Source organism: Microbacterium wangyouchuni (assembly GCF_051546305.1).
Lineage (GTDB): Bacteria > Actinomycetota > Actinomycetes > Actinomycetales > Microbacteriaceae > Microbacterium.
Map to the genome: position 1 here is coordinate 427,058 of NZ_JBPTMA010000003.1, position 56,875 is coordinate 483,932.

52 protein-coding genes and 1 tRNA gene (1 of these 53 only partly in view) are annotated in these 56,875 nt (G+C 65.4%); 36 read left to right on the plus strand and 17 right to left on the minus strand.

Annotated features, from left to right (window positions below; translation table 11 throughout):
- Positions 1-366: LAVTG motif-containing sortase-dependent surface protein (locus ACSS7Z_RS08625; RefSeq protein ID WP_438254131.1), on the plus strand; the 366-nt coding region annotated here is incomplete at its 5' end.
- A gap of 147 nt (positions 367-513) precedes the next feature.
- Positions 514-2,217, plus strand: coding sequence for a cation:proton antiporter (locus tag ACSS7Z_RS08630; protein WP_438254132.1), 1,704 nt, complete (start codon positions 514-516; stop codon positions 2,215-2,217).
- A 42-nt stretch (positions 2,218-2,259) separates the two neighbouring features.
- Here the strand turns inward: ACSS7Z_RS08630 and ACSS7Z_RS08635 are convergent, their stop codons facing one another.
- Entirely contained in the window at positions 2,260-2,595 is a 336-nt protein-coding gene (locus ACSS7Z_RS08635; protein WP_438254133.1) for a hypothetical protein, read from the minus strand.
- 184 nt (positions 2,596-2,779) lie between these two features.
- On the opposite strand from ACSS7Z_RS08635, the gene ACSS7Z_RS08640 reads away from it, so the two are divergent.
- Entirely contained in the window at positions 2,780-4,300 is a 1,521-nt protein-coding gene (locus tag ACSS7Z_RS08640) for an HNH endonuclease signature motif containing protein (RefSeq protein WP_438254135.1), read from the plus strand.
- Between the two features lie 143 nt (positions 4,301-4,443).
- Here ACSS7Z_RS08640 and ACSS7Z_RS08645 read toward each other — a convergent pair whose 3' ends face one another.
- From ACSS7Z_RS08645 to ACSS7Z_RS08660, 4 genes are all read right to left on the minus strand, one after another.
- Entirely contained in the window at positions 4,444-4,677 is a 234-nt protein-coding gene (locus tag ACSS7Z_RS08645) for a helix-turn-helix domain-containing protein (protein ID WP_438254136.1), read from the minus strand.
- A 127-nt stretch (positions 4,678-4,804) separates the two neighbouring features.
- Positions 4,805-5,419 carry a hypothetical protein gene (locus tag ACSS7Z_RS08650; protein WP_438254138.1) on the minus strand — a complete coding sequence of 205 codons (615 nt, stop codon included), beginning with the start codon at positions 5,417-5,419 and terminating at the stop codon, positions 4,805-4,807.
- Positions 5,419-6,144: a hypothetical protein gene (locus ACSS7Z_RS08655; protein WP_438254139.1), complete on the minus strand. Its 726-nt coding sequence runs from the start codon at positions 6,142-6,144 to the stop codon at positions 5,419-5,421. Before ACSS7Z_RS08655 ends, ACSS7Z_RS08650 begins: the two co-directional genes overlap by 1 nt.
- Entirely contained in the window at positions 6,144-6,872 is a 729-nt protein-coding gene (locus ACSS7Z_RS08660; protein ID WP_438254140.1) for a hypothetical protein, read from the minus strand. Before ACSS7Z_RS08660 ends, ACSS7Z_RS08655 begins: the two co-directional genes overlap by 1 nt.
- Before the next feature lie 509 nt (positions 6,873-7,381).
- On the opposite strand from ACSS7Z_RS08660, the gene ACSS7Z_RS08665 reads away from it, so the two are divergent.
- Positions 7,382-9,910 carry an ATP-dependent Clp protease ATP-binding subunit gene (locus tag ACSS7Z_RS08665; RefSeq protein WP_438254141.1) on the plus strand — a complete coding sequence of 843 codons (2,529 nt, stop codon included), beginning with the start codon at positions 7,382-7,384 and terminating at the stop codon, positions 9,908-9,910.
- A 63-nt stretch (positions 9,911-9,973) separates the two neighbouring features.
- Here ACSS7Z_RS08665 and ACSS7Z_RS08670 read toward each other — a convergent pair whose 3' ends face one another.
- Positions 9,974-10,216 carry a hypothetical protein gene (locus ACSS7Z_RS08670; RefSeq protein WP_438254143.1) on the minus strand — a complete coding sequence of 81 codons (243 nt, stop codon included), beginning with the start codon at positions 10,214-10,216 and terminating at the stop codon, positions 9,974-9,976.
- A 141-nt stretch (positions 10,217-10,357) separates the two neighbouring features.
- Between ACSS7Z_RS08670 and ACSS7Z_RS08675 the strand changes: the two genes are divergently transcribed.
- From ACSS7Z_RS08675 to ACSS7Z_RS08685, 3 genes are all read left to right on the plus strand, one after another.
- Positions 10,358-10,858: an amino-acid N-acetyltransferase gene (locus ACSS7Z_RS08675; RefSeq protein WP_438254145.1), complete on the plus strand. Its 501-nt coding sequence runs from the start codon at positions 10,358-10,360 to the stop codon at positions 10,856-10,858.
- Positions 10,858-11,571 (plus strand): hypothetical protein, encoded by a 714-nt coding sequence (locus ACSS7Z_RS08680; protein WP_438254146.1) that lies wholly within the window; start codon positions 10,858-10,860, stop codon positions 11,569-11,571. Before ACSS7Z_RS08675 ends, ACSS7Z_RS08680 begins: the two co-directional genes overlap by 1 nt.
- A 211-nt stretch (positions 11,572-11,782) precedes the next feature.
- A complete protein-coding gene (locus ACSS7Z_RS08685; RefSeq protein ID WP_438254147.1) occupies positions 11,783-12,196 on the plus strand; it encodes a dehydrogenase in 414 nt (137 codons plus the stop codon).
- Here ACSS7Z_RS08685 and radA read toward each other — a convergent pair whose 3' ends face one another.
- Entirely contained in the window at positions 12,197-13,615 is a 1,419-nt protein-coding gene (radA, locus tag ACSS7Z_RS08690) for a DNA repair protein RadA (protein ID WP_438254148.1), read from the minus strand.
- A gap of 100 nt (positions 13,616-13,715) precedes the next feature.
- On the opposite strand from radA, the gene ACSS7Z_RS08695 reads away from it, so the two are divergent.
- The 6 genes from ACSS7Z_RS08695 (at position 13,716) to ACSS7Z_RS08720 (ending at position 20,835) form a co-directional block, all read left to right on the plus strand.
- Positions 13,716-14,333 carry a helix-turn-helix transcriptional regulator gene (locus ACSS7Z_RS08695; RefSeq protein ID WP_438254149.1) on the plus strand — a complete coding sequence of 206 codons (618 nt, stop codon included), beginning with the start codon at positions 13,716-13,718 and terminating at the stop codon, positions 14,331-14,333.
- Positions 14,334-14,479: 146 nt separating this feature from the next.
- Positions 14,480-15,895, plus strand: a complete 1,416-nt coding sequence (locus ACSS7Z_RS08700; protein WP_438254150.1) for a cytochrome ubiquinol oxidase subunit I — start codon at positions 14,480-14,482, stop codon at positions 15,893-15,895.
- Positions 15,896-15,905: 10 nt separating this feature from the next.
- Positions 15,906-16,928, plus strand: a complete 1,023-nt coding sequence (gene cydB, locus ACSS7Z_RS08705; RefSeq protein WP_438254151.1) for a cytochrome d ubiquinol oxidase subunit II — start codon at positions 15,906-15,908, stop codon at positions 16,926-16,928.
- Positions 16,925-18,589, plus strand: coding sequence for a thiol reductant ABC exporter subunit CydD (gene cydD, locus ACSS7Z_RS08710; protein WP_438254153.1), 1,665 nt, complete (start codon positions 16,925-16,927; stop codon positions 18,587-18,589). The genes cydB and cydD overlap by 4 nt, the downstream gene beginning before the upstream one ends.
- Complete coding sequence (locus tag ACSS7Z_RS08715) at positions 18,586-20,322, plus strand: amino acid ABC transporter ATP-binding/permease protein (protein ID WP_438254154.1); 1,737 nt, start codon at positions 18,586-18,588, stop codon at positions 20,320-20,322. Before cydD ends, ACSS7Z_RS08715 begins: the two co-directional genes overlap by 4 nt.
- 45 nt (positions 20,323-20,367) lie before the next feature.
- Positions 20,368-20,835, plus strand: a complete 468-nt coding sequence (locus tag ACSS7Z_RS08720) for an SRPBCC domain-containing protein (protein WP_438254155.1) — start codon at positions 20,368-20,370, stop codon at positions 20,833-20,835.
- Here the strand turns inward: ACSS7Z_RS08720 and ACSS7Z_RS08725 are convergent.
- Positions 20,826-21,602, minus strand: coding sequence for a hypothetical protein (locus ACSS7Z_RS08725; RefSeq protein WP_438254157.1), 777 nt, complete (start codon positions 21,600-21,602; stop codon positions 20,826-20,828). The two genes, ACSS7Z_RS08720 and ACSS7Z_RS08725, sit on opposite strands and share 10 nt — an antisense overlap.
- Positions 21,603-21,878: 276 nt before the next feature.
- Between ACSS7Z_RS08725 and ACSS7Z_RS08730 the strand changes: the two genes are divergently transcribed.
- A tRNA-Ser gene (locus tag ACSS7Z_RS08730) sits at positions 21,879-21,968 on the plus strand.
- Positions 21,969-22,326: 358 nt separating this feature from the next.
- Here ACSS7Z_RS08730 and ACSS7Z_RS08735 read toward each other — a convergent pair.
- Complete coding sequence (locus ACSS7Z_RS08735) at positions 22,327-23,031, minus strand: DUF3800 domain-containing protein (protein ID WP_438254158.1); 705 nt, start codon at positions 23,029-23,031, stop codon at positions 22,327-22,329.
- 217 nt (positions 23,032-23,248) lie between these two features.
- Here ACSS7Z_RS08735 and ACSS7Z_RS08740 point away from each other — a divergent pair, with 217 nt between their 5' ends.
- Positions 23,249-26,830, plus strand: coding sequence for an SIR2 family protein (locus ACSS7Z_RS08740; protein ID WP_438254159.1), 3,582 nt, complete (start codon positions 23,249-23,251; stop codon positions 26,828-26,830).
- Positions 26,831-27,121: 291 nt separating this feature from the next.
- On the opposite strand, the gene ACSS7Z_RS08745 is transcribed toward ACSS7Z_RS08740, so the two are convergent.
- Positions 27,122-28,354: a sensor histidine kinase gene (locus ACSS7Z_RS08745; RefSeq protein WP_438254160.1), complete on the minus strand. Its 1,233-nt coding sequence runs from the start codon at positions 28,352-28,354 to the stop codon at positions 27,122-27,124.
- 243 nt (positions 28,355-28,597) lie between these two features.
- Between ACSS7Z_RS08745 and ACSS7Z_RS08750 the strand changes: the two genes are divergently transcribed.
- From ACSS7Z_RS08750 to phnN, 14 genes are all read left to right on the plus strand, one after another.
- Complete coding sequence (locus ACSS7Z_RS08750) at positions 28,598-29,248, plus strand: response regulator (protein ID WP_438254161.1); 651 nt, start codon at positions 28,598-28,600, stop codon at positions 29,246-29,248.
- Between the two features lie 157 nt (positions 29,249-29,405).
- On the plus strand, positions 29,406-29,609 hold the full coding sequence (locus ACSS7Z_RS08755) for a hypothetical protein (protein ID WP_438254162.1): 204 nt from the start codon (positions 29,406-29,408) through the stop codon (positions 29,607-29,609).
- Between the two features lie 151 nt (positions 29,610-29,760).
- The gene (locus ACSS7Z_RS08760; RefSeq protein ID WP_438254163.1) at positions 29,761-30,984 is read left to right on the plus strand and encodes an integrase core domain-containing protein; all 1,224 of its coding nucleotides are present in this window, start codon (positions 29,761-29,763) and stop codon (positions 30,982-30,984) included.
- Between the two features lie 127 nt (positions 30,985-31,111).
- Entirely contained in the window at positions 31,112-32,068 is a 957-nt protein-coding gene (locus ACSS7Z_RS08765) for a variant leucine-rich repeat-containing protein (RefSeq protein WP_438254164.1), read from the plus strand.
- Positions 32,069-32,128: 60 nt separating this feature from the next.
- On the plus strand, positions 32,129-32,824 hold the full coding sequence (locus ACSS7Z_RS08770; protein WP_438254165.1) for a GntR family transcriptional regulator: 696 nt from the start codon (positions 32,129-32,131) through the stop codon (positions 32,822-32,824).
- A 90-nt stretch (positions 32,825-32,914) separates the two neighbouring features.
- Positions 32,915-33,412, plus strand: coding sequence for a phosphonate C-P lyase system protein PhnG (gene phnG / locus ACSS7Z_RS08775; protein ID WP_438254166.1), 498 nt, complete (start codon positions 32,915-32,917; stop codon positions 33,410-33,412).
- Positions 33,409-34,032, plus strand: coding sequence for a phosphonate C-P lyase system protein PhnH (gene phnH / locus ACSS7Z_RS08780; protein ID WP_438254167.1), 624 nt, complete (start codon positions 33,409-33,411; stop codon positions 34,030-34,032). Before phnG ends, phnH begins: the two co-directional genes overlap by 4 nt.
- Positions 34,032-35,120 (plus strand): carbon-phosphorus lyase complex subunit, encoded by a 1,089-nt coding sequence (locus ACSS7Z_RS08785; protein ID WP_438254168.1) that lies wholly within the window; start codon positions 34,032-34,034, stop codon positions 35,118-35,120. Before phnH ends, ACSS7Z_RS08785 begins: the two co-directional genes overlap by 1 nt.
- The gene (locus tag ACSS7Z_RS08790; protein ID WP_438254170.1) at positions 35,117-36,007 is read left to right on the plus strand and encodes an alpha-D-ribose 1-methylphosphonate 5-phosphate C-P-lyase PhnJ; all 891 of its coding nucleotides are present in this window, start codon (positions 35,117-35,119) and stop codon (positions 36,005-36,007) included. The genes ACSS7Z_RS08785 and ACSS7Z_RS08790 overlap by 4 nt, the downstream gene beginning before the upstream one ends.
- Positions 36,004-36,804 (plus strand): phosphonate C-P lyase system protein PhnK, encoded by an 801-nt coding sequence (phnK, locus tag ACSS7Z_RS08795; RefSeq protein ID WP_438254171.1) that lies wholly within the window; start codon positions 36,004-36,006, stop codon positions 36,802-36,804. The genes ACSS7Z_RS08790 and phnK overlap by 4 nt, the downstream gene beginning before the upstream one ends.
- A 2-nt stretch (positions 36,805-36,806) precedes the next feature.
- Positions 36,807-37,535 carry a phosphonate C-P lyase system protein PhnL gene (phnL, locus tag ACSS7Z_RS08800; protein WP_438254172.1) on the plus strand — a complete coding sequence of 243 codons (729 nt, stop codon included), beginning with the start codon at positions 36,807-36,809 and terminating at the stop codon, positions 37,533-37,535.
- Entirely contained in the window at positions 37,532-38,197 is a 666-nt protein-coding gene (locus tag ACSS7Z_RS08805) for a DUF1045 domain-containing protein (protein WP_438254173.1), read from the plus strand. The genes phnL and ACSS7Z_RS08805 overlap by 4 nt, the downstream gene beginning before the upstream one ends.
- On the plus strand, positions 38,194-39,393 hold the full coding sequence (locus ACSS7Z_RS08810; protein WP_438254174.1) for an alpha-D-ribose 1-methylphosphonate 5-triphosphate diphosphatase: 1,200 nt from the start codon (positions 38,194-38,196) through the stop codon (positions 39,391-39,393). The genes ACSS7Z_RS08805 and ACSS7Z_RS08810 overlap by 4 nt, the downstream gene beginning before the upstream one ends.
- On the plus strand, positions 39,390-39,977 hold the full coding sequence (phnN, locus tag ACSS7Z_RS08815) for a phosphonate metabolism protein/1,5-bisphosphokinase (PRPP-forming) PhnN (RefSeq protein WP_438254176.1): 588 nt from the start codon (positions 39,390-39,392) through the stop codon (positions 39,975-39,977). The genes ACSS7Z_RS08810 and phnN overlap by 4 nt, the downstream gene beginning before the upstream one ends.
- Here phnN and ACSS7Z_RS08820 read toward each other — a convergent pair.
- Both ACSS7Z_RS08820 and ACSS7Z_RS08825 read right to left on the minus strand, forming a co-directional pair.
- Positions 39,928-41,301 carry an MFS transporter gene (locus ACSS7Z_RS08820; protein WP_438254177.1) on the minus strand — a complete coding sequence of 458 codons (1,374 nt, stop codon included), beginning with the start codon at positions 41,299-41,301 and terminating at the stop codon, positions 39,928-39,930. The two genes, phnN and ACSS7Z_RS08820, sit on opposite strands and share 50 nt — an antisense overlap.
- A gap of 26 nt (positions 41,302-41,327) precedes the next feature.
- On the minus strand, positions 41,328-42,218 hold the full coding sequence (locus ACSS7Z_RS08825; RefSeq protein WP_438254178.1) for a LysR family transcriptional regulator: 891 nt from the start codon (positions 42,216-42,218) through the stop codon (positions 41,328-41,330).
- A gap of 132 nt (positions 42,219-42,350) precedes the next feature.
- Here ACSS7Z_RS08825 and ACSS7Z_RS08830 point away from each other — a divergent pair, with 132 nt between their 5' ends.
- Both ACSS7Z_RS08830 and ACSS7Z_RS08835 read left to right on the plus strand, forming a co-directional pair.
- Positions 42,351-45,818, plus strand: a complete 3,468-nt coding sequence (locus tag ACSS7Z_RS08830; RefSeq protein WP_438254179.1) for a bifunctional proline dehydrogenase/L-glutamate gamma-semialdehyde dehydrogenase — start codon at positions 42,351-42,353, stop codon at positions 45,816-45,818.
- 164 nt (positions 45,819-45,982) lie between these two features.
- Complete coding sequence (locus ACSS7Z_RS08835) at positions 45,983-46,468, plus strand: FBP domain-containing protein (protein WP_438254181.1); 486 nt, start codon at positions 45,983-45,985, stop codon at positions 46,466-46,468.
- A 10-nt stretch (positions 46,469-46,478) separates the two neighbouring features.
- Here the strand turns inward: ACSS7Z_RS08835 and ACSS7Z_RS08840 are convergent, their stop codons facing one another.
- Entirely contained in the window at positions 46,479-47,642 is a 1,164-nt protein-coding gene (locus ACSS7Z_RS08840) for an ROK family transcriptional regulator (protein WP_438254182.1), read from the minus strand.
- Between the two features lie 125 nt (positions 47,643-47,767).
- Between ACSS7Z_RS08840 and ACSS7Z_RS08845 the strand changes: the two genes are divergently transcribed.
- Genes ACSS7Z_RS08845 through ACSS7Z_RS08865 form a run of 5 tightly spaced genes read left to right on the plus strand, consistent with a single transcriptional unit; the run spans position 47,768 to position 53,653 of the window.
- A complete protein-coding gene (locus ACSS7Z_RS08845) occupies positions 47,768-48,586 on the plus strand; it encodes an ABC transporter permease (protein WP_438254184.1) in 819 nt (272 codons plus the stop codon).
- A gap of 9 nt (positions 48,587-48,595) precedes the next feature.
- Complete coding sequence (locus tag ACSS7Z_RS08850; RefSeq protein WP_438254186.1) at positions 48,596-49,429, plus strand: ABC transporter permease; 834 nt, start codon at positions 48,596-48,598, stop codon at positions 49,427-49,429.
- A 28-nt stretch (positions 49,430-49,457) separates the two neighbouring features.
- The gene (locus tag ACSS7Z_RS08855; protein ID WP_438254188.1) at positions 49,458-50,246 is read left to right on the plus strand and encodes an ABC transporter ATP-binding protein; all 789 of its coding nucleotides are present in this window, start codon (positions 49,458-49,460) and stop codon (positions 50,244-50,246) included.
- A 50-nt stretch (positions 50,247-50,296) separates the two neighbouring features.
- On the plus strand, positions 50,297-51,358 hold the full coding sequence (locus ACSS7Z_RS08860; RefSeq protein WP_438254189.1) for an ABC transporter substrate-binding protein: 1,062 nt from the start codon (positions 50,297-50,299) through the stop codon (positions 51,356-51,358).
- Between the two features lie 42 nt (positions 51,359-51,400).
- On the plus strand, positions 51,401-53,653 hold the full coding sequence (locus ACSS7Z_RS08865; protein WP_438254190.1) for an arylsulfatase: 2,253 nt from the start codon (positions 51,401-51,403) through the stop codon (positions 53,651-53,653).
- 16 nt (positions 53,654-53,669) lie between these two features.
- Here the strand turns inward: ACSS7Z_RS08865 and ACSS7Z_RS08870 are convergent, their stop codons facing one another.
- The 4 genes in view from ACSS7Z_RS08870 to ACSS7Z_RS08885 are tightly spaced (at most 35 nt apart) and all read right to left on the minus strand, a layout consistent with a single transcriptional unit that may run on beyond the window.
- Positions 53,670-54,650, minus strand: a complete 981-nt coding sequence (locus ACSS7Z_RS08870; RefSeq protein ID WP_438254192.1) for a formylglycine-generating enzyme family protein — start codon at positions 54,648-54,650, stop codon at positions 53,670-53,672.
- 35 nt (positions 54,651-54,685) lie between these two features.
- Positions 54,686-55,897 (minus strand): kynureninase, encoded by a 1,212-nt coding sequence (locus tag ACSS7Z_RS08875; RefSeq protein WP_438254193.1) that lies wholly within the window; start codon positions 55,895-55,897, stop codon positions 54,686-54,688.
- Between the two features lies 1 nt (position 55,898).
- Entirely contained in the window at positions 55,899-56,852 is a 954-nt protein-coding gene (locus tag ACSS7Z_RS08880; protein ID WP_438254194.1) for an amidohydrolase family protein, read from the minus strand.
- Positions 56,849-56,875, minus strand: the final stretch of a protein-coding gene (locus tag ACSS7Z_RS08885) for a tryptophan 2,3-dioxygenase (protein WP_438254196.1). It continues 825 nt past the right edge of the window; the window shows 27 of its 852 coding nt (coding positions 826-852); the start codon falls outside the window, past its right edge — the gene reads right to left on this strand; the stop codon is at positions 56,849-56,851. The genes ACSS7Z_RS08880 and ACSS7Z_RS08885 overlap by 4 nt, the downstream gene beginning before the upstream one ends.

Below are 56,875 nucleotides of genomic sequence, written 5' to 3' on the forward strand. Positions count from 1 at the left end.
GGCGCTGCTGACGCTGCTGACGCTGCTGACGCTGCTGACGCTGCTGACGCTGCTGACGCTGCTGACGCTGCTGACGCTGCTGACGCTGCTGACGCTGCTGACGCTGCTGACGCTGCTGACGCAACGGACGCTACGGACGCAACGGATGCTGCTGACGGCGAAACCGATGCATCCGATGCATCCGATTCGGCAGCCGGCACCGGCGAAACCGGATCGGGAAGCGTCACGGACGCTGGGGTGTCCGAGAGCGACAACCTCGCAACGACCGGATCCAACGTGCCGGTGAACCTGTTGGGTGGTGGCCTCGTGCTGCTGCTCGGCGGAGCCGCAGCGGCGCTGTTCGCTCGCTCGCGTCGTCAGGCCTGACCTGATCTGATCGGCCGTTCGGCCGTCAACCGCGAAAACGCCACGGATATCAACTGATGTCCGTGGCGTTTTCGCATTTCCGGCATCCGCTCCCGGGCCGGAAGCGATGAAAGGTGACGGATGCCCGCGGCGGCGTACCCTTTCTCCATGGATGCCATGCTCTTCTACGTGCTGGTCGGAGCCGTCGCCGTGGCGGCCATCGCGAGATGGCGCGGGTGGCCGGCGCCGTTGTTGGTCACAGCTGTTGCGCTCGCGGCATCCTTTCTGCCTTTCATTCCTGAGTTGGAGATCGACGGCCATCTGCTGTTGAACGTGGTGCTGCCGCCGCTGCTGTATTCGGCCGCGCTCGATGTGTCGTTCGTCGGGTTCAAGCGCAGCCTGCCGCAGATTCGTCGACTGGGGATCTGGCTGGTGCTGCTGACTGCGGTTATGGTCGGGCTGGTCGCGTGGCTGATTCTGCCGTCGCTGACTCTTCCGGGTGCGCTTCTGCTCGGCGCGATCGTTGCTCCGCCGGATGCCGTGTCGGCAGCTGCGATCGGCCGAAAGCTTGGGCTTCCCCGTCGCATCATGACGGTGCTGTCGGGTGAGAGCCTGATCAATGACGCGACGTCGCTCACCCTGTACCGGGTGTTCGCGGCGATCATCGCTGGTGCTGCTCTGACCGTGTGGGACGGAGTCTGGCAGTTTGTGCTGGCGGTTGTGGTCGGAGTCATCGTCGGGCTCGTGTTTGGGATCGTGCTGCATCAGTTGCGCATGCGCATGGCCGATCCGGTCGTGACCGGAACGTTCGGGCTGCTCGTGCCGTTCGGTGCATATGCGATCGCTGAGCATCTGGGTGGGTCGGGTGTGCTGGCGGTCGTGGCGATGGGGTTGTATGTCGGATTCAACGCTCCGCGTACCGAGTACACGACCAGGCAGCAGGAGGCTCCGCTGTGGTTGTCGGCCGATCTGCTGCTGGAGAGTTTCGTCTTCGCCTACATCGGGCTGATGTTCCGGCGGGTGCTGAGTGACCTGGGCTCTGAATCGGTCGGGCACATCCTGCTGCTTTCCGGTGCGGTGCTGCTCGTGGTGCTTGTGGTGCGTCCGCTCTATATCTATCCCGCGCATGCGATCGCGAGATGGCAGCAGCGTGCTCGGCTGAGGCGCTGGGAACTCGTTGTTGCGAAGGGGCGGTTCTCACGGAAGCAGAGTGTGCGGCCGGGACGCCAGCCGATCACGACCGAGCAGATGAAGAGGCGACTGACCGAGCCAGAGCTGAGCTGGAAGGACAACGCGATCATCTCCTGGGCCGGGATGCGCGGCGTGGTGACGCTGGCCACGGCGCTGGCCGCGGCGGATCTCGCGGCCCTGGATGACGAATCGTCGCACGCGATCGTGATCGTCGCCTTCGTCGTCACCGTGGCCACGCTGATGCTGCAGGGGCTCACGTTGCCGGTTCTCATCAGAATGCTGGGCGTTGCGAGCGACACTGATCGTGAGGCGGATGCCCGGGCAATTGCCGCCGTTCGTCAGCGCAGCCGTGAGGCAGGGGTCGTCTTCCTGGAGGCGAAGCGTGCCGAGTGGGCGCAGAAGTACGGGCCGGCCGAGATGAAGGCGTTCGACGGACTCACCGAGCGGATGGTGCGGGTGGAGTCGGACGCCGAGGACGTGCAGGAACTCGAAGAATCTGTTCCGCGCCCGTCATACGACGATCTCGCTGTGCTGATGAAGGGCTGGTTGCAGGTCAGGCGCGAGGTGTTGCTCGAAGAGCGCGACGCCGACAACCTCGACGAAGAAGTGATGCGTGAGCTGATGGCAGCGCTCGATGCCGAGGAGTTGGCGCTGGATACACGCGGAGGAATCGGCGCTTAGCCAGGTCTCGCGCTGGGCTTGCTGGGCCGCGCCTCTCGCGCGCTACGGCGTGGAGCACTCGCCGGCGGCCTGCGACATCGTAACGGTGACGAGATCCTTGGCCTCCTGCGAGGTCTGCAGGTCCTTGCCGTCGGCGATGTACGCGAGGTCCTGGTCGGAGAGGGGTGAGGCTAGGAACTTTTCTGAGATGCAGGTGATCTGCTCGAGCGTCAGCAGATCGCCCTGACCGCTGTCTTGCAGAACTTTGTGGAGCCCATCGCTGAGCTTGTCCACGGAGGGTCGTTCCCCCGCGCCGGAGCAGGCGGCGAGCGAGAGCGCAATCGCGGCGATGGGCAGCGCGAGAAGGAAACGTGTGCGGGCACGCGTGTTGCGGGTCATGAGTTCGATTCTATTAGTTCAGGATCATGACAAATTTCGGGGGTTGGGTGAGGCGGCCTGGCAATGGCCCGACGCCTGGCGGCCCGAGCGGAAGAACTCGCGCTACGTCATCGACCTGTGTCTGTGTTGTCCACAGATCCTCAAATCTTTGCACGAATGTCCGTGGCCTCTGAGAGTATGAAATATGGCAACTTTCACCGACGTAGCGACGCTGATCCCCACCCTGGGTGGACAGCTCGTCGACGGCGCCGACGCGGATCTCGCGCAGGCGTCGATGATGTTGATGACGGATGCCGACATCGTGAAAGTACTCGAAGAGACAGCAGTGCTCGCCAAAGAAGTCGAGCAGATCCAGGTCGCCGCCGCGGGTGTGATCGCGGTGCGTTCGAAGCGCGAGCGCGGACACTCGGGGTTGTCGGCATCGCGCGGGCACCGGTCGGCGGCGGCGTTCGTTCAAGACGTCACCGGATCCACCAAGGCCGATGCGAATCGCAAGGTCCGGGTTGGTGAGGCGCTATTCGATGACTCTGAGCCAGATACTGGTGGCCCCGCCCCTGACGATGAACCGACTCGTGAGGAGCGCCCGGCACCCGGTCCTTGGTATCAGCCGCTGCGCGACGCCCTGGGCGATGGCCGACTGACCGCCACGCAGTTCGATGCGATCCGCCGCGGGCTGGGAGAGCTGCCCGAGATCGACGTCGATGAAGTGGATGCTGACACCCGAGCGCAAGCAAAAGACGAGGCGCGGGCCGCGTGGGCGCAAGCCGCGGAGCAGCTTATCGACGAAGCGGCGGAGCGCACGGTTGAGGAATTGTGGCAGCAGGCGCGGACGATCCGCGACCTGCTCGACCCGGAGGGGGCGGAGAAGCGGTTCCTCGAACGATTCGAGAAGCGTTCGTTCCGCACTTATCGCGGGCAGGACGGCCAGAAGCGGGCGAGCTTGGTGCTTGATGACGATGGCGACCTGTTCCTCGAGACCGTGATGGCCGCCGCGCTGCGTCCTCGCCGCGGCGGACCGCGGTTCGTCGATTCTGACGAGAAAGAACAGGCCGCGTCACTGATCGATGACCCGAGAACGAACGACCAGCTCGCCTATGACCTGATCATGGATGTGTTGCGCGCCGGCGCGCTCGCCGATGCGGAGAGCGTTTTCGGCACTCGTCAGGCGGGCGTGCGACTCGTGCAGGTCGTGGATGCCCACGGCAACACCGCTCCTGTCACCCACAGCGAAGACCACCTGGTCTCGATGCCCGGTGCGGCCGCCGCCCAGCGTATGTGCGAGAGCGGGTTCGTGCCCGTCACGCTCGATTCTTGCGGAAATCCGCTCGACGTCGGACGCGAGCAGCGTCTGTTCATACCGAAACAGCGCATCGCCCTTGCGATCCGTGATGGCGGATGCCGCTGGCACGGGTGTGACCGACCTGCCTCCTATTGTGAAGCCCATCATATCGATGAATGGGATAGAGATCGCGGGCGAACCGACATCGATCGCGGGATACTGCTGTGCCGGTATCACCACATGACCCTGCACCACGGCGGATGGCGGATCACCCGCGACGGAACCGGCGACTTCGTGTTGCACCATCCAAGCGGCGACGAGTTCGTACTCAAGCCGAGGGTCGTCCTCGCCTACACCCATGCCCAAGTCTGGCCCGGGGTCGGCGACGATCCGCCCCCGAGACGATTCCGTCCGGCGGTCGCCTGAGTCCTCTCGGTCAGGCGGCTGGCTGAATCAGGCGACTGGTTGAATTCGGCGATCAGCTGAATCAGGCGACCGAATCCGCAACGGACCGGAGCGCCCGAGAAACCGAGCCGAGCCAGGTCAAACCCAGCCAAACCCGCTCCGCATCACCGCTCAGTCAGCACCAGCAGCTCGCCGACCTCGCACTCCAGCGCATCACAGATCGCGCGAAGCGTCGAATAGCGGATGGCGCGCGCACGATCGTTCTTCAGTACGGACAGATTCACGATGCTTACCCCGACTCGCGCACTCAGCTCGGTGAGAGTCATCCCGCGAGCTGCGAGCAGCTCGTCGAGGCGGCAGTGGATGCCGGTCTCTTCATCATCCGGGGCGGGAGTCATAACAACCCCTCCGTTTCACGCGGCAGACGGATGTCGCGTGCTCCGGAGTCAAGCGTTGCGTCAACCGGTGGCTGGTCGAGGTCTGCGGTCTCTGAGCGTTGCGATCGAGTGGGGGCAGCGGCGTGCATCAGACAAGTCCTTCGGTGTCGCGTTGCAACGCCGAACCTCGACGGACGATGATGGCCATCACGCCCACCGCGATTGCAGCAACGAACAGCGGAACTCCATCCGTGAAGAGAAGCCAGCGCTGTTCGTCGAACTCGCCGCCCAGAGCCGCGAACACACCGTTCAAGCCCATGTTCTCGAACCACGTACCCAGCAGCCCAGCAGCCAAAAGTCCCATTGACATCGCAAAGGTCAGGCCGGTGTTGACCCGATCGAACAGAATGCCCCGTATCAGTCGCCGACACACGATCACTCCCAGCGCCGCGACCGTGATTAGGCACAGCGCACGCAGCACGATCGCCACGACCAGCGAGACGACGCTGACTGCGTTGACATCGGCCACCACAAGCGTGGCGAGCTCGGTTGTCGCCAGCGCTCCTTCGCCGATCGCCGCGGTGACCTCCTGCGCCGGGATGCGCGTGGTCACAGTCACAGACCCCGCGGTCGCGAACAGTTCGACAATGCTGCGGATGCTGTTGAAAATGAGCCAGCCAATAATCAGTGCACCGACGACGATCGCCGAGTTCAAGTCGTTGCGATCGGCCCGCGCCTGCTTCGCCATGTTCTTGTTATTCATCAGACAAGTCCTTCCGTGTCGCGCTGCAGGCGGATGCCGTGGCGAATGAGAACGGCCAGAACGCCCAGCGCCAGCGCACCCCACAGTGGCCAGAGATCGGGCCATGCCGGCCATGCTGGCGTGGGCAAGTTCGCCGCGGGGCTATCGGCACGAATTAACTCGAACGCGATCTCGGCGAGGCGGAACGACGCAAGGCCTGACAGCAGCTGCCCAGCGAACCCTGTGACCAGGAACACGCCCGCGCCGATCCACGACAGCTTCACCAGGTGCGCGGCGAACGGCGCTCGCCGGATGATCCGCTCGCAGAGGATGACGACGAAGATGCCGATCGCGATCGGTGGCAGCGCAGAAATGACGCTCCCGAGAGCCTGCAATATCTGTGTGCCGACATCGGCCTGCGCGACGCCGACGCGGATGCTGTCGACGTGAGCCACCATCACATACGGCTCGGGGCTCATCGTGTCAGCGGTGGGTATCGGCCAGGGCGTGAACGGGCTGACGGCGGCCTCCGCGTGCACGGCGGTCATGCGCCGGAAAACCATGGGCACTGTCGCCACCGCAACGAGCGTGGCCCAGCCTGCAGCCGTGGCTCCCACTAACTGTGTCAGGTACACGATCCCCGGAACCCGCGCCTCCGGCTCGACGCGATTGCGCCGGCGCAGAATGACGAATGCCGCGATGATCGGGAGGAGAGGGAGGGCAATGAAGTAGGCGGTCGTGATCATCAGACCAGTCCTTTCGTGTCCTGCTGCATCCGGGTGCCGATCTGGAAAGCGCCGGCGACGAGGCCGATGACCAGCCCCCATCCGATGGGTGAGAGGTCGATGGTGACAAAAAATGCTGCGAACGGCTCGTCACCGAGCGGTGCGCCGCTGTTGAGAAACAGTGCAGCTTCGGCGAGAGAGATGCCCCGGCAAAGGTTCGCGAACAACCCGCACACCATCACGGCACTCGCCACGACCACAAGCGCGATCGGAAAACGTCGGCCGAAAGGCGTGCCCTTCAGCGTCCCGGCGGCGAGCCACACCGCGGCCGCGCAAACGATCAGCACGAGGAGGATCGGCAGCAGATCAGCGCCGAGCTGCCAGGCGGCGATGCTCGCGGGAGCATCTGTGATCGTCACATCGACACCAGTGGAACTGGCATGTTCGACATGCGGCAGCGCCATCAGATCTTCGTCGACCTCGGCGATGATGCGGCCGAGATCGTAGACCGTGACGGACCCCGGCGCGATCGTCGCGACGACGGTGGCGATCGCGTTTCCCAGGGCCGTGATGCCGACGAAGATCGCACCGGCCGCGGTGAACGCAGTTCCGAATCGATCGCTCTTCGCCAAGCCGGGCACGGTCTTCGGTGCGCGCTTCAGTAGCAGCACGAGTGCGACGGTTCCGGCGACGAACCCGAGGAGCAGGGCGAGAGCCAGGATGGCGTCGGCTGGGACGAGATCGAACATCAGATTCCTTCGTTACTTCCGGAGTTATCGATAATCGTTGTTATCGATGTTCGTTAACATAACGACTTTCGATATCCCCGTCAACTGCTTCTCCAGCATCCGCCCGGTCAATAACCGTTCCGGTCGCACTTCGTGCTGCTAAAACGCGGTAACAGCGACGTCAAGTGCGACCGGAGCGGGTGGTGGCGCAGCAGGTGGGCACAGGCGCAGCGGGTGGTGGCGGGCAGGTGGGCGGGGGCGCAGCAGGTGGTGGCGAAGCAGGTGGGCGCGGGCGCAGCAGGTGGGCAGGTGACATGGGGACGGGCACGCGGCGGGCGGGTGAGCGGGCAGATGAGTGAGCAGCTATGCGTGGCAGTGAGCGCGCGCGGGACACCTCAGAAGGGGCCCGCGCGCTATGCCGACGGCGAACACGGGCATACCAGCCCCGCGCGGTCGTTACTCTCGATGTACAGGCGCAGAGAACCGTATTCGGCGTCAGCGCTTCGCCCCGTGCGAACCAAGGAGTGACAATGTTTGAGAGATTTACCGACCGAGCCCGTCGGGTCGTCGTCCTCGCCCAAGAAGAGGCGAAGATGCTCAACCACAACTACATCGGCACCGAGCACATTCTGCTCGGCCTCATCCACGAGGGTGAAGGCGTCGCTGCCAAGGCGCTCGAGAGCCTCGGCATCTCGCTTGACGCCGTGCGCGAGCAGGTGCAGGACATCATCGGTCAGGGACAGCAGCAGCCCACCGGGCACATCCCCTTCACGCCCCGCGCGAAGAAGGTGCTTGAGCTGAGCCTGCGCGAGGCGCTACAGCTCGGCCACAACTACATCGGGACCGAGCACATTCTGCTCGGTCTCATCCGCGAGGGCGAGGGTGTCGCAGCCCAGGTTCTCGTCAAGCTCGGCGCCGACCTGAACAAGGTGCGCCAGCAGGTCATCCAGCTGCTCTCCGGCGCTCCGGGCCGCGAGCCTGCAGCCGTCGGTGCTCAGACCAACGACTCCCCGGCTGGCACGCAGGGTGGCTCCGCCGTTCTCGACCAGTTCGGCCGCAACCTCACCCAGGCCGCGCGCGACAACAAGCTCGACCCGGTCATCGGCCGTGAGAAGGAAGCCGAGCGGGTCATGCAGATCCTCTCGCGCCGCTCCAAGAACAACCCGGTCCTGATCGGTGAGCCCGGCGTCGGCAAGACCGCCGTCGTCGAGGGGCTCGCCCAGGCAATCGTCAAGGGCGATGTGCCCGAGACGCTCAAGGATAAGCAGCTCTACTCCCTCGACCTCGGATCGCTCATCGCCGGTTCCCGCTACCGCGGAGACTTCGAGGAGCGCCTGAAGAAGGTCACCAAGGAGATCCGCACGCGCGGCGACATCATCGTCTTCATCGATGAGATCCACACCCTCGTCGGTGCGGGCGCAGCCGAGGGCGCGATCGATGCCGCCAGCATCCTCAAGCCTCTCCTCGCCCGTGGCGAACTGCAGACGATCGGTGCGACGACCCTCGACGAGTACCGCAAGCACTTCGAGAAGGATGCTGCGCTCGAGCGCCGCTTCCAGTCGGTGCAGGTGAGCGAACCGACGCTGCCGCACACGATCAACATTCTCAAGGGCCTGCGCGACCGTTACGAGGCTCACCACAAGGTGCAGATCACCGATGGTGCGATCGTCGCCGCGGCGAACCTCGCTGACCGCTACGTGGCGGATCGCTTCTTGCCGGACAAGGCCATCGACCTGATCGATGAGGCTGGCGCACGTCTGCGTCTGAGCATTCTGTCGAGCCCGCCCGAACTGCGCGAATTCGACGAGAAGATCGCCAAGGTCCGCGAACAGAAGGAAGAAGCCTCCGAGGAGCAGGACTTCGAGAAGGCAGCATCCCTGCGCGACGAGGAGAAGAGCCTGCTCGCTGAGCGCCTTCGCCTCGAGAAGCAGTGGCGTTCGGGTGACGTCGCGACCAACGCGGTCGTCGACGAGGGCCTGATCGCCGAAGTGCTCGCTCAGGCCACCGGCATCCCGGTGTTCAAGCTGACCGAGGAAGAGACCGCCCGACTCGTCTTCATGGAGAAGGCTCTGCACCAGCGTGTCGTCGGGCAGGAAGAGGCCATCGCGGCCCTCTCGCGCACGATCCGTCGTCAGCGCGCAGGCCTCAAGGACCCGAAGCGTCCCTCGGGCTCGTTCATCTTCGCCGGCCCGACCGGTGTTGGGAAGACCGAGCTCGCTAAGGCTCTCGCCGAGTTCCTGTTTGACGATGAGGATGCGCTCATCTCGCTCGACATGAGCGAGTTCGGCGAGAAGCACACCGTTTCGCGGCTCTTCGGTGCCCCTCCCGGGTTCGTCGGCTTCGAAGAGGGTGGCCAGCTGACGGAGAAGGTGCGCCGCAAGCCGTTCTCTGTCGTGCTGTTCGACGAGATCGAGAAGGCTCACCCCGACATCTTCAACTCGCTGTTGCAGATCCTCGAAGAGGGTCGCCTCACCGACGGCCAGGGTCGAGTCGTGGACTTCAAGAACACGGTCATCATCATGACGACCAACCTCGGATCGTCCGCGATCGCCGGAGGCCCGGTGGGCTTCCAGGTCGAGGGCAACGCGCAGACCAGCTATGAGCGGATGAAGGGCAAGGTTGACGAAGAGCTCAAGCGGCACTTCAAGCCCGAGTTCCTCAACCGTGTCGACGATGTCATCGTCTTCCCGCAGCTGTCGAAGCTTGAGCTCGTGCGGATCGTGGATCTGTTCGTGAAGCGTCTGGGCGACCGCCTGCTTGACCGCGACATGACGATCGAGCTCACGCAGGCAGCGAAGGAGCGTCTCATCGAGATCGGCTTCGACCCGGCGCTCGGCGCCCGGCCGCTGCGCCGCGCGATGCAGCGCGAGATCGAGGATCACCTGTCCGAGCGCATCCTGCACGGCGAGCTGAACTCCGGCGATCACGTGAAGGTGGATGCTGAGGACGGGAAGTTCCTGTTCGAAACGGCTCCGCGCGGCGAGAAGGTCGCGGTGGGTGTCAACACCACTCCCGCCATCTCGGCGACGCCTGATCTGACGGCCGCCTCCGGCGAGTAGTAGCTGTACAGCTCGCAGTATGACGAGGGGACGGATGCTGGTGCATCCGTCCCCTTCGTCATTTCACAAGCGCTCGGGCTGCCGGGCCTCGGCGGCGGAGACGAGGTCGTTCAAGAGTTTCTGCCACTTCTCGGTCAGCTCACCATCGCTGTCGAGCCACTGATCGACTGTGGGTGTTTCCTCGCCGCAGACCCTCTTCTTGATCTCCATGAGCTCGTTGCTCACTTCAGTATTCAGGTCTACGGGTGTCGTCGGCTTCCTGTCGGCGTTGAACGCGTCGAAGTCATCGTTCGTGCTGCCTGGCATCCGTGTCTCCGTCATCCCTGCTGTCATGTCAGCGTGCTCGCGACGCCAACCATATCGGGGTGATGAACAGTGCCCGGTCCTATCGTCGTCTCCCGGGCGCTTCACCCGGGGATCTCAGCCTCGCGGTCTTAGGGTTGACATGTGAGCGAGTACACCGTCCGCCCGGCGCGCAGCGCCGATGTCCTCGGCATCCACCTTCTGCTGGAGCCGCTGGTCGACCGACGGATCCTGCTCGGCAAGGACCTCGCCATCCTGTACGGTGCCGTTCAGGAGTTCGTCGTCGCCGAAAAAGATGGCGAGCTCATCGGATGCGGCGCGCTGCACGTCATGTGGGAAGACCTCGGTGAAGTGCGCACGCTGATCGTCCGCGACGACTGGCTGCAGCGCGGAGTCGGGCGCGCCATCGTCGATGAGCTCGAAACGCGAGCGCGCATCCTTGGCCTGCAGCGGCTGTTCTGCCTCACCTTCGAAACGGCTTTCTTCACCCGGCGTGGTTTCGCTCCGATCGGTGAACAGGTCGTCGACCCCGACGTTTACTCGCAGCTGCTGCGCAGCCCAGATGAGGGCGTCGCCGAGTTCCTCAACCTCGCGCACGTGAAGCCGAATACGCTCGGGAACACCCGGATGCTGAAGAACCTGTGATGTCGCGACGTCGAACCCGCGCCATCTACCGTCGGCGCCGTCTTGCAGTTCTCAGCGGGCTGATCCTGCTGATCGCGGCGTTGGCCGTCGGGACATGGCTCGTCATTGCACAGCCATGGGCGGATGCCGCAACAATCGAGCCGACCGCGACTTCGACGCCGACCCCCTCGGTCTCGAAGAACCCGGTGCTGGACGCGGCCGAGTCGCCGTCGACGGAGCCGAGCACGGACCCCGGCACCGAACCCAGCACGGAGCCCAGCACCGAACCCAGCACCGAACCGACAGCGGAGGAGACCCCCGGTGTCGCCCCGTGCCAGGCCAGGGATGTCACCGTCGAAGCAATCACCAATGCCGACACCTATGCGTCCGGGGTTTCGCCGGAACTCAGCATCCTGCTGACGAACACCAGCGCCGCGGACTGCACGCTCGACGTTGGCTCGTCCACGCAGATTTTCACGGTCACCAGCGGCGCAGATGTCTGGTGGGACTCGCGGCACTGCCAGGCCAACCCCAGCAGCATGGTCGTGACTCTGGCGGCCGGGCAGTCGGTGCCCAGTGCATCTGCGGTGGTCTGGGACCGAACGCGATCGGATGTCGGAACCTGTGAGCAGGAGAACCGCCCGCGTGCTCCCGCCGGAGGATCGTCGTACCACCTGGCCGTGTCGATCGGTGGGTTTTCCAGCACCGTGACGCGGCAGTTCTTGCTCTACTGAGTCCAGTCGCAACCTGCTACAGACAGCGAACCATCTTTGGGATACCATTAGAGGATTCTCGAGATTTCTCGGTGCTAGCCATCCCCAGTGGCGTCGTATTCAGCGTCCCCAGCGCTTCGACACTTCACCGATCGAGAACCGGAGGGCCCTCTCGAGTACCCCAGTCCCCACTGGACGACTCGAGAGGGCCCCACTCTCTTAAGCTGGATGCATGGCAGCGAAGAAGAAATCCGCACGCAAGAAGCCGGCACCCGAGGAGTTTCGCTCTGAGGCGCTCGCCCAGGCGCTTGAGAAGCAGGACGTGGCGGCGGTCGCACTCGCGCTGCGCAATGGCAACACCGTTGTGCCGCTTCTGAACTCCGGCGCCCGTGACAACCCGCTCGACAGCGGCGAGGTCTGGACGTTCCGCGATCCCGCATCGGGCGATGTCGCGCTGCTGTTGTTCAGCGATGCGAAGAACAAGCCGGAGAACCTGCCGCCGGGCGTGGGGATCTATTCGCCGGACTGGTTGCGGAAGTTCCTGACGACGCACGGCGACACGATCACAACGGTGTTCCTCGATATCGCCGGGCCGCACCCGATGCAGGCGGCACCGGACGAGCTGCTGAAGGCGCTCGAAGCCTGATCAGAACGGCGGGATATCGTCTTCCCGACGTGACTGCCTGGCCTGTCCTGACTGTGCGGGATGCCCTGACTGTGTCGGGTGCCCCGACCGCGTGCGCGACTTGACGTCATCGAGCGCAGCCTGCAGCGATCCCGACCGGTCGTCGATGACCTGCTGATATCCGAGCCGTCCGGCTTCCGTTCGGCGCTGCGCGGCCTGTGTGACTGCGCGCACCTCTCCGGCCAGGCTGAGTTCGCCGACCGCGGCGATCGTGCGCGGCGCTGAGAAATGGCGGATCGAGCCCGCGACGGCGATCGCGATCGCCAGGTCGGCGGCCGGTTCGGTGAATCGCACGCCGCCCACCGTCGATACGTAGACGTCGAGCTTTCCGGTTTCGATCCCGGCCCGCTTCTCCAGGATCGCCAGCACCATCGCCACGCGCGCAGAGTCGAGCCCCGAGACCACTCGCCGCGGGTTCGGAGCGGTCGTGTTCACCGTCAGCGCCTGCACTTCTACCGGCATGGCGCGTCGCCCCTCCATCGCGATCGAGACGCAGGTTCCCGGTTCGGTGGAACCGTGGCCGAGGAAGAGCCCGGAGGGGTCGGGCACCTCGGCGATGCCGTCGCCGGTCATCTCGAAGCATCCGACCTCGTCTGTCGGACCGAAACGGTTCTTCAGCGCCCGGATGAATCGAAGCGAAGTCTGGCGATCACCCTCGAAGTGACAGACGACGTCGACGAGATGCTCGAGGATCCGGGGCCCGGCGACCTGGCCGTCCTTGGTGACGTGCCCGACGATGATGATCGGCAGGCTCCGCTCCTTCGCGATGCGAATCAGGGTTGCTGCAACCTCTCGCACCTGGCTGGGCTGGCCGGCTGCGCCATCGGACAGCGAGGATGCCACGGTCTGCACCGAGTCGACGATCACCAGCTGCGGCTGCACCTGATCGATGTGGCCGAGGATCGTGGCGAGGTCGGTCTCGCTCGCCAGATACAGCTCATCGTGCAGCGCTCCGGTGCGCTCGGCGCGCAGCCGCACCTGAGCCTGGGATTCTTCGGCGCTCGCATACAGCACCCGTCGTCCGCCGCGCGCGGCCTGCGCTGCGACCTCGAGCAGCAGCGTCGACTTGCCGACGCCGGGCTCACCGCTGAGCAGAATCGCTGCCCCCGGGACGATGCCTCCGCCCAGCACCCGGTCGAACTCGCCGACGCCGCTGGAGCGTCGTGGCGTATCGGCGGTGGTGATCTGCGTGATGGGTCGCGCAGTGTGCGCGGCATCCGGAGAAATCGCCGCCACCTGTCGGACGATGCCGGTCTTCGCCGCCTGCTCTTGCACCGTGCCCCACTGCTGGCATTCGCCGCAGCGGCCCACCCACTTCAATGTCGTCCACCCGCATTCGGTGCACACGAAGGCCGGGGGAGCGGGTTTACGGGTTGCCATGCTCCCAGGCTATCGACCGCATCCGACATCCCTATCGCCGAACGCTATTATTCACGGCCGGAAAATAGCGGGCTGATCAGGACCTCGAGATAATGGATGCATGGCTACAGCCAGCCCGTGCGGGCCCATCTCGACATACTCGCGGGTGCAGATCCTGCACCTGATGCAGATGCGTTCGCCGCGTACCATCGGTGAGATCTGCGACGCCACCGGGCTGCACGCGAACACGGTTCGTGAGCACCTGCAGCGCCTCATCGAGGGCGGCTATGTGATCTCCGCAACCGAGCACCGCACCACCCGGGGTCGCCCGCGTGCGCTCTACAGCGCCGTCACCGGAGCGCCAGGCGCCTCCAGCCCGGTCGCCAGGGACAAGGTTTCTGCCGCTGCTCGCCGCGGCGACATTCTGCGCCGGATGCTGCCGGCGACGGCATCCGATCTCGACAGCGACGCAACCCATCAGATGGATGCCCTCATCGAACATCTCGAAGAGAGCGGATTTGAGCCCGTCATCGACGACGCCCAGCTCACCGTAGACCTCACCCCGTGCCCGCACGCCGCGGCCCGGCCAGAGGATCGTCCGGTGCTGTGCCGGGTGCACCTGGGTCTGATGCAGGGGGTGCTCACGGAGGCAGGCGGCCCGCTGGCTGCCGAGTTCGTGCGCGAACCTGCAGCGCCCGAGGAATGCACGGTACAGCTTCGGGTGACGGCTGTGGCCTGACAGCCAACAGGGCAGGGGTGCCCGCGTAAACCGACCGGCAGTGGCCGGTCGGTGAATCGACGACCGATGATCGGCGACCGGTGAATCGGCGACCGATCAACGGATGCGCTCCCTGCCTGCACAAGTTCGAATGAAGGAGTCGTGTGATGGAGTGGTTGGACCCACTTGCGTTGGCCAGGTGGCAGTTCGGTCTCACGACCGTCTACCACTACCTGTTCGTGCCGCTGACGATCGGCATGGCGCTTTCTGCGGCGATATTCCAGACGGCGTGGGTGCGCACGGCGAAGGTGCAGTATCTGCACCTGACCCGATTCTTCGGCAAGATCTTCCTCATCAACTTCGCGATGGGGGTCGTCACCGGAATCGTGCAAGAGTTCCAGTTCGGCATGAACTGGTCGGACTACTCCCGCTTCGTCGGCGACGTCTTCGGAGCTCCGCTCGCGTTCGAGGGGCTGTTCGCGTTCTTCTTCGAGGCGACCTTCATCGGCCTCTGGATCTTCGGATGGGACAAACTCTCCCAGAAGCTGCACCTGGCCACGATCTGGTGCGTTGCCATCGGCAGCATCCTGTCGGCTTACTTCATCATCGCCGCCAACGCGTTCATGCAGAATCCAGTCGGCTACATCTACAACGCCGAGACGAACCGCGCCGAACTTGTGGACTTCTGGGCGCTGCTGACCAACCCGGTTGCGCTTGCTGCGTTCCCGCACACGATCTTCGGTGCGTTCATGTTCGCAGCCGGTGTCATCATCTCGGTCTCGGCATGGCACCTCTCACGTGGACAGCACATCGACACGATGCGGGTCTCGTTGAAGTTCGGTCTGTGGGGGATGCTGGTCTCCACTGCCGGCGTCGTTCTCTCCGGTGACCAGCTGGGACTGGCGATGTATATCGCGCAGCCGATGAAGATGGCTGCCGCCGAGGCGACCTTCAATACCGTCTGCGGGGCGGATGCCTCGTTCAGCCTGTTCACGCTCGGGACGCCGGATGGCACCAGTGAGCTGTTCTCGATCCGGGTGCCGTATCTGCTCTCGCTGCTGTCGACGCACACCTTCGACGCGTGCGTGCACGGTGTCAACGACCTCAACGCGGAGTACGCCGTGCAGTTCGCTGACATGGGCATCGACAACTTCGCCCCGGTGCTGTGGATCACCTACTGGTCGTTCCGCTGGATGATCGGTCTCGGCATGGCGCACGCCCTCGTCGCCCTCGCCGGACTCTGGGTCACGCGCAAGAAAGCGAAGAAGCCGGTCGCGAAGTGGATGTGGAAGATCGCGATCTGGTCGTATCCGCTGGCTCTTCTGGCCAACATCGTCGGGTGGGTGTTCACCGAGATGGGACGCCAGCCGTGGCTCGTGTTCGGGCTGATGAGTACGCGCGATGGCGTATCTCCCGGCACGAGTGGGCTGGAAGTGCTGATCTCGCTGATCGCGTTCACCGCGATCTACGCTGCGCTCGCCGTGGTGGAGATCCGTCTGATCATCCGCGCGGCACAGCAGGGCCCGGACACCACTGAACAACCCGACGACGAGACGGCCCAGCTGCCGTCGGTCGTGTACTGAGGTAGGGAAAATGGATCTCGCAACACTCTGGTTCGGTCTGATCGCCTTCTTCTTCGTGGGCTACTTCGTCCTCGACGGGTTCGACTTCGGCGTTGGCATGTCGCTGCCCTTCCTCGGCGGCGTCGGTAAGAACAGAGATGATGTGGCTCGCCGGCAGATCATCAACACCATCGGCCCGGTCTGGGACCTCAACGAGACCTGGCTGATCGTGGCCGGTGCCTGTCTGTTCGCCTCGTTCCCAGAGTGGTACGCCTCGCTGTTTAGCGGGTTCTATCTGCCGCTGCTGGTGATCCTGCTCACCCTCATCATGCGCGGGGTGTCGTTCGAGTACCGCCATCAGCGTGAGGGGCTGCGGTGGAAGCGCGGCTTCGACCGGATGATCGTGATCGGCTCGGCCGTGCCGGCGTTCCTCTGGGGCGTCGCGTTCGCGAACATCGTGCAGGGCGTCGCGCTGGACGAGCGGCACGTGTACATCGGCAGCGTGTTCGATCTGCTGAACCCGTACGCGCTGCTGGGTGGCCTCACCACGCTGCTGCTGTTCTTCACCCACGGCGCGACCTTCGTGGCATTGAAGACCGATGGGAAACTGCGTGCGGACGCCCGGCGGCTTGCCTTCCGGGCGGGCGTTGTGACCGTCGCGGTCGCGGCCGTGTTCTTGGCCTGGACGGTCGCGGCGCACTTCTCGGTCGTGGTGCTGGTGCTGGCCGCGCTCGCCGCGGTGTCGCTGATCGCCTCGGTGCTCGCGAACGTGCGCGGACGGGAAGGGTGGGCATTCGGTCTGGGGGCTGCGACCACACTGTTCGCCGTCGTCACGCTGTTCGCGGCGCTCTTCCCGAACGTGCTGCCCTCGACGATCGACCCGGCGTTCAGCCTGACGATCCAGAACGCATCCAGCACCGAGTACACGCTGCAGATCATGAGCTGGACGGCGCTGGTCGCTATGCCGCTGGTGCTGCTGTACCAGGGGTGGACGTACTGGGTGTTCCGAAAGCGCATCACCCGGGCGTCGATCGAGGAAACAGTGCACGCGTGAAACCTGTCGATCCGAGGCTGCTGAAGTACGCCGCTGCCGTGCGGGGATTCTTTCTCCTCGCGGCGGTGATCGGCGTGCTGCAGACCGGCGTCGTCATCGCCTTCGCCTGGTTTCTGACGGATGCCATCACCGGTGCGATTGCGGGACGTTCGGTGGTGTCTTCGCTGCTGTGGCTGCTGGGGCTGGCCGCGGCGCGCGGCGTGCTGATCGCCGCATCCGACGCTGCCGGCGCGCGTGCTGCCGCCCGCACCGGGGCGCAGCTGCGCGCAGCACTGATCCGCGCCGTGGGGCGGCTGGGGCCGGAGTGGCTCGCTACGCGCAACCAGGCCTCGCTCGCGGTCACCGCAGGTCACGGCCTTGAGGCACTGGATGCGTACTTCGCGCGGTACCTGCCGCAGCTCGTCCTGACCGTCATCGCGACGCCCGTGCTGGTGCTGTGCATGTGGTGGCTGGACTGGCCGAGTGGTCTGATCGCGACGATCACGCTGCCGCTGATCCCGCTGTTTCTGATCCTCATCGGCATGGCCACGCGCACCGTGCAGCGCAAGCAGTGGCAGACGCTGCAGCACCTCGCTGCGCGGTTCGCGGACACGGTGCAGGGGCTGTCGACCCTGCGGCTGTTCGGGCGTGAGCGCCGGGCGGCGGCACAGATCGAGGTCACCGCCGAGCAGTACCGTCGCGAGACGATGAAGGTGCTGCGGTTCTCGTTCCTCTCCGGCTTCGCAATGGAACTGCTCGCATCGCTTGCGGTGGCTCTGGTGGCGGTCGCCGTGGGGTTCCGGCTGCTGTCCGGGGATCTCTCACTCGAGGTCGGACTCTTCGTGCTGCTGCTCGCGCCGGAGGCATTTCTGCCGATTCGTCAGGTCGGCGTGCAGTTTCATGCGGCTTCTGAGGGCGTGGCGGCGACCGAGGACGTGTTTGAAGTGCTGGATGCGGCCGATGTCGTGGCGCATAACTCCGGAAGAATGGGGCAGAAGTCGCCTCTACCAGGCGAAAACGGCCAGTTCGGCGCCGTTTCTCAGGAGTTGTGCGCGAACGAGCTGCGTGTCAGTCGCGGCGAAGCGCTGCTGGCGCCGGTGACATTTGTAGCGCGACCCGGAACGGTGACTCTCATCGAGGGGCCAAGCGGGTCGGGCAAATCCAGCGTTGTCGCAGCGCTCAGGGCAGCGGCGACCTTCACCGGCACGGCGACGTTCGCCGGTCACGATGTGCGCCGGCTCGCTCCGGCCGACTGGCTTGCCTGGGCTGGGCAGTCGCCCGGTCTGATGCAGGGCACGATCGGAGCGAATATCGCGCTCGGGGACGCGAGGCCCTCAGTCGAGGGCATCCGTCATGCGCTGGAAGCCGCCTGCGCCGCAGAGCTCGATCCGGACCAGGAACTCGGCGTGCAGGGGAGCGGGCTGTCGGGCGGGCAGGCGCAGCGCGTCGCGGTGGCGCGGGCGCTGTACCGGCATGACTCCGACCCGCGCCGCGTGCTGATTCTCGATGAGCCGTCGAGCGCATTGGATGCTGAGACCGAGGCGCGACTGTGGGCGGCACTGCGTGCGCGAGCGGATGCCGGCGCCACGATCGTGCTCGTCTCACACCGACGCTCCGCACGGGAGATCGCCGATCAGATCGTCGACCTTTCGACGAGCTCAAGGAACGGGGTGACCGTATGAGTGTCAGTGATCTCCTGCGCCTCGCTCAGCCGCCGCTCCGGCGATTCCTGCCCGGGCTCATCTGGGGTGTGCTGTCGGCCGCGGCTGCGGTGTCGCTGCTCGCCGTCAGCGGCTGGTTGATCGTCAGCGCATCGATCGTCGACTCGCTGGTGCCGCTGTCGGTGGCTGTTGTCGGGGTGCGGTTCTTCGCGGTGTCGCGGGCAGTGTTCCGGTATCTCGAGCGGCTGTCCGGGCATCATGCGGCGCTGGGCCAACTCGCCCGCACGCGCGCCGATATGGTGCGAACGCTCATTCCGCTGTCGCCGGCAGGGCTCGGCCGGACCGACCGCGGTCAGGTGCTTTCGGCGCTCGTCGACGATGTTGAGAATCTGCAGAACCTGCCGCTGCGGGTGGTGCAGCCGCTCGCGGTCGCGGCGGTGGTCGCGGTCGGCTCGGTGGGCTTCATTGCTTTCGTGTCGCCTCCGGCCGCGCTCACGCTTGCGGCCTGCCTGGTGGTGGCAGCTCTTGTGGCCATCGGCCTCGGCTGGATCGTCGGGTCTCGTGCCGAGGAGCGGGTATCAGTGCGGCGGGCGGAGCTGTCAGCATCCCTCGTCGATTACTTCGGCAGTCTCGACGTGCTGCTCGCCTACGGGGCCGAGCCGCAGGCGCGGCAGCGGATCGAGCGGGCGGATGAGGCGGTGCGCCGCCTGGTCACGCGATCGTCGCTCGCTGAGGCTGTCGCGGCCGGCGTTGTCTCGGTACTCGCGGGAGTCGCGTCGGTGTGGGCGGTTGCCGTGGCATCCCCGGGGCTGAGCACCGGTGCGATCGACGGGCCGTGGCTCGCGGTCGTCGTGCTCGTGCCGATGGTGGTCTTCGAGGTGTTCGGAGCGGTGCCGGTCGCGGCAGCGTCGTGGCGCGGAGTGCGCGCGAGCGCGCAACGGGTGGTCGACGTGCTTCCGGCGCAGCTTCCGCCGCAACTGCGATCGGATGCCGGAAACGCCGAGCCACCGGCATCCACAGTTCTGCGCTTGCGCGACGTTCGCGCCTCGTGGCCGCATAACGGGACGGCACGGGCGGATCTGGCACGGGCGGATCTGGCACGGGGCGATCTGGCACGGGGCGATCTGGCACGGGGCGATCTGGCACTGCGCGATGCCCCGGCGCTCCGCGGCGTCGACCTCGATCTCGGCGTCGGGGAGCGCGTACTCGTCAGTGGGCCGAGCGGTGCGGGCAAGAGTTCGCTCGCCTCGGTGCTGGTCGGATTCCTGAAGGCTGAGGGCGAGTACACGATCGGCGGGACGGATGCCGCGTCGCTATCGGGGCCGGCACTGCGGGAGATTGTCGGGCTGTGCGAGCAGCATCCGCAGCTCTTCGATGAGGACATCCGCCAGAACCTGCTGTTCGCGCGGGACACGGCAACGGATGCCGAGCTGCTCGTGGTGCTTGACCGCGTCGGGCTGGGGGACTGGGTGCGAGAGCGCGGCGGGCTGGATGCGCGCGTCGGCGACCGAGGCGCGCTGGTATCCGGTGGGCAGGCGCAGCGGATCTCATTGGCGCGGGCGCTGCTGCACCGCTTCGACGTGCTCGTGCTGGATGAGCCGACGGCCGGGGTCGATCCCGAGGCATCCGAGGCGCTGCTGCGCGATCTGCTCGAGGCGGCGGGGGAGCAGTCGGTGCTGCTGATCTCGCACGTCGAGCCGCCCGCCGGTACCGTCGATCGCGTGGTGCGGATCGAGGCCGGGCGGACGGTCTGAGCTATGCCGTAGCATCCGCTCCCGTCGGCGGCGTAGCCTCAAGGGATGAGCCGAACCGATGAAGTGACGCGCCTCATCAACGCCTCGCCCATGCGAGTTTTCGAGGCGCTCAGCACTGCGGATGCCGTCGCAGAATGGCTTCCGCCGGACGGGATGACCGCACGGATCGACCACTTCGATGCCCAGGCCGGAGGCGGATACCGGATGGTCCTCGTCTATCGGGATGCGACGGGTGCGCCCGGGAAGAGCAGTGCGACTGAGGATGTCGTGGAAGGACGATTCGTCGAGGTGGTTCCGGGCGTGCGTCTTGTGCAGGAAGTCGAGTTTGAATCGGATGATCCGCGATATGCCGGCGTGATGCGCATGACGTGGGAGGTGCGGGCGAGCGGATCGGATTCCGAAGTGACTTTCCGGGCCGAAGATGTCCCGGAGGGGATATCCGCGGCCGACCACGAGATGGGGCTCAGCTCATCGCTGCGCAACCTCGCGGAGCTGCTCTCGGCTCAGTTGTAGAGCTCGGCCGGCGGTTCCATAACGATGCCCTGGGCCTCGAAGGCACGGCGGCGCTCTTCGATACGACGGTGCAGTTCGAGTTGCGCGTCGTCGACGAGCTGCTGGTCGAGTTCGACGGTGGGCGGATGCTGGTTGCCGTTGTTCGCGGCGATGTAGGCGTCGAGTTCCGGGCCGGAGGTCCATGACGTGATGAGCGAGTAGCGGGGCGCGGGTCCCTGCTGCCAGACGGCATGCCAGAACCGCTGGGTGTCGACGAGGATGCGTGAGCCGGCAGGCAGCGGGAGGCGGATCTCGGATGCTGGATCGAAGCGGTCTTCGCGCAGGATCAGCAGCGAGTCGGCGTCGTCGGTCAGGTTGAACCAGCCGCGTACCACCCAGCCCGTGCCGGGCTCGTTGAGCCGGTTGTTGTCGTCCTGGTGCAGGTTGTAGATCGCATCGGCGTAGGTGTTCGGCTGCAGTTCGATGACGCGGCAGCGTCCGATGTTGGCGCCGGGCTCCTGCGCGCGCCGTGCGAGGGCCGGGGCCTTGGCCACCTGGCTGGGGATCCAGGCACCGTCTTTGTCTGGACGGGGCGGGGTCTGGTTCCAGAAGGCGTTGCACTCGATCTCGCCGGCATAGCTTGTCAGCGGCGCGAAGCGGGTGATGCCGGAGGAGCGCCAGCCGACGTACTCCAGCTCAAGCCACTCGGCCGGGTCCGTGGACTGGTCGTAGTCGTCCAGGACGACATAGCCGGTCTCTTCCAATGCATCCGACATCACGAAGCTCATTGCGCAACCTTTCCGGACCGGCGTCTCCGTCCATCCGTAAGGCCATCCTAACCAGCGCCCAGGGGCGTGGCGGCCGCCCGTGCCCGGGCAAAATGCGGGCCTCGTGGCGAGAAACGTGCTTCAGCATGAGACAGGGCTTGTGACAGGGCTTGTGACAGGGCTTGTGACAGGGCTTGTGACAGGGCTTCCCCGGACGTTTCTCGTGCGGGAAGACGTTTCTCGCGCCGGCGAAACGCCGATTCGCGTGACGGCCCCGCGTCACGTAAACTCTTTCGCGGTGACGTGTCCGAGCGGCCGAAGGTGCAACACTCGAAATGTTGTGTAGGTTCACCCCTACCGTGGGTTCAAATCCCACCGTCACCGCCAGAAAAACCCCTGTTCATCAGGGGTTTTTCCATGTCCAGAGCTGTGTGCGGCAACGACAGTGGCAACAATTGAGCGTGAAGCGGCCCGATAGCGGTGGCGTTGCCGCCTCGCCGCAACGCGCATGATCGAACAGGTTTACCACCTCGGCCCGCGGAATTCTGCGGATCGAGGGCTATGTCGCTCATGGCATGCGGATCCGGAACAGCTTGCCATGCTACTTACCGTGGGCATCAGGCCCACGGTCAGAGACGATCGGTTCGATCATTCGATCAGTCCTGCTCTGGCCGGTTGTGGCGTATGCTTAGAGGGCAGACCCCCTCCATATACGTGGGCACAGGGGGTCTAGCTGTGCCCCGACTCAGATCTGTTGCGGGGTGCGCTGAGGGTCTCGCTCGGAGAGGTGGTCCGAATACCACTGCCAGGCGAACTCTCCGTCGGGGTAACGGTCGATGCTCGCATAGGCGCTCCAGGCGACGAGGTCTGCCATTTGCATGAGCTGCGACGTTCGCGAGTCTAGATGGATCGCGTCTTCGAGAACGCGGCGTTCGTTGAGCTTCAGCGCGCGGTGTGCTTGCCGATAGGACGGATCCCGTCCGTCGCCGTCCATGAACACGAGTGCGAGGGAATCTGACTCGTGGAGTTGCTCCTCGAATCGTTCGATGAGCGTTTGATAGGCGGCATATTTGGTGGCGCCAAAGTTCGCTGGTGCGCCTGTGCGGTAGACGGCGCCTACGCGGAGCCCTTCCGTGCCGCGCAACGCTTCAAGGCAGCGCACGGCAACTTCTCGACCGAAGTCCTTCCAGTACTCGACGCCTTCGTGGACGTGCCGATCGGGAACTCTCGTCGAGATACGTCCACGCCCGTTGACGTAGTCGGTAGTGTGAAGTTCCTCGGTCACGGGAATCCTGAACTCGACCCACAGCATCTTTCTGAGATCGAGCCAGGTGCGAAGCACGTGCGACCAGTGATCCGGTGCGAACTCGATCCATCCGTAGACGATGAGCCCGTCCTGGGAACGGCCGGAGTCGTCGACATAGATCATCCGCTCGATACTCGTGGGCACTCATCAATTCTAATCACCGCCCATCGCGATGCTCTGGGAGCCGTAGTCCAACGCATAGATGCCCCAACGCGTCGCTGGGATGTGAGCAGTGGTTTGGCCCACCACGCCCGCTAGGCTCGGGCCATGATCGACTGGGCTGTCGCCAAAGTCCTGGGCGTTCTGGCCGTCCCCCAAGGTGGGATCGATCCGCGCTTACGACGAGTTGAAGGTGGATGAGATGCAGTTTATCGAAGGGGTGGACATCCCCGATGAGGTGCTGCAGGCTCACACGGATGGCAGACTCGTCCTCTTTGTGGGCGCGGGTGCGTCGAAGTCTGCGCCCTCTTCGCTACCGCTTTTCGACGAGTTGGCTTTTCAACTTGGAGAGCTTGCCCGGGTTCAATTTACTGAGGCGCACGGCGACAAGATCGATACCTACATCGGATCTCTCCCGAGTGGGTTTGATGCCCATCGTCATGCTGCGGCACTGCTGAGGCCGGAAGGGTCTGCGCCGAATGACTTGCATCGAGCGCTCGTGCGTCTCGCTTGCAGTGGGGGTGCTCCGAGAATAGTCACTACGAACTTCGACGGTCATCTATCGACCGCCGCGGAGGACCTCGGAATGGAGCTCGGGGACCGATGGATCGGGCCGGCGCTGCCATTGGGCCGCGATTTCCGAGGTGTAGTTCACTTGCATGGCTCACTGACACGCCATCATGACGAATTGATCATCGATGATCGCGATTTCGGTCGCGCGTACTTCGGAGATGGATGGGCGCCGAGGTTCCTCCAGCCGATGTTCGAAAGCCACGTCGTGTTGTTCGTCGGTTACAGCCTCACCGACACGGTCATGCGTTATCTGACGCTCGGGCTTCCCTCCAACACGCCGAGGTATGCGCTTATCCCCGAGGACGGACTCGAGCGTGCCGAACTACTTCGACTCCAGGTCAAACCGATTCGCTACCCCAACCGGGACGGGAAGCACCTAATGCTTCCGGCGGCGCTCGAAGCGTGGAACCACTGGAGCCGGATGGGGCAAGGAGAACACCAGGAGCGGATCCAACGCGTAGTTGTCGAATGGGACGGCGGCGATGTTGAAGACGTGGCGGCTAATGCTCCTACGTTGTCAGCGATCGATGAGGGCTATCTGCGCGCCCAGATTTCGACCGTTGAGGGTGCGAGAGAGTTTGCTGCTAGGGCAGGATCGGTCAGATGGCTTGAGTGGGCCGACGGGTTGCCTGATTTCAACGCTCTGTTCGCGTCTACCGGTGAGCTCTCCGAAGTCGCATTGGTGCTCGCAGATTGGTTCGCGTATCGCTTCGTCGCGATCCCGGAGTTGAGTCGGTCCGCCATGGCGTCGCTGCGGCGGCATCACCAGTCCCTGCATCCGAGGCTCATCCACCACTTGGCATTTGCAGTCCATCAGCTTGAGGAACGTGATCCCGTGGCCGCGCAGAAGTGGCGAGTCATCCTGGCCACCTCGATCCACGGGCATTCGGCGCCGGCATCCCTTACCGCACTGCTCCCTTTCGAGGCAAAGCCTGAATCGCTGCATAACGCCCTGGCGCAGAAGGCACTCACGCCCTTTCTGAGTCTCGGATCCAGCTTCGCCCTATTCGGGTCGGGAGATGACGACTGGCCGCGCGCAGAGCCGGCATGGCCGCTTGACGCTCATGACATGAAGGAGCATGTCGGTGCTTGGGTCGGTGCACAGCCCGCAGGCGCGTCGGTCGGGATGGCCACCCTTGAATCGGCGCTGCTGTCCGTATACGGGATGCTCGATGCCTACAACGGAAGCAGCACCCGGGGCGTGCTCGAGTGGGGACGGTCCGCGATCGAGGCGCATCCTCAGGATGATCGCTCTAACCAAGTGGACGTCATAATCGATGGTCTCCGCGATCTCGGAGTGAATGCAACTGGCTCGTCACCGCCGCTTCATGAGCGCTGGTGGACATTTGGGTTTGGTCTCTTCCGCCGCCTTGCGCTTCACTTGATTGCTGTGTCGGCAGAATTGACGTCTGATCAAAAGGTCAGGTGGGTGCTTGATCGCGCGCTTCTCTACGACTTAACGACCAAGCACGAGACGTTTCAGGTTCTGCAGCGAGCGGTGCCGAGTGCATCCTTTGAAACACGTCAACATTTACTTGATGCTGTGCTCGTCGGCCACCCAGCCGACCACGAGGATGAGCGTTGGGAGCGTACTCGCGCCTACGAGATTTACAATCTACTGGTATGGGTAACGCGCGCCGACCCCGAATGGTTGGAAGCGGCCGAAGAACTGACGCGGATCCAGACGGAGCATCCGGACTTCGCCGAGAGGGAGCACCCCGACTTTTCGACCTGGCATGATTCCGGTACCTGGAGCGCAGAGCCAACCGTGCCGGTCTCCGATTTCAGCAGACAGGTGACTGCGGATCCAGCCAAGGCGCTCGCATCCCTCGGTGAAGGATTGGCAGGGTATTCCGGGAGTCATGACGACTACTTTCGGGAGGACTACGCGCTTGTGCGCGGGATGGCCGCTGAGAGTCCCGGAGGAGGCCTCTCGTTGTGGAGCGCGACCGAATCAGACAGGCTGCTTCCGGAGCGGCGACTGGGCATACGAACGGCGCTTGTCAGCGGCTGGACCAAGGCCGATCTCGGCGCGACTGGACCTGCAGTGCTCGATCGAGTGGCCGAGATGTCGTCCGAAGAGGATCGGCTCTACCCTGTCGCGGAGTTCCTGCTCGATCAAACACGCAAGCTCGTCGACGGGCCGGACACGGAATTCATGGAGGGCGCACGTCGCTTGGCGATGTCCATGTGGGAGGAGCATCAGGCGTCCTTTCGACCCATCGCTGGCGCGGAACCGTCCTCCCTCGCCTTGAATACATGGCCCGGTAGCCTCGTGTACTTCTGGGTCGCGCAGATCCAACGACGATGGCGTGAGGAGGGAGACGCATGGGAGAGTCTCAACGAACAGGAGCGATCTGCGCTGAGCAGTCTCCTTGGCGGTCCCCGCGATGCGCTCGAGGCCATCTGGCCGGCGGTCGGCAGCGAGCTTCACTTCTTTGACGCCGCGGATCCGGGCTTCACGGACAAGTATGTCTTGCCACTCTTCACTCATCAGGACAGCTTGCGTCAGGCCTGGGAATCCTTCCTTTATCACCCGAAATGCAGCTTGCGCCTACTCAAGGCAGGACTACTTGGTGCGATCGTCGACAATTTCGGGCGACTAAGCACGCTTGAGTTCAACCGTTTGGAAGGTCAGTTTGAGTCGCTAGCAGCTTCCGTCGTCAACTTTGCGGCGTTGGACGCGGACGAACGTCAGAAGGTTCTGGACGCTGCAGTTATCGGAGAGGAAGGACGTCACGCTATTGATTTTGCGGGAGCGGTTGTAGATCAACTTCGAGACGACCCTGAACAATCACAGGAGGCCTGGCGGGCATGGCTGCATGCGCACCTCGTGCAACGTCTTGCGGGTGTTCCACGCGACCCGACACCCGAAGAGCTGGCGCAGTGGGCGGAGATCGTGCCAGTTCTGGGTGATCGAATCCCTGAAGCGGTGGACCTCTTTAGCGGAAAAGGAATCGGGCTTAAGGAGGGGCGTTTCAATCGAGACTTCCCCGACGAAACGCTGGAGATGTACGGACGAGAGTTAGTTGGGCACTTCGCGGAGCGTATTCAGAACTCCCCGCCATCCGACCAGATGGTCAGCTACCGAATCAGAGGGCTCATCGAGACAGTTCAATCCTCGTTGGGCGTTGCGGCAGCGCAGCCGCTGGTTCGTGCTGCGGAGGAACGTGGGTTCGGTGGACGTGGCTTCCCACGAAGGCTTGGTTAGCTGCGTGCCCGATGTCCGATCCTCCGGCGCGTCGTATCCAGTTCCAATGCGCTCGACACCTCCGAAGTTGCACCAGGTCCATTGGCAACGCCGTGGCATCAACTGAATCAAATCGACCCCGATTCACCTGATTGAACTGCATGTCCAGCCCATGCGATTCTGGGCGAAACCGGACTTCTGCATCGAGACGGATCTCGGATCTATGAGTTCAAATCCCACCGTCACCGCCACCATGAAGGCCCCGAATCTCCTAGAAAACACTGGGAAGTCGGGGCCTTCGTCCTTTGCCAATCACGGTGCGTCGTCGCCGGGCACCGGTACTGTCGCCCGCAGAACCCATCCGTTGGCGGTCCATCCGTGATCCAGCTCGCCACCGATCTGCTTGAGCCGCTGCGCCGCCCGGCGCAGGCCCCGACCGCCCATCGCGCGGCCGTTTCCGCTGAGATCCGCGGAGGCGGAGTTCGTCACGACGATCTCGACGGCATCAGGCCGGTCGTGGATCTCGATGCTCGCCGACTGCGACGTGGGCGCGTGTTTGATGATGTTCATCACCGCCTCGATGGCCGTCTCTGTGAGAAAACGCGCGGTAGTCGGCGCGAGCTGGAGCGGAACACGCGGTGTTGTAACGCTCGTGGGGATGCCTGCATCCTTCAGAAGAGCCGCCAGCGATGACGCGGTCTCCGCGACGTTTTCTGCGGAACGGATCGAGCGGGTCGGCGGTCCCTCGGTCAGTGTGTCCCGCATCAGCGAGAGCAGAGACTGGATGCTCTGCAGCGCCTGCTCTGCAGAATCCTCGATGGTCTTCAGCGAGACCTGCCGTGCGTCTTCATCCGGTTGACGCGGAAGAGCCCGAGCGTGAAACAGGACGAGCGTCAGGTCATGCGCGATGCCGTCGTGGAGCTCATCCGCGATGCGCTCCCGCTCGTCCCGTGCGATCGCCTCGAGGTCTCTCACGATACGGGTTCGCTCGGCAACGAGAACCGTCTCGCGTGCCGCCACGAGTCTGAACGCGACGCCCGCCAGGAACGCGATCACAGCGATGCCCGCGATGCCGTAGATGCCTCCCGCTGCCAGTGTCGGCCCGCTGAGAGTCATGTACGTCGTGAGCGCTGCGAGCAGCACCACGTGCGTGCCAATCACCCACGGTCCGCACGTCGCGGCCACCAGGCTGAGTGTCATCGACAGTTCGAGGAGGTCTCCACCGCTGCCGGTGAAGACGACACCTACGCTGCAGATGAGCATCACGATGAACGCGGCAGTCATCGGATGCCAGGCGAAGCCGGCCAACCCCACATAGAGCGCCACCGCCAGCAGGTCGTACCGCGTGAACCCTCCTCCCGCGATCGTGAAGCCGATCGCGATGCACAGGAGCACGCCGACGGTCAGAACCAGCAGAAGGCGTGCGACCGGATGAAGAGAACGCTGTTCCCAGAACATGCGAGAGCGCAGCATCCGCATGATGGAGGACCGCGCAGTGAGGCCCGGCTCCTCGTCGCGCGCGGAGATCAGCGGAGCTTCAGGCACAGATGCCGAGCATCTTGCAGAGCCAGTCGCCCAGGTCCGCATTCGACCAGGTGATCACTCGAACGAACGATCCGATACCGTACATGCTGAGCATTCCCATGCTGGTCTCCTTCACTCGGGCAGCTCGACATCGACCTGCGCCATGGATGCCTCATTCCCACCCTATGAGTCGTACGCCCGCGGTCACGGATTCATGACCCCAGGGCTAGAGATTCCCGAGCAGGCTCGCGGTACCGTGAGTGGGTGAGTGAAGCCGTCCGCGTTCTCGTCGTCGACGATGAGGCGTTGGTGCGCCACGCCCTGCGTGCATTCATCTCCGATGACGACCGCGTCGCTCTGGTAGGGGAGGCCGCCGACGGCTCCGAGGTCGTCGAGGCCTGTAGAGCGTCGAAACCCGACGTGGTATTGATGGACATCAAGATGCGCGATGTCGGTGGTGTCGAAGCGACGCGGCGCGTTCTGGAATGGGACCCCCGCTGCCGCGTTGTGGCACTCACAACCTTCACCACTGAGTGGCGCGCGCTCGAGGTTCTGCGAGCGGGCGCCTGTGGCTACCTGGTGAAGAATTCCACGCCGGAACAGATCATCGACGCCATCGTCGCTGCCCACTCCGGCGACCGCGTGGTCTCGCCGGAAGTACAGGAGCGGTTCGTGCGCGCGGCCATCGAAGCAGGCGACGGTCGAGCCCCCGATACGCCCGCACTGAGCGATCGAGAGCGGCAGATCATCGAACTGATTGCGAAGGGTCTCTCCAACGCCGAGATCGCTGAGACGCTCCATTATGCCGAGAGTACGGTGAAGGCCGACATCCGCCGCATCAACCAGCTGTGGGACGTCGACAATCGCCTGCAGATCGTTCTCCGGGCCACCGAGGTCGGGATCATAAGCCTCTAATCAGTGACCGCTGATCACGACACGCGCCGAGTGGATCTGTAGCCCTGGGGCTACCGAACCGTCCAAACCCTTGATCGTTCGATGCATCGAACGACACCATGGGTTTGGCCTTCACCACAAGCCTGGCCGCGATCGCTCCGGCCCGAGCAGAGAGACGATGATGCACGAGACCCTTGCGCAACGACTGACCGTTGCCCTTCCGCTCGTCGGTGTCGTCCTTCTTGTGGCGTCGATGCTTCTCCCCACGCAGTTCGCAGTCTTCGCGTGGGGGCTGGCGCTGATCAGCTTCCTTACGGCCCTATCTTGTGCACTCTTCGCCCAGCATCAGCGACGAGCGGAGAAGCGCGCGATCCGGCTCTGACGAGCTGCGTCCGGCGTCCCGCGTCCGGCTTTCGAGCGGGCAGCTGTGGCGCAGTTTCTGCCCGGAACGCAGCTGTGAAGTCTCAGTGCTTTTCTGACAGTTGTGTCTCGGGACCTGCCTGACGGTTCTCCTCGTCTTGCACGATCAGGGGATGGCTTATGACCCCTCTCGCACTGATCTGCGGTTGATCATCGCTTCCTGGCCCGCGGACGCCCCGCGCGGGGCGGTGAGCCGATTCTGTACGGAGAACAATGTCTCCCGGGAATGGTTCTACGCGACACGAAGACGCATCCAGGAGGACGCCCTCCCGCAGGCGTTGATGCCCCGCTCGAGCAGACCACGAACCTCGCCACGGAAAACGCCTGCACCTGTTGAGGCGCTCGCGATCGAGGCTCGGGCACGGTTGGAAGCGGAGGGATGGGACCATGGCCCCATCTCGGTCGGGTTCGAGCTGACCAGGCTCGGAATCGCCCCACCCTCGCGCGCGACGCTGGCGCGGATCTTCACTCGCAACGGGCTCGTCACCGCCCAGCCGAAGAAACGCCCCCGGACCTCATACATCCGGTTCCGGTATGCGGCCCCGAACGAGTGTTGGCAGATCGATGCAACGGACTGGACGCTCGCGGACGGGCGGGTCGTCGCGATTTTTCAACTCAACGATGACCACTCCCGCCTGCAGATCGCGTCTCTTGCCGCCCGGTCCGAGAACGCGCAAGACGCCGTCCGCGTGGTCACCACGGGCATAGAACGTCATGGGGTGCCGCAACGGTTGCTCTCAGATAACGGAGCGGCGCTGAACCCGATCCGTCGCGGCTGGATCGGTGAACTCACCGCGATGGTCACCGCGCTCGGTGTTCACGCCATCGCCTCCAGCGTCGCCCACCCGCAAACCCAGGGCAAGAACGAACGCGGTCACTCGACGCTCAAACGATGGCTCCGTGCCCGAGCGCCCGCTCGGGATCTTGACGATCTGCAAAGCCAACTCGACCAATTCGACCTGCTCTACAACGAGCACCGGCCCCATCAAGCACTCCAGATGATGACGCCCCACGCCTGCTACACCGCGACGCCGAAGAGCCCGACCCCGACCAGGCCAGATCCCCCACACCTCATTCCGGTCCCGCCCCGACACGTCGTTCGCACTGCATCCGCGAACGGAGCAGTCCGCGTCGCGCGGATAAAGATCATGCTCGGCAAAGCCCATGCCGGTCAAACCTTCAACATCCTCCTCGACCCGCAGCGAATCATCATCTTCGACCACCAAGGCACACTACTGAGCAGCCATGACCGCCCACCCGCAGGGACCTACATCCCCAACGGCAAACCCCGTGGCTTCCTCGCACGCTACGAAGTGTCAGATCCAGCTGAGACATGAACTGTCAGGCACGTCATGAGACATCACATGCCCGGAACGCAGCCACGGTTGCCCACTCGCAGCGGTGAATCGGGGGATAATCGAATCGCGCCGGACAGACCTCTGAGCGCGAAGAGGAGAGAACACCGTGACTGATCGCGCGTCATCGAGCTACACCGCAGCCGAGCTGGCAGATCCGAGCGTAGGGCTGCAGACACTGACGCAGCTGGCGCAGGAGCGCCACGACCTGTGGCCATGGATCATCGTTCACCCCAACTGCTCCGCAGAACTCGCCGCCTGGATCAGGCCGCAGCTGAGTGCTGCGCAAACGCCTTCTGCCGTGACCGCCGAGGAGTGGTCCGCGCGATTCCAGCAGACGAATCACCGCGAGCCGACCATGAACGAGTATCAGGAGGCCGTGCGCACAGGCCAGATCGCGGCGGAGCGCAAGCCCCGCGACCCCTCCGCCGAGCAGATCGCCGCCGGCGCGAAGCAGATGGCTGCCGGCGCCAAGGACTTCTTCACGACGCACGTCGCCCCGGCAGCCCAGGAAGCGGCTCGATCGGTGCAGTCTGCCGTGCAAGAGCAGCGCAGCGCACCGCAGAACGGGCCGAAGGGCTGGATGAGCTGGGCGCCCTTCGCCCTGCCGGTCGCAGCTTTCCTTGCGATGATCGCCCTGTTCCTGCCGATCGCCTCGGGCTTCGGCCTGTCGTTCAACTACTTCTCCGAGTACGCCGGCGGCGAGGGTGCCATCCTGCTGGTGCTGATGCTGCTGGTGATCGCCGCCTCAGTGACAGCCATCATCCTTCGCGTGAAGTGGGCGCGGATCACCGCGGCCGTGCTCGGCATGATCGCCGGCATCGTCGGCGCCGTGGACGGTTTCGGCACGATGATCAGCGTCAGCTCGATCTCTGGCGCATCCGTCGGCGCAGGCGCTGTGCTGCTGGCGATCTTCTCGATCGTGATTCTCGTGGCCGCGATCGTGTGTGTGCTTCCGCAGAATGCGACGAGCGCAGCGCCCGCCGCGACTCCGGCGGCCCCGGCAACCGCGACTCCGGCAACTCCCGCGGCCCCGCCAGCCCCACCCGCACCACCCGCGGTCTGACTGCACCCCGCAACCCGTCACGTCACCTCGCGTTCACCCGGCATTCGTAGCGTGGTCGGCATGCTCGACATCGCCACAGTTCTGCAGGACGAGATCGAAGATCTGCCGGCCGGCGCGCGGCTGCCGAGCGAGCACGAGTTGATGCGCCGTTTCGGCGCCACTCGCAGCACGGTACGCCGCGCACTCGAACATCTCGAGGCGCGCTTTCTGGTGCGCCGTGTGCACGGGGCAGGAACGTTCGTGAACCGGCGGATCGACTATCTGCTGGCGCCGAGCCTTGCCCCGTCCCTGCACGACACGGTCGAGAAGGCCGGGGCGGTGCCGCGCACTTTTCTGCTGGATGCTGGCACCCGCGACGTTCCGAAAGACATCGCCGACCGGCTCGGCATCCCTGCAGGCGAGCCGTGCACACATCTGGTTCGGGTGGGGTATATCGACGACCAGCCCTCCATGTACGGGGAGGAATGGATCCTCCCCGGCATCCTCGATCACGTCGACGTGAGCCTGCGCGCAATCGAATCGCTCACCGAAGTGCTGCGCGGCGCAGGCCGCAATCCGATGCGCGCGTGGTCGCGAGCATCGACAGAGTTCCCGCCTGATGTGGCAGCGCAGCGGCTGGAGCTGCACGCACCCACCCCGGTCTGGCGCCTGGAGACGCTCACCACGGACGGCACCCCCGGTGCGCCCCTGATGTTCAGCAGATCCTGGATGCGACAGGACCGCATCCGCGTCGTCATCGAGTTCGAACCCAACTGACGAACAAGTCACCATTCGTTTACCCAACGGTTCACCTGCTGGTAAACCTGCCATCTCGCCCGGTCTATGTCTGCGCTAGAGCGTGGAGACATGAACAACACAGCACGGGTTCCCGAGGAGCGGCGCCGCACAGCGCGCGTGCTCGTCGGTTCCACTGAAGCCCAGCTCGCGGACCTCTGGCGCACCTGGGCCGACCGACCTGACATCGAGTATCTGCGCGGTCCCGAGTCGGGCCTCGTCATGGTTCAGGGGCGCACCGGCGGCACCGGCGACCGGTTCAACCTCGGCGAAGCCACCGTGACGCGCGCCACGGTTGCCGTCCGCGACGGTCGCAGCGAAACCGTGGGCACCGCCTACGTGCTCGGCAGCCACCCCGAACACGCGGCGCTCGCCGCGATCTTCGACGGGATGCTGGATTCCGCTGCCCGCGACCGCGTAATGACCGAGGTCATCGAACCCCTCGAACGCGAACAGACGCTGCGCGATCACCAGGCGCAGAAGAATGCCCGTGCCACGGTCGTGGACTTCTTCACCGTCGCTCGGGAGAACGACGGCTTCGGTGCCGACGACGACGAGGACGACGAATGAACACCACAGCCATCTACGCCCCCGGATTCGCCGATCCGGTGAACGACGCACAGCAGGTGTTCCGCGCCACGCTCGAGGCGCTCGCCCGGCCCACCATCGGGCAGCACGTGCGGGCCGCGGTCCAGCCGCCGGCCCCGCTCAGCGCCACGGCCGCAGCGCTGGTACTCGCCCTCTGCGACGAGCAGACTCCGCTCTGGCTCGATGACGCGCTGCGGCAGAACAGCGACGTCGAAGCGTGGATCCGATTCCACACCGGTGCACGCCTCGTGGACGATGCGAGCGAGGCACTGTTCTGCGTCGCATCCAGCCCGTCGACCGTGCCGCCGATCGATGATCTGGCGCAGGGCAGCGACGAAGAGCCGCACCTGTCCGCGACCGTCATCATCGATGCCTCCGACGCGAAGCCGATCGGCTCGTTCCTCGTCGACGGGCCCGGGGTGAACGGGCAGATCTCCTGGGATGGCCGGGGCCTGCCGGCATCCGATTTCCTCGAAACCTGGACCGCCAACACGCGCCGGTACCCGCGCGGCGTCGATCTGATTCTCGCGGACGTCGACCAGGTGACCGGCCTTCCCCGCACCACCGCACTGACTTCCAACGTCCAGAAGGAGATGAGCTGATGTACGTAGCAGTCAAAGGCGGCGAGAAAGCGATCGCCAACGCCCACGCCCTGCTGGCACAGCGCGGCGCGGGAACGACCGAGCGCATCGACTACACCCAGGTGCAGGACCAGCTCGGAGTGCTCATCTCCCGCGTCATGGCTGAAGGGTCGCTCTACGACCCCGAGCTGGCAGCGAAGGCTCTGCTGCAGGCGCAGGGCGATGTGCTCGAGGCGGTCACGCTGATCCGCTCCTACCGCACGACGCTGCCGCGCTTCGGCACCACGGTCGCCGTGGACACCGCATCGCTCCCGCCAGAGCGACGTGTCTCGGCGACGTTCAAAGACATCCCGGGCGGTCAGCAACTGGGGGCGACGTTCGACTACACCCACCGCCTGCTCGCCGACGATCTTGAGGCGCCAACCATCCCCGAGCCTGATGTCGACATCGACATCTCGATGCCGCGCGTCACCGATCTGCTCGGCAAGAGCGCGCTCATCGAACCCGATCGCCCAGCCGTCGGGTGGACAGATCCGGAGCCGGCCGACCTCACCCGCGAACCCACGACCTTCCCGATGTCTCGCGCCGAGCGTCTTCAGGCGCTGAGCCGCGGCGACGAGGGCTTCCTGCTGTCGCTGGGCTATTCCACACAGCGCGGCTTCGGCAACACGCATCCCTTCGTCGGCGAGGTGCGCGTGGGCGAGGTCGAGGTGTCGTTCGATGCCCCCGAGATCGGCCACGACGTACCGATCGGTCGGATCGAGGTCACCGAATGCCAGATGGTGAACCAGTTCGTGGGATCGGCCGAGCAGCCACCGCAGTTCACTCGCGGCTACGGCCTCGTCTTCGGACGAGCCGAGCGCAAAGCCATGTCGATGTCACTCGTGGACCGCGCCCTCCGCAAGGACGAATTCGGCGAACGAGAGGTCTCTCCGGCGCAGGATGAGGAATTCGTGATCGCGCACAGCGATAACGTGCAGGCCACCGGATTCGTCGAGCACCTGAAGCTGCCGCACTACGTCGATTTCCAGGCCGAACTTGGACTCATCCGCCGCCTGAACGACGAGTTCGATCAACGCCGCAACGCCGCCGGAAAGGACGTATCATGAGCGCACCGCGCATCGTCTACAACGAGGGCTACCTCGACGAGCACACCAAGCGCGTCGTGCGCAGGGCGCTGTTGAAGGGCGTCGCCATCCCCGGGTTCCAGGTGCCATTCGCTTCGCGTGAGGTTCCGATGCCACGCGGCTGGGGAACCGGCGGCGTGCAGGTCACCGCCGCCGTGATCGGAAAACCCGACACGCTCAAGGTCATCGATCAGGGCGCGGATGACACGACCAACGCGGTGTCGATCCGGCAGTTCTTCGAGAAGGTCGCCGGAGCCCGGGCAACCACGCGCACCGATGAAGCCACGATCATCCAGACGCGTCACCGGATACCGGAGACGCCGCTCGTAGACGGACAGATCCTCGTTTACCAGGTGCCGATTCCCGAGCCGCTGCGCTTCCTCGAACCGCGCGAGACCGAGACGCGGCGCCTGCACGCGCTCGAGGAGTACGGCCTGATGTACGTCAAGCTCTACGAAGACATCGCCCGCTTCGGCCACATCGCCAAGACCTATGACTACCCGGTCATGGTGAACGGCCGCTACGTGATGGCGCCGTCGCCGACGCCGAGCTTCGACAACCCGAAGATGCACCAGAGCCCCGCCCTGCAGCTGTTCGGTGCGGGTCGGGAGAAGCGCATATATGCGATCCCGCCGTACACCGATGTCGAATCGCTCGGCTTCGAGGACTTCCCCTTCGAGCCGCAGCGCTTCTCGGATCCCTGCGAGATCTGCGGTTCCGAGGGCGTCTATCTCGACGAGGTGATCATCGACGACGAGGGTGGCGCGATGTTCGTCTGCAGTGACACCGACTATTGCGAGCGCACCGCCGCCACGCTCGCGGATGCCCCAGCCGAACAGGCGACCCAGAAGGAAGAGGTCTCGGTATGAACGCCGAACAGCCCCTGCTCAGCGTCACCGGCGCCGGTCACCGCTACGGTGACCGATTCGGATGCCGCGACATCGACTTCGACCTGTGGCCGGGGGAGGTGCTCGCCGTCGTCGGCGAATCCGGCTCCGGAAAATCGACACTGCTCGGGATGCTGTCACAGCGCCTCAGCATCGATGAAGGCTCCATCCGCTACCGCACAAGCACAGCCGCCAGCACAAGCACAGGCAACGACCTCGTCGAACTCTCCTCGCTGTCGGAGAGCGAGGTGCGCCGGCTCTGGCGCACCGAGTGGGGTTTCGTGCATCAGAACGCTGCGGACGGACTGCGCATGCATGTCTCAGCCGGCGGCAACGTGGGCGAGCCGTTGATGGCCGCTGGTGAACGCCACTACGGCACGATCCGCGCGCAGGCCGCCGAATGGCTGGAGCGCGTCGAGATCCCCAGCGAGCGCATGGATGAGACGCCGGCGACGTTCTCCGGTGGCATGCGCCAGCGGGTGCAGATCGCCCGAAACCTGGTGTTCGGACCGAAGCTCGTCTTCATGGATGAGCCCACCAGCGGGCTGGACGTATCGGTGCAGGCTCGACTGCTCGATCTCATCCGCTCGCTCGTTGCCGACCTGGGCCTTGCCGTCGTGATCGTCACGCACGACCTGGCCGTCGCACGCCTCATCTCCCACCGAACGCTCGTGATGAAGGACGGCGGCGTCATCGAATCAGGTCTCACCGACCGGGTTCTCGATGACCCCCAGGCCGCCTACACCCAGCTGCTCGTCTCGTCGATTTTGCAAGGATGACCATGACTGACACCTCTGCCACAGGCACCGTCCTCCGCTTGGAGACGGTCGCCAAGACCTTCACCCTGCACCTGCAGGACTCCCAGGTGCCCGTGCTGCACAACGTCTCTTTCGAGGTCCCGATCGGGCAGTGCGTCGTGCTGGGTGGTGAATCCGGGGCAGGCAAGAGCACCATCATGAAGATGGTCTACGGCAGCTACGCCGCAGACAGCGGCCGAATTCTTGTCCGCCACCGTGATGGCCAGGTGGACCTGGCGGCCGCAGCGCCGCGCGAGGTCATCGCGGTACGCCGTGAATCGATGGGGTACGTGAGCCAGTTCCTTCGTGCAGTGCCGCGGGTGGCCGCCCTCGACGTCGTCGCCGAGCCGCTCATGGAGAGTGGCCTATCGCGGGATGCCGCACGGGAGCGCGCCGGCGAGCTGCTGGAACGGCTCAGCATCCCGCGGCGGCTGTGGGAGCTGCCGCCGGCCACTTTCTCCGGCGGCGAGCAGCAGCGGGTGAACATCGCGCGCGGGTTCGCCACCACCCGGGGGCTCATGCTGCTCGATGAGCCCACGGCATCGCTCGATGCTCGCAACCGCGCCGTCGTGATCGAGATGATCCGCGAGCGGTTGGCCGCCGGAACCGGGATCCTCGCGATCTTCCACGATCATGATGTGCGCGATGCCGTCGCGAACGAGATCGTCGATGTCGCGGCTTTCACCCCCGTGCGCGAGCTGGTGGCCGCGTGACGCGGTACGCGGTGTACGGCGTCCCCGGGCTCGACCCGGGGGCGCCGACCGTTGCCGTGCAGCTGCGAGCAGCCGTCGAAGACTGGTATGCGCAGCATCCGGAAATCACCCCGGATGCCCGCCGCTACGGGTTCCACGCCACCCTCAAAGCGCCGTTCGCGCTCGCTGACGGTGTCACGAGCGCCGACCTTGAGGCCGCGGTGTCGGCGTTCGCTGCCGGCCGGCACCCCGTGGTGCTGCCGGCTGTGCAGCCGCTGACGATCGGGTCGTTCCGCGCGCTCGTGCCGACCGGCGACACCGCAGAGGTGGATGCTCTGGCCCAGGACATCGTGCGGACATTCGAACCGTACCGGGCACCGCTCACGGCGGATGATATCGCCCGGCGCCGACCGGAGCGGCTGACTCCGCGGCAGCGCGAGGTCCTCGAGGAGGTCGGTTATCCGTTCGCCCTCGACGAGTTCCGTGTTCATTTGACCCTGACCGATGCGCTGGATGCGGCCGGCGCTGCCGACGCGGCCGCCGTCGATCACGCGATCGCCGGGCACTTCGCCGCGTTCGCCGGTGCTGACATCCCGCTCACGGCACTCGCCGTGTTCATCGAACCTGACCGTGGAGCGCCATTCGGCATCCACTCGATCCACCCCTTCCAGGAGATCGCATGACCAACGACACCATTCTCCGCAACGCGAGAATCGTCCTCGAAGACGACGTCATCCACGGATCCGTACGAATGATCGACGGCATAATCGTCGACATCGTGCCCGTCGACAGCTCGCTGGATGGGGCCCTCACAGGCACCGACGGACCCGGCGAGGACATGGACGGCGACTACCTGATGCCCGGGCTGGTCGAGTTGCACACCGACCAGGTGGAGGGGCACTTCCAGCCGCGACCGAAGCGGTTCTGGGACCCGATCCCGGCGGTGATCGCGCATGACGCTCAGATGGCGGCATCCGGAATGACGACGGTGCTCGATGCGCTGCGCATCGGCGCGGGGCCGGATGAATCCGGTCTGGCGGCCCAGGCAGACACCCTGGTCGCCGCCATCGTGCACGCGGCCGATGCCGGGCTCCTGCGCGCGGATCACCTGGTGCACCTGCGATGCGAGGTCTCGACGCCAGATGTCGTCGACGTCTTCGAGCGGATCGGCAACGACGACCGGGTGCGGCTCGTGTCGCTCATGGATCACACGCCGGGCCAGCGTCAGTATGCCGATGTCGAATCGTTCCGAACCTACATGGTCGGCAAGCACAGCTTCTCGGACGAGCAGTTCACCGCGCACGTCGCGACTCTGCATGAGCGCAGCGCCGCCTACGCGGACACGCACCGGGGCGAGATGGCGCGTCGGGCGAGGGCGCGCGGCATCACGATGGCAGCGCACGATGATGCGACGCTGGCGCATGTCGCCGAGTCATCCGATCTCGGCGTGCGGATCTCCGAGTTTCCGACGACGGTCGAAGCAGCCCGGGCGGCGCGAGAAGCGGGCCAGCTCGTCGTGATGGGAGCGCCGAACATCGTGCGCGGCGGTTCGCACTCCGGCAACGTGGCAGCCGCCGAGCTGCTGCGTCACGGACTGCTCGACATCCTCTCCAGCGACTATGTGCCGTCGAGCCCGCTGCAGGCGGTGTTCGCGCTGGTCGCGAGCGGAGAGGTGACTGTGCCGCAGGGGTCCGCGCTGGTGAGTGCGAACCCGGCGCGCGCGATCGGCTTGAACGACCGCGGCGTCATCGAGGTGGGTCGGCGTGCGGATCTCGTCCGGGTTCGCGTGCACGAAATGGCGCAGACCCCGCACCACCCCTCCGGGGCGCCGGTGCCGGTTGTGCGCGGGGTCTGGCGTGAAGGGATGCGAGTGGCATGACCGGAGTGTTCGTCGCGGTGGTCGGACCCAGCGGCGCCGGCAAGGATGCGGTGATCGACTGCGCCCGTGACCACTTCGCCGGCGAGGGCGCGGTGATCTTTCCGCAGCGGGTCATCACGCGGCCCGCCGGTGAGGGTGAGGATCACGCGCCGGTCTCCGCGGATGAGTTCGCAGCGCTGGAGCGTGCGGGTGCTTTCGTGCTGCGGTGGGAGGCGCATGGGCTGCGCTATGGCATCCCGGCATCCGTTTCGCAGGCGGTGCACGCAGGCGCCACCGCCGTCGTCAACATTTCGCGAACGGCGCTGGCCGAACTCACGGCGAAGTTTCCGCACGTTCGCGCCGTGCGCGTGACGGTTCCGGATGAGGTGCGCCGCGCGCGGATTCTCGCGCGGGGCCGGGAGAACTCGGCCGAAGCGCTTGCTCGGCTCAACCGTGCCGATCCGGCACCCGGTGAGCGGGTCGATCTCGAGATCGTCAACGACGGGCCGCTGATGGATGCCGGTGCCGCTCTCATCGCCTTTCTGGACGAGGTTCTTACGCCGTCGGCTCCAAGGGAACGGCTGGTGCTCGGCGAATACCGATGAATGACAGCACCCCGCCGGCAGTCATCAGCGCGGCCGTCACCCAGGCCGCGTTGTGGAATCCGCCCAGATCCAGCGCTCCGCCGACGATCGTGGAGAGCATCGCGACCACGATGAGCCCGGCGACACGGGAGATGGCGTTGTTGACGGCGGATGCTATTCCGGAGTGGTGCTCATCGATCGCTCCGAGCACCGCAGAGGTCAGCGGAGCGACGGTCAAGGAGAGTCCGAGACCCATGACGATCATGGCGGGAAGCACCTGCCACCAGTAGCTGAAGTCCCCAGTGACGGTGAGCAGAAGCAGCGCTCCAGCAGCCATCAGCAGCGGGCCGATCGTCATGAACAGCCGGGGTCCGAGCTTTCCCGCCCAGGCTCCGGCCTGCGAGCTGAGCAGGATCATCAGGATCGTGATCGGCAGGCTGGCCAGACCCGCGGCGGTCGCGCTGAGCCCAGCGCCCTCCTGCAGGTAGACGCCGACTACGAAGCCGTTGAGCGAGAGCGCGGCATAGATGAACAGGGTGGCGAGGTTACCCCAGGCGAAGTTGCGGGCCCGGAACAGCGTCAGCGGCATCAGCGGGGCCGCGGAGCGGCGTTGACGCACGAGGAACACGGCGAACAGGACGACCCCGACGGCTCCGGGAATCCAGATCGCCGGTGACGCCCACCCGAGGTTGGGCTGCTCGATGAGCGCGAACACCACCGCGCCGAGGCCGACCGCGCACAGCATCCCGCTCCACCAGTCCACGCGGATATCGCGCGGATGATCAGGTAGCTGCAGTCGGGCGAGCAGGACCAGCGTGATGCCGATCGGGATGACGTTGATGAGGAAGACGAAACGCCAGGAGAGCAGATCGACGAACAGGCCGCCGAGCAGCGGGCCGGCGAGTTGGGCGCCGGTGGTGAACGCGGTCCACACTCCGATCGCGCGCGATTGCAGCTCGCCGCGCATGGTCGCCATGATCAGGGCGAGCGAGCTGGGCACGAGCAGCGCTCCGGCGGCCCCCTGCAGGGCGCGGGCGATGATGAGCGTGAGGGGTTCGGGTGCTGCGGCAACAGCGATGGAGGCGATGCCGAACGCGATGAGACCGATGCGCATGATGCGCACGCGACCGTAGGCATCCGAGAGAGAACCCGCGAGCAGGATCAGTGCGCTGAGGGTGATGAGGTAAGCATCCACGACCCACTGCTGCGTCGTGATTCCGCCGCCGAGCTCATTGCTGATCGCCGGGAGTGCGACGGTGACGACCGTGCCGTCGAGGAACGTCACGAAGGATGCCAGCACGGCGATCGTGATGACGAGACGCTGAAGTGCGGAGAATGTCGGCACGCTGTGAGCCTACGCCTGCTTGCCGCTCACACGGGAGTGTGAGCGGCAAGTGCCTCGGCCAGCGCCGCCAGCACCGCGGACACTGCGGCATTGTCGCGTGAAGAGGACCGGGTCGCTGCGAAGATCTCGCGCACGGGTAATCCGGGAAGATCCAGCAGCCGCACCGATGCGCGATCGCCCGTCCACACCAGATCCGGCAGCATTGCGGCGGCATGGCCGGCGGCAACCAGCCGCGCATGGGCGATGAGATCAGTCGCTTCGAAGCGGACGTCGGGTTCGAACCCGGCCGTGCGGCACTGCTGCACGGCCCACTGGCGTACTGCCGCACCGTGCGGTTCCATGGCCCAGGCATGCTCGCTCAGCTCTGACAGCGAGGTAGCCGAGGAGCCTGGCGGCACCGCCAGCCGCACCGGGTCCGTGCCGAGCAGTGTGCGATCGACTCCGTCCCGCAGCTCACGCGTGTACCCGGAGTACTGTTCGGCGACGACCAGGTCGAAGGTGCGCGCCTGCAGCTCGAACAGTCCTTCCTCCGGCGCCATCTCCACCATCGACACCTGCAGTTCTGGCATCCGTTCGGCGAGCAATGTCAGCGCCGGTGGCACGAGAGCCTCGGCAGCGGTGGGCATCACGGCGATCCGCACCCGCTGCGGGAAGTTCTCCGACGATGACAGTTCCGCGCGAGCGGATTCGTCCATCTCGAGCGCACGGGCAGCGTGTGCTGCGAGCAGACGCCCTTGCGCCGTGAGCCGCAGACGCCTACCGTCGGGTTCGAGCAGTGATACTCCCGCCTCGCGCTCGAGTTGGGCAAGCTGCTGCGACACCGTCGATGGGCTGTAGGCCAGCGCCGTGGCCACGTCGGAGATGGTGCCGCGCAGGGCAAGCTCGTGCAACAGACGCAGTCGTCGCAGTTCAAACACAGAGGGCCCTCGCAATCATTCGATAAAAGCGAACAATCACTATCGTAAACGTGCGCTTTTCTCGAGAGGTGGTGTGGCCGCACACTGAAACGAGGAAACTGCGGCGCTGCCGCTCTCGAGTGAGGAAATCTGATGCCCCAGTCGTCTCCGGCACTGGCCGAAACCAACGATCTCGCCGCTCTCGCCGACGACGCCGTCGCGCTCGTGCAGCAGTGGCTCATCGAGAGCCGGGAAGTCCCCAGCGACACGGCCGCCCAGCGGCTCGCCGGTGTGCTCAGCGACCCGAACGGCCTCGACTTCACCGTCGGATTCGTCGACGGTGTCGTGCGCCCCGAGGACCTCACTGTCGCCGCCCACAATCTGCGCGAGATCGTGCCGCTCACGCCCCGCTTCCTCCCGCTGCCGCTGCGCGGTCTCATCCGCCTGGGTGGGGCGCTGGCTCCGGCATTCCCCGGCATCGTCGTGCCGATCAGTCGTCGGGTGCTGCGCGGCATGGTCCGCCACCTCATCGTCGATGCCACCGACGCCAAACTCGGCAAGGCGATCAGTCGCATCCGCGCCGACGAGGGCGTGCACCTGAACATCAACCTGCTCGGGGAGGCGATCCTCGGCGAAGAGGAGGCCGACCGCCGTCTCGCCGGAACCGAGCGCCTGCTGCGGCGCGATGACGTCGACTACGTGTCGATCAAGGTGTCCTCCACCGTCGCGCCGCACACGCCGTGGGCGTTCGATGAGGCTGTGGCGCACGCCGCCGACGCGCTTGTGCCGCTGTTCCGCCTCGCCAACGGTGCGACCGGTGCCGGCTCGACGCGTTCGAAGAAGTTCATCAACCTCGACATGGAGGAGTACAAGGACCTCGATCTCACGATCGCCGTGTTCACCGCGATCCTCGATCGGGAAGAATTCCGCTCGCTCGAGGCCGGCATCGTCCTGCAGGCCTACCTGCCCGATGCCCTGGGCGCGATGATCCGCCTGCAGGAGTGGTCGGCTGCTCGCGTGGCCACCGGCGGTGCTCCCATCAAGGTGCGCGTCGTGAAGGGCGCGAACCTGCCGATGGAGCAGGTGGATGCTGAAACCCACGGCTGGCCGCTGGCGACCTGGCACAGCAAAGAGGCATCGGATGCCTCGTACAAGGCCGTGCTCGATTACGCACTGCGTCCGGAGCACGTAAAGAACGTGCGCATCGGCATCGCCGGACACAACCTGTTCGACATCGCCCTGGCCTGGCTGCTGGCGAATCAGCGCAAGGCTACCGATGGCATCGAGTTCGAGATGCTGCTGGGCATGGCGACCGCGCAGGCGACGGTCGTTCGACGCACCGTCGGATCGCTGCTGCTGTACACGCCGGTCGTGCACCCGACCGAGTTCGACGTGGCGATCGCCTATCTGATCCGGCGTCTGGAGGAGGGGGCATCCACCGAGAACTTCATGTCGGCCGTGTTTGAGCTCGACGACGAGCCGGCGCTGTTCGCCCGAGAGCGCGACCGATTCCTCGCCTCGATCGCCTCGATGCCCGAAGAGGTACCGGCACCGAACCGCACGCAGAACCGGGGTGCCGACGCCGAACCTTCAGCGGTCGAAGGGTTCACGAACGCCCCGGACACCGACCCGAGCCTGGCGGCGAACCGCGCCTGGGGTGACAGCATCCGCTCGCGCATGGAGGCGTCCGAACTCGGTAACGAGACGGTGCGCACGCACACACTGTCGGATTCCGAGGCGCTCGACCAGGTGATCGCCACCGCGACCGCAGCAGGCGTTGCCTGGCGCGCGCTCGGTGCCGCCGGCCGCGCCGAGATTCTGCACCGCGCGGGTGACATCCTCGAAGCTCGTCGTGGCGACCTGCTCGAAGTGATGGGATCCGAGTGCGGCAAGGTGCTCGAACAGGGGGATCCCGAGGTCTCCGAGGCCATCGACTTCGCCCACTACTACGCCGAGAGCGCCAAGCGTGCCGCGAGCATTGAGGGCGCGACGCACAAGCCGGTCGGACTCACGGTGGTCACACCGCCGTGGAACTTCCCGGTTGCCATTCCCGCCGGATCGACCATGGCAGCGCTCGCCGCCGGTTCCCCGGTGATCATCAAGCCGGCCCGTCAGGCTCGCCGTTCCGGTGCGGTCATGATCGAGGCGCTGTGGGAGGCGGGTGTTCCGCGCGATGTGCTGCAGTACGTGCAGTTGGACGGTCGGGAGCTCGGCCAGCAGCTGATCAGCGCCCCCGCCGTGGAGCGCGTGATCCTGACCGGTGGTTACGAGACGGCCGAGCTGTTCCGCAGCTTCCGCCCCGACCTGCCGCTGCTCGCCGAGACGAGCGGGAAGAACGCGATCATCGTGACTCCGCACGCGGATCTCGACCTCGCGGCCAAGGATGTCGCGTACTCCGCATTCGGTCACGCCGGGCAGAAGTGCTCGGCTGCATCGCTGGTGATCCTGGTCGGATCGGTCGCGCGCAGTGAGCGGTTCCGCCGCCAGCTGATCGACGCGGTCGGCTCGTACCAGGTCGGTCAGCCGTGGGAGGGGCCCAGCCGCATCGGACCGCTCATCGGCCCGGCAGAAGGAAAGCTGCTGCACGCGCTCACCACGCTCGAGCCGGGTGAGAAGTGGGTCATCGAGCCCGAGAAGCTTGATCAGGATGGCAAGATGTGGCGTCCGGGTATCCGTGAGGGTGTCGCCGCGGGCTCGCCCTTCCACCTGACCGAGTACTTCGGCCCGGTTCTGGGCATCATGACCGCCAAGACCCTTGATGAGGCCACGGCGATGGTCAACGCGATCGACTACGGGCTCACCTCGGGGCTGCACTCGCTCGACGAGGATGAGGTCGCACAGTGGCTTGCATCCGTGCAGGCAGGAAACCTGTACGTGAACCGGGGCATCACAGGTGCGATCGTGCAGCGTCAGCCGTTCGGCGGGTGGAAGAAGGCCGCCGTCGGCGCGGGAACCAAGGCCGGTGGCCCGAGCTACCTGATCGGGCTGTCTGATTGGGAGGATGCCCCGGTGGCGGCGGACGCTCCGACGGATGCTCTCTCGCGTGCTGCGCTCGCGGCGCTGAAGGCTGCGGATGCTGACGCTGATGCCGCCTGGCTGCAGGGGGCGCTCTCGACCGATGTTGCCGCCTGGCGTGATGAGTTCGGCGCCGTGCGCGACGCGACCGGCCTGGTCACCGAGCACAACGCGCTGCGCTACGACGTCGTGCCGGTCACGATCCGTCTCGAGCAGGCCAATGCCGCCGAAGCGATTCGTGTGATCGCCGCCGGTATCCGCACAGGGTCGCGCCTGAGCGTCAGCACGGCGGTGGCGCTTCCGGCAGCTGTCGCTTCGTGGCTGTCGAAGTCCAGCGTCGGCGTTGCTGTTGAGGACGAGGCATCCTGGGGTGCGCGTGCCGCACGTCTGGCTGCGGACGGCGGGCGCATCAGGCTCGTGGGAGCGGCTGCGGCATCCGTTACAGCTCACACCGGCGGCTCGCCCGCGGTTGCGGTGTACACCGGGCCGGTTCTGTCGGCTGGGCGGATCGAACTGCTGCCGTTCCTGCGGGAACAGGCCGTGTCGATCTCGGCGCACCGTTTCGGCACGCCGCACCGCTACGAGATCGCGCCGCTCGTTCGCTGAGTGCTCAGGGCAGTGACAGCACCCGGAACGAAGAGTAAACTCGCCGGGTGCTGTTCACAGTGAGCGCACCGCGGGCGCGGAAGGTGGTCGCAGGCGCGTTGCGCGCCGGCGGCAGGGGCTGACCATCAGTCGGCCGAAACCCACCTCAGAAAGCACCTCCACTCATGCGTCCCATCGACGAGCGCGAGATCCGCGCATCCTTCATCAACGCCTCTCGCAAAGAGGTCTCATCCCTCACGCTGCCGCCATCCTTCGAGCAGATCGACTTCGACCGACTCGACTTCCTCGGCTGGTCCGATGCGAAGTTCGTTCGACGCGCCTATGTCGTCACCGAGATCGACGGCGTGCTCACCGGTGCCCTGCTGCAGCGGGCCGAGCAGCGTGTGATCGCTCGTACTCAGTGCTCGTGGTGCGAGGACGTGATGCTCCGCAACGACGTGCAGCTGTACTCCGCTCGCAAGGCGGGCGCAGCCGGCCGTAAGGGCGATGCCGTCGGCACGCTGGTCTGCGCCGAGTTCGGGTGCTCGCACAATGTGCGCCTGTTGCCGTCGCTCGCGTACGAGGGCTTCGACCGCGAGGGGGCGCGAGACGCCCGGATCGTGAAGCTCGGCGAAAACGTGCGGGCGTTCCTGCGCGCTGTAGTCGGCTGACGCGGGGCGGCTAGAGCACAGTCGTGAGGACGAGGGTGGATGCTGCTCGCGTGAGCGTTTCCGCCTGGTTCGTCTCCGTGCGGATCTCTGGCATCGGCTGATCGGGATGGGCATCGCGCAGGCCTGCTCGGATGTGATCGATCGACGACGGCAACGAGGCCACACCGCTGCTGAAGATCACCAGGCTTACACCGACGAGATCGCTCAGTGCCGCAGTGAGCGTGCCGACTCGGCGGGCGCGTTCATGCAGGATTGCCGTGACCGGCGCGGCGTTTTTCGTCGTTCCGCCGGCCACAGCAAGTACGTCGTCGAACGTGGCCCCTGGCGGGACAAGTCCCGCCTTGAGCGTCTGAGCGATCACCGCTCCATCGCCGACAAGATCGACTGCGCTGCGCGCGTTGCCATTGCTGTCTTCGAGGGTCCAATTGCCGAGTGCGCCGCCGAGGCCGCGCGGGCCCGAATGTACTCGCCCGCCGACCGCGAACGAGGCTTCGACCACGTGCCCGACGAACACGTGGGCGAAGTCCGCGTGTCCGTTGGCGTTGCCATGGAGAATGTCAGCCATCGCATGGGCTCGGGTGCTGGTCTCGACGAGGATACTCGTTTCGGTGCGCTGTTCCAGGCGCGTGCGCAACGGCACGTCGCTCCAGCCCAGAAGCTCGTGCCTGTGCAGGATGCCGGTTGAAGGTTCGACCCAACCGCCAGAGATCACGCCGACGCCCAGGAGCGGGGCCGTAGCGAGGCTGCGCAGTTCGTTGATCAGCACAGCGCAGAGGTCGACGACGTCGTCGACTGTGCCGTCGTGCGCCACACGTCGACTGACGACAGCCCGTCCGAGGAGGTCGGTGAGCGCGGCGTGTACGAACTGCACGCCGATGTGCACGCCGATGCTGACGCGTGAGTCCGGCACGATACCGACCGGAACACGCGGTCGTCCACGAGCCGAGGTGCTCACCGGCTCGCCATCGACGAGGAGTCCCTGATCGGTGAGATCTGCGACGATGCGGGTTACCGCGCCCTGGGACAGCCTGAGCGTCGCTGCGATCTCAGCCCGGGAGAGCGGTCCGCCCTCGATCAGGAGGCGCATGATCGTGGATGCGTTCACGGCACGCATCTCGGCAGGCCGCACCACGCGGTCCGAGTGTCGGATGCCTGTTTGCGATGCGAAGTTCATAGCCGTCATTATGTCGTGCTCCACACTCTGTTCCGAGATTTTCTCAAGAATAACTTGCCGACGGCAAGTTATGTGTGGTTTCATCGTCAATGTCATCCGAATCGACGAAGACGGAAGGAGCAGCGATGGTCAACAGAAGCACTGGCGCGAAGCACATGGGCGCGCTGTCTCAACCGAACAGCATGGCGCGACGCGTGCTGATCGGCGGGATCGCGGTCGTGATCGCGATTCTCATCTGGCATATGGCCACGACGCAGCTGAAGCTGATTTCGCCGCTGTCCCTGCCCAGCCCCGAGACGGTGTTCAGCCGGATCGTCACGCTCAGCTCGACGCCCTACCTCGGTGCGACGATCTGGGGCCATGCCTGGTCAAGTGTTCAGATCGTGCTCGGCGGCTGGCTCCTTGCCGGGCTCATCGGCGTCGTCCTCGGTGTGGGCATCAGCTGGTCGCCCATCATCCGCAACCTGACGTTCCCCGTCTTCCAGGCGCTGCGCTCCATCTCACCGATCGCGTGGATCCCGATTGCGCTCGTGTGGCTGGGGATCGACGACAGCGCGCGCATCTTCATCGTCTTCATCGCCGCGGTCGTCCCCTGGACCGTGAACTCGATGGACGCCGTACGTTCGATCGATCCGCTGCTACTGCGGGCGGCCCGCACACTGGGTGCCCGGCGACGCACACTGACCAGCGTCGTGCTTCCTGCAGGTCTGCCGACGCTGCTGGCCGGAGCGCGGATCGCGCTGGGCAATGCCTGGACAGCTCTGATAGCAGCTGAGCTGCTCGCTGCGACCTCTGGACTCGGTTTCCTTGCGCTGAACTCCTCACGGGCACTGGACACCCCGACCATGCTGGCGTCGATGGCTGTGATCGGTGCCTTGGGCATCCTGTTCTCGTTGCTGATGATTCGACTGTCGAAGATCATCGCCCCGTGGGCGAAGAACTGAAGGTGTGACATGACCGCTCTGACGACAACGCGTGCGATTCTGAATCCACTCACCAAACCGAATCGATCCAGCACGGCGGTGCCCCCGATATGGGTGGCCATCTCGCTCGCGCTCTTCGTTGTGATCTGGCACGTTGCCAGCCTCATCACAGGCCCCGCAATCGTTCCCGGTCCGATCGCCGTCGTGCAGACCATCGTTCTGCTGACGGTCGATCCGCTTGCCGGCCTCACGTTGCCAGGGCATGTGCTCTCTTCGCTGACGCGGTGGGGTTCAGGATTCCTGTTCGCTGTGCTCATCGGAGTTCCGGTGGGAATCGCCTTCGGCGCAATCCGCTGGGTCCGTGAAGCCTTCGCCCCGATGTTCGAATTCCTGCGTTACATCCCGCCGTTCGCGTGGATCCCTCTCGCAATCCTGTGGATGGGGTCGGGCCAGACGAGCGCTTCGTTCATCGTCTTCGTCGCAGCGTTTCCTGCGGTCGTCATCAGCACTCAAGTCGGCATCGTGAACGTCGACCCGAGGCTGCCCCGCGCCGGCATCAACCTCGGCGCCGGACGCGTCCGACTGATCACGCAGGTTCTCAGCCCCGTCGCTCTGCCATCGGTGTTCACCGGCATCCGCGTCGCCGTCAGCAATGGCTGGATGGCGGTCGTCGCCGCCGAGATGATCGGCGGCACGCAGGGTGTCGGCTTCCTGATCATTCAGGGGCAAGAGAACGGAGATGTGCAGGTCGTTATGGCCGGCATGATCGCCATCGGCATCACCGGTTCGCTGATCGATTGGATCGTAAACGTCATCAGCCGCCGCGCAACACCTTGGAGGAAGAGCAATGACGAGCAGCAATGACCGGAGCCAGGAGAGGAACGGTACGACGATGACCGAACGACCGACAGAAGAAGCGAAGCTCTCACTGCGCGCCGTCGCCAAGCGGTTCCGCACCAAGCGCGGCGAGATCGAGGCGTTGTCGCCAACGGATCTCGATGTCCTCGAGGGCGAGTTCGTCACGATCGTCGGACCATCCGGGTGCGGGAAGTCCACGCTACTGATGATCGCAAGCGGCCTGGAGACGCCGACAGATGGCGACATTCGCGTCGATGGCCGACCCGCGGGAGAGCCAGGACCCGATCGCAGCGTCGTTTTCCAGCAGTTCGCGCTGTTCCCGAACATGACCGTCGAGCAGAACATCGGCTTCGGACTGAAATGTCGCGGTGTGCCGAAGGCCGATCGTTCAGCCCCGGTCGCCGAGCAGATTGAGAACATGAAGCTGGGCGGCTTCGAATCCGCCTACCCCAGCGAGCTCTCGGGCGGCATGCAGCAGCGCGTGGCGATCGCTCGCGCGCTCGTTCTCGACCCGCCCTTGCTCTTCATGGACGAGCCGTTCGGAGCGCTTGACGCACAGACGCGCACACGCATGCAGGACGAGATGGCGAAGTTGCGCGCCCGCATCAGCTCCACCATCCTCTTCGTCACGCACAGCGTGGAGGAAGCGATCTACCTCGGTGATCGAATCATCGTCATGTCGGCGCGGCCCGGGCGAATCGCTCACGAATATCGCGTCGATCCGGCCAGCCCATGGAAGTCGCGTTCGATCGAGAGCGCGATGAGCGATCCGGAGTTCAACGAGCTCCGTGAACGCATCTGGCAACACCTGCACGGCAACTGAACAACACCGGCACCGCCGTCCCTGAAATCCCAATTCGAAGGAGAATGAACATGTCGTCGCACTTTTCCCGCCCGGCCGCTGTGGCACTCGGCGCGACCACCGTCGCGCTGCTCGCACTGACCGGATGCTCTCCGGCCTCCAACGCTGATGGCGATGGTGATGGAGGACCGACCGAGATCACCTTGACCTCGCAGCCGAACGGCGCGGGTCTGCCGTTCTTCATCGCCGAGCAGGAAGGCTTCTTCGAGGACGAAGGGCTCGCCGTCACCGTCGAGAACTATGCCAGCGGACCGGCTTCGCTCGCTGCCGGAGCAGCGAACGAATGGCAGGCAGGCTGGCTGGGCGCACCGCCCGCACTGACCGGGGCGAACACGTTCGGACTCATCCCCGCCGGGCTCATGATCCGTGAAGACACCAACCACATGATGCTGATGACCGCCGACGTGTTGGAGGGGTCCTCACCCGAAGAGGTGCTTCGCACCCATCCCGTAGCAACCTCCCAGAACTCACTCGCAGAGCAGGTCATGCGTGGGTGCGCGGAGTGGCTCGGCGTCGATGCGGCTGACGTCGAGATGGTTCCGCTCGACGGCGGAGCTGTGGTTCAGGCCATCGCCTCAGGTCAGGTTGAGGTCGCGAACAGCTGGGTGACACCCGCCTGGCCACTCCTCGAAGATCCTGACACGTACGTGCAGGTGTGCAATGCGGAGGACGCCGGCGTCGCGGTGACCGCGCCGATGGTTGTCACGCCGAAGTTCCTCGAAGAACAGCCGGAGGCTGCTGCCGCCTTCCTTCGCGCCACCACCCGGGCCAGCGACTTCATCATGGCGAATCATGAAGAGGCGGTTTCGTACATGCTCGACTACTACGAGACCTACGCCATCACCGGTAGCGAGGAGCAGGCGGAATGGGAAGTCACTGCGCGCACCTGGTACGGCCTGGACGACGCGATCGAATCGATCGAGTCGGGGGAGACGAGCAAGGCGCTCAACGACAGTGCGGAGTTCTTCGTGAACGCCGGTGTATATCCACAGGCCCCGCCGGTCGATGAGCTCCTGGAGCAGGGGCTCACTCTGCTGCAGTCGGCGCGCGACGGCGCGACCGCAGCCGACTGAGCGAACACGCGATCCGATACCAAAGACAGGAACCTACCAGCAATGACCATTCCCCCCAGTGCCACGTCAAGATTCCGCGGCAGTATCGGACGCACGGTCGCGGAGTCGACTCCCGCGTGGGAGCAGCCGCGAGCTGCACGAACGGGCTCGCCGAATGTGATCACGATCGTGCTCGACGACGTGGGGTTCGGTCAGCTGGGCTGTTACGGGTCATCGATCGCGACTCCGAGCATTGACTCTCTTGCCGAGCAGGGGGCACGCTTCGCGAATTTCCACGTCGCGGCCCTCTGCTCGCCGACGCGGGCGTCACTGCTCACCGGACGCAACCATCATGCCGTCGGCGTGGGGTTCCTTGCCGATTTCGACAGCGGTTTTCCGGGCTATCGGGGCGCCGTCGATCGAGAGGTGCCGATGCTGCCAGAGATCCTCCGCGAGGAAGGGTATGCCACCTACGCAGTCGGGAAATGGCATCTGACTCCGCCCTCGCAGCTCACCCAGGCGGGTCCCTTCGAGCAGTGGCCGACCGGGCGCGGCTTTGACCGGTACTACGGTTTCCTCGGCGGGGAAGAGGACCAATGGGCCCCGGAGATGTGGGAAGACCAGCACTACGCACCTCTGCCCGACGACCCGGATTATCACGTGAGCGCTGACCTGGTAAACCGGTCGCAGCGGTATCTCGCCGATCACATCAGCGTCGCCCCCGAGCGTCCCTTCTATCTGCATCTGGCGTTCGGAGCAGGTCATGCCCCGCATCAGGCGCCCGCGGAGTACATCGAGCGTTACCGCGGCGCGTTCGATCACGGGTGGGATGAGGAACGCGCGCGCATCCTGCAGAAGCAGATCGAACGAGGGATCGTGCCAGCGGGCACAGAGCTGCCCGAAGCGAACCCCGGCGTTCGCCGCTGGGATGTGCTGACCGCTGATGAGAAGCGTCTGTATGCCCGTATGCAGGAGGTGTTCGCCGCGTTCATGGAGTACACCGATGAGCAGATCGGACGGCTCATCGACTTCCTTCGGGAACAGGGCGTTCATGAGAACACGCTCATCGTGCTGCTGTCTGACAATGGCGCAAGCGGCGAGGGCGGTACGCACGGCTCGGCGAACGAGTACCGCTATTTCCTTGGACTCGAAGACCGATTCGAGGACACCCTGGCCAGAATCGATGAGCTCGGTAGCCCGCTGACGCACAACCATTACCCGTCCGGCTGGGCGCAAGCGGGAAACACTCCGCTGAAGATGTACAAGAAATACACCTATGGCGGGGGTGTCAGGGCGCCGCTCATCGTGCACTGGCCGGGCAATGTCGCTGACTCCGATCAGGTGCGACGCCAGTTCCACCACGTGACAGATCTCGTTCCGACGATCCTCCAGGCCGTCGGCGTGGATGCTCCGCAGTATCACCGTGGTGCGCCCGTGGAGCCCTTCGATGGCATCTCGCTCGGCTATGCGCTCGCCGAATCGGATGCGGTCGGCAAACGCGCGACGCAGTACTTCGAGACCGCGGGATACCGGGGCATTGTGAAGGACGGTTTCAAAGCCGTCGCCGTCCATGAACCCGGCGACGATTACGACGGCGATCGCTGGGAACTGTACGCACTGGAGAGCGACTTCAACGAGACCGTCGACGTCGCTGCCGAGCATCCGGCGCTTGTCCGCGAACTCGAGGAAGCCTGGTGGTCGGAGGCGGAGCGAAATCGTGTGCTTCCGCTCGATGATCGGATGCAGACACGGGTGCTCTCGCGTGACACCGGTCGGGAACGCGCACGGTACCGGCTGCTTCCGGGCAGCAGGCTGCCCAACGGATCGGCCGCGCCAGGATTCGGCGATCGGGAGTTCAGCATCACCGTGCGTCTGGACGGCTTCGCTGGAACCGAGAGTGGCGTGCTGGTGAGCTATGGACGCCGCGCCGCGGGCTTCTCATTCTTCATGGAGGATGGGCACCTGGTGTTCGATCTGAACAGGGCCGGAGACCACAGCCTGCTCCGCACACCGTACGCGCTGGCGCCGGGCACGGCCGAGGTCTCGATCGCTCTCACCAGAAGCGACGACGGGGCACGTGCGACGATCAGCGGCGACGGTGTCGAAGTGGCATCGGCGGTGTTCCCGGCTCTGATGCCGGCAGGACTCGGGTGCTTGTCGGTGCAGGTCGGCTACAACTATCCATCGCCGGTCTCCTCGCTGTATGAGCGCCCCGCGCGCTACACCGGGTCGATGGTGGATGCCGTGATCGAGTTCTCTGAAGTGCCGACAGGACTGTCGGCCCAGGACTGGCAGCGCTTGATCGCGGCAGAATGAGCCGAAACCGTGGCGCTCAGCCGAGCGCCACGGTTCGAAAGCCCGCGTTCCCCATCGATGAGTCCGGGGTGTTCTGCGAGCGGGCGGAGTTGCGGTAGCGGTTGCAGTACGAGATGTGGCACAGGTAGCTGCCGCCGCGCAGGAGACGCTGCTGCCCCGCCGCGGGACCGGTGGGAGACGACGCCGGTGACGCGGCGTAGAAGCCCGGGTCGTACCAGTCCGAACACCACTCCCACACGTTGCCCACGGTCTGCCAGACGCCGTAGCCATTCGGCTCGAAGGTACGCACCGGAGCCGTGGTGAGGAATCCGTCCTCGAGGGTGTTCTCTCGGGGGAACGAGCCCTGGAAGATGTTCGCGCGCCAGCCGCCGGCATCCACCTCGTCATCGCCCCAGGGATACTTCTTCGCAGCCAGCCCGCCGCGCGAGGCATATTCCCACTCGGCCTCGGTGGGCAGACGTCGTCCTGCCCACTCGCAGTAAGCGACCGCGTCGTTCCAGCTCACGTGCACGACCGGGTGATCGCCGAGTCCGTCGATGTTCGAGTCAGCCCCACCCGGATGCGCCCAGTCGGCGCCGCGCACGCCCAGCCACCACGGCGTTCCGGGAGGCTGTCCGAGGACATCGTCCGGCGGCGCCGCCAGAGCCAGGTGGAACACCGCTGAGAAACCGAAAGTCTCAGCTTCGGTCAGATAGCCGGTCGATTCGACGAACGCCGCGAAGGCGTCATTGGTGACCGTGGTTGCGTCGATCGAGAAAGCCGGGAGCGTCACCTCATGTAGCGGCGTCTCCCCATCACCCGGGTTACGGTCGCCGGAGGAATCGCCCATCAGGAACGTGCCTGCGGGGATGGCGACTTGCTCGATCGGATGCTGTCCGCCCGAGTGCGTGGCCGCGGATGCCGACACCGTCGCCCCGAGCGTCAAAAACTGGTCACGGGCAGGGGCGCCGCAGGTGCAGCCGGGGCCGCAGCTGCCGGAGGCGTCGTCGGTAGTCATCGCTCCCAGCTTAGATCGCGGGCGTCGTCACCCGGTTACAGCAGCTGGTCGCGCACCGCCAGCACGCCGGTCACCGTCTCGACGTGCGAGGTGCTCAGTGGCGACAGCCCGAGCCGGATGCCGTCGGGGAACCGGAAGTCGGGGATGACCCCGTCGGCCCACAGCGCCTGAGTCACCTCGGCCGACCGCTCATGCCCGATCGTCACGTGTCCACCGCGCAGTGCGGCGTCCCGCGGGCTCAGCAGCCGCACGCCGAGGGGAGCGAGCTCCTCATCGACAGCGCGCACGGCGAGGTCAGTGAGTGAGACGGACTTCATGCGGACAGCATCCATCCCCGCCTTCTCGATCAGATCGAGCATCCCCTGCATAGCCAGCATCCCGAGCACGGGAGGCGTGCCACTGATGAACTGACGGATGCCGTCAGCCGGCGCATACGCGGATCCCATCGCGAAGACGTCACCCGCGCCCATCCACCCCTGGATGGGCTGGCGCAGCGTGCCGTGGTGGCGCGCGTTGACATAGGCGAAGGCGGGAGAGCCCGGACCGCCGTTCAGATACTTGTATGTGCAACCGACCGCCAGGTCGACATCGCACGCATCGAGATCGACCTCGACGGCTCCGACCGAGTGGCACAGATCCCACAGCATCAGCGCGCCCGCTGCGTGCACGGCATCCGTGATCGCCGCCATGTCGGCCAGTGCACCGGAGCGGTAATCGACATGGCTGAGCACGACCAGTGCGGTCTGATCGGTGACCGCGGCGGCGACATCCGCGACCTGCACGCCGTGCACGGGGTCGACTGCCAGCCAGCGCAGCGTGAGCCCGCGCTCCGCGGCGACCCCCTCGGCGATGAAACGGTCGGTGGGGAAGTTCCCCTCTTCGATCAGGATCTCACGGCGATCGGGGTGCGCTGCGACCCCTGCCCGCATGAGCTTGTACAGCAGCACTGTGGTCGAGTCGGCGACGACGGTCTGGCCGGCCGCGGCGTCGAGGCAGATCCGGCCGATTCGGTCGCCGAGTTCGGTGGGAAGGTCCATCCACTGCTCGTCCCAGGACCGGATGAGCCGCGTGCCCCAGTCGTCACGGATGAACCGCGCGATGCGCTCGGGCGTCTCGCGCAGCGGCCGGCCGAGCGAATTGCCATCCAGATACGCCGTGACACCGGGTGCCTCGATGAACGCGTCGAGATGACGCGTGAGCGGATCGCGGGCGTCAAGATCCCGGGCTTCGGCGAGGAGATCGGTCATATCAAGCCTCCAGGTCGGCTGAGGTGAGCGGGCGGGCGAGACGCGGGTCTGTGTTCACAGGCAGAAGCAGGAGAGGGGCGTCTGCGAATGGGTCGAGCGGTGCGAGCGCTGTCAGCAGAGCAAGTCCGTCGACACCCGCTTCGTGCAGAGCCTCGATCTCAGCATCCCGCAGATCGACGGGAGTGGGACCGTTGCCCATATCGCTGCCGTAGATGATCTCGCCACCAGCCGCGGCGAATCGACGGACGTTGTCGACGACGTCGGCGTATGCCGAGTCGGAGTGGATCGCCATCGTCGAGATCCACGAGACGGATGCCGCCTGCGTGGCGATCTCTGCATCGGTGAGCCGCTCGGAGAACGGCGCGTGCGCGAGGCGGGATGCGCCCAGGCGTGCGACGCGCTGCGCCTGACCGGCGCCCTCGGCATGCGCCACAACAGGAAGGTTGTGCGCGGCGGCTTCGTGAACCACTGCGCGGAACAGCTCATCATCCAGCACCGGACCCGCGTCGCTGTTGCCGACGACCTTGATCCAGCTCGCGCCCGCTGCGGCCAGTGCGCCGATCACGGCGGCGGCATCCGTGGCATCCTGCACCTGGTGAACCGCACCCTCCGGAGCCCAGTCCCGATCGGCCGGATAGCCGCCGACCGCGGTGAGGAAAGGCCCGGCGTATGCGCACTGCACGCCGTGGAGGTCGGGTCCGCTGGACAGCTCGCGCACGACGTCGATGTTCGCGCCCAGGTCGATGACTCGGCCTAGCCTGCTCGAAGCGAGTGGGCGCGGATCGATGAGCTGCAGATGCACGTGATGATCGGTGAACCGGCCCGTGATGATGCCGTCGAGTCGCGGTGTGCCGGGCAGTGCGGGTGCGGGGTGCAGAGTGATGTTCCCGGCATCCGTCGTCAGCGTTCCTTCGCGCAGGGCCCGCCCGTCGAAGTACGTGACCGCCTTCATCACGCGCCGATCGTGGTGCGCACCGT

Coding starts and splice junctions, on each gene's coding strand:
- ACSS7Z_RS08630 (WP_438254132.1), top strand. CDS start 514: ATGGATGCCATGCTCTTCTACGTGCTGGTCGGAGCCGTCGCCGTGGCG.
- ACSS7Z_RS08635 (WP_438254133.1), bottom strand. CDS start 2,595: ATGACCCGCAACACGCGTGCCCGCACACGTTTCCTTCTCGCGCTGCCC.
- ACSS7Z_RS08640 (WP_438254135.1), top strand. CDS start 2,780: ATGGCAACTTTCACCGACGTAGCGACGCTGATCCCCACCCTGGGTGGA.
- ACSS7Z_RS08645 (WP_438254136.1), bottom strand. CDS start 4,677: ATGACTCCCGCCCCGGATGATGAAGAGACCGGCATCCACTGCCGCCTC.
- ACSS7Z_RS08650 (WP_438254138.1), bottom strand. CDS start 5,419: ATGAATAACAAGAACATGGCGAAGCAGGCGCGGGCCGATCGCAACGAC.
- ACSS7Z_RS08655 (WP_438254139.1), bottom strand. CDS start 6,144: ATGATCACGACCGCCTACTTCATTGCCCTCCCTCTCCTCCCGATCATC.
- ACSS7Z_RS08660 (WP_438254140.1), bottom strand. CDS start 6,872: ATGTTCGATCTCGTCCCAGCCGACGCCATCCTGGCTCTCGCCCTGCTC.
- ACSS7Z_RS08665 (WP_438254141.1), top strand. CDS start 7,382: ATGTTTGAGAGATTTACCGACCGAGCCCGTCGGGTCGTCGTCCTCGCC.
- ACSS7Z_RS08670 (WP_438254143.1), bottom strand. CDS start 10,216: ATGCCAGGCAGCACGAACGATGACTTCGACGCGTTCAACGCCGACAGG.
- ACSS7Z_RS08680 (WP_438254146.1), top strand. CDS start 10,858: ATGTCGCGACGTCGAACCCGCGCCATCTACCGTCGGCGCCGTCTTGCA.
- ACSS7Z_RS08685 (WP_438254147.1), top strand. CDS start 11,783: ATGGCAGCGAAGAAGAAATCCGCACGCAAGAAGCCGGCACCCGAGGAG.
- radA (WP_438254148.1), bottom strand. CDS start 13,615: ATGGCAACCCGTAAACCCGCTCCCCCGGCCTTCGTGTGCACCGAATGC.
- ACSS7Z_RS08695 (WP_438254149.1), top strand. CDS start 13,716: ATGGCTACAGCCAGCCCGTGCGGGCCCATCTCGACATACTCGCGGGTG.
- ACSS7Z_RS08700 (WP_438254150.1), top strand. CDS start 14,480: ATGGAGTGGTTGGACCCACTTGCGTTGGCCAGGTGGCAGTTCGGTCTC.
- cydB (WP_438254151.1), top strand. CDS start 15,906: ATGGATCTCGCAACACTCTGGTTCGGTCTGATCGCCTTCTTCTTCGTG.
- ACSS7Z_RS08715 (WP_438254154.1), top strand. CDS start 18,586: ATGAGTGTCAGTGATCTCCTGCGCCTCGCTCAGCCGCCGCTCCGGCGA.
- ACSS7Z_RS08720 (WP_438254155.1), top strand. CDS start 20,368: ATGAGCCGAACCGATGAAGTGACGCGCCTCATCAACGCCTCGCCCATG.
- ACSS7Z_RS08725 (WP_438254157.1), bottom strand. CDS start 21,602: ATGAGCTTCGTGATGTCGGATGCATTGGAAGAGACCGGCTATGTCGTC.
- ACSS7Z_RS08740 (WP_438254159.1), top strand. CDS start 23,249: ATGCAGTTTATCGAAGGGGTGGACATCCCCGATGAGGTGCTGCAGGCT.
- ACSS7Z_RS08755 (WP_438254162.1), top strand. CDS start 29,406: ATGATGCACGAGACCCTTGCGCAACGACTGACCGTTGCCCTTCCGCTC.
- ACSS7Z_RS08760 (WP_438254163.1), top strand. CDS start 29,761: ATGGCTTATGACCCCTCTCGCACTGATCTGCGGTTGATCATCGCTTCC.
- ACSS7Z_RS08770 (WP_438254165.1), top strand. CDS start 32,129: ATGCTCGACATCGCCACAGTTCTGCAGGACGAGATCGAAGATCTGCCG.
- phnG (WP_438254166.1), top strand. CDS start 32,915: ATGAACAACACAGCACGGGTTCCCGAGGAGCGGCGCCGCACAGCGCGC.
- phnH (WP_438254167.1), top strand. CDS start 33,409: ATGAACACCACAGCCATCTACGCCCCCGGATTCGCCGATCCGGTGAAC.
- ACSS7Z_RS08785 (WP_438254168.1), top strand. CDS start 34,032: ATGTACGTAGCAGTCAAAGGCGGCGAGAAAGCGATCGCCAACGCCCAC.
- ACSS7Z_RS08790 (WP_438254170.1), top strand. CDS start 35,117: ATGAGCGCACCGCGCATCGTCTACAACGAGGGCTACCTCGACGAGCAC.
- phnK (WP_438254171.1), top strand. CDS start 36,004: ATGAACGCCGAACAGCCCCTGCTCAGCGTCACCGGCGCCGGTCACCGC.
- phnL (WP_438254172.1), top strand. CDS start 36,807: ATGACTGACACCTCTGCCACAGGCACCGTCCTCCGCTTGGAGACGGTC.
- ACSS7Z_RS08810 (WP_438254174.1), top strand. CDS start 38,194: ATGACCAACGACACCATTCTCCGCAACGCGAGAATCGTCCTCGAAGAC.
- phnN (WP_438254176.1), top strand. CDS start 39,390: ATGACCGGAGTGTTCGTCGCGGTGGTCGGACCCAGCGGCGCCGGCAAG.
- ACSS7Z_RS08830 (WP_438254179.1), top strand. CDS start 42,351: ATGCCCCAGTCGTCTCCGGCACTGGCCGAAACCAACGATCTCGCCGCT.
- ACSS7Z_RS08835 (WP_438254181.1), top strand. CDS start 45,983: ATGCGTCCCATCGACGAGCGCGAGATCCGCGCATCCTTCATCAACGCC.
- ACSS7Z_RS08840 (WP_438254182.1), bottom strand. CDS start 47,642: ATGAACTTCGCATCGCAAACAGGCATCCGACACTCGGACCGCGTGGTG.
- ACSS7Z_RS08845 (WP_438254184.1), top strand. CDS start 47,768: ATGGTCAACAGAAGCACTGGCGCGAAGCACATGGGCGCGCTGTCTCAA.
- ACSS7Z_RS08850 (WP_438254186.1), top strand. CDS start 48,596: ATGACCGCTCTGACGACAACGCGTGCGATTCTGAATCCACTCACCAAA.
- ACSS7Z_RS08855 (WP_438254188.1), top strand. CDS start 49,458: ATGACCGAACGACCGACAGAAGAAGCGAAGCTCTCACTGCGCGCCGTC.
- ACSS7Z_RS08860 (WP_438254189.1), top strand. CDS start 50,297: ATGTCGTCGCACTTTTCCCGCCCGGCCGCTGTGGCACTCGGCGCGACC.
- ACSS7Z_RS08865 (WP_438254190.1), top strand. CDS start 51,401: ATGACCATTCCCCCCAGTGCCACGTCAAGATTCCGCGGCAGTATCGGA.
- ACSS7Z_RS08870 (WP_438254192.1), bottom strand. CDS start 54,650: ATGACTACCGACGACGCCTCCGGCAGCTGCGGCCCCGGCTGCACCTGC.
- ACSS7Z_RS08875 (WP_438254193.1), bottom strand. CDS start 55,897: ATGACCGATCTCCTCGCCGAAGCCCGGGATCTTGACGCCCGCGATCCG.